At 66.2% G+C, this 57671-nt stretch carries 32 protein-coding genes (1 of these 32 only partly in view); 12 read left to right on the top strand and 20 right to left on the bottom strand.

Translation table 11 applies throughout. The features are described from left to right. The 4 genes from A7D17_RS20915 to A7D17_RS20900 all read left to right on the top strand — a co-directional run. Positions 1–384, top strand: partial view of a hypothetical protein gene (locus A7D17_RS20915; RefSeq protein WP_064510863.1) — the 3' portion only. The gene continues 276 nt to the left of window position 1, outside the view; 384 of the gene's 660 nt are visible here — the last part of the coding sequence; its start codon lies off the left edge, out of view; it ends in the stop codon at positions 382–384. Further along, positions 381–734 (top strand): hypothetical protein, encoded by a 354-nt coding sequence (locus A7D17_RS20910; protein WP_064510862.1) that lies wholly within the window; start codon positions 381–383, stop codon positions 732–734. The genes A7D17_RS20915 and A7D17_RS20910 overlap by 4 nt, the downstream gene beginning before the upstream one ends. Positions 735–758: 24 nt before the next feature. Further along, entirely contained in the window at positions 759–12836 is a 12078-nt protein-coding gene (locus A7D17_RS20905) for a filamentous haemagglutinin family protein (protein ID WP_064510861.1), read from the top strand. Between the two features lie 264 nt (positions 12837–13100). Next, on the top strand, positions 13101–14417 hold the full coding sequence (locus A7D17_RS20900) for a PstS family phosphate ABC transporter substrate-binding protein (RefSeq protein WP_153042012.1): 1317 nt from the start codon (positions 13101–13103) through the stop codon (positions 14415–14417). Positions 14418–14588: 171 nt separating this feature from the next. Here the strand turns inward: A7D17_RS20900 and A7D17_RS20895 are convergent, their stop codons facing one another. Both A7D17_RS20895 and A7D17_RS20890 read right to left on the bottom strand, forming a co-directional pair. Then, on the bottom strand, positions 14589–15728 hold the full coding sequence (locus A7D17_RS20895) for an MFS transporter (RefSeq protein ID WP_064510859.1): 1140 nt from the start codon (positions 15726–15728) through the stop codon (positions 14589–14591). Positions 15729–15779: 51 nt separating this feature from the next. Further along, the gene (locus A7D17_RS20890) at positions 15780–16397 is read right to left on the bottom strand and encodes a DUF1349 domain-containing protein (protein ID WP_239692263.1); all 618 of its coding nucleotides are present in this window, start codon (positions 16395–16397) and stop codon (positions 15780–15782) included. 207 nt (positions 16398–16604) lie between these two features. On the opposite strand from A7D17_RS20890, the gene A7D17_RS20885 reads away from it, so the two are divergent. The 3 genes from A7D17_RS20885 to A7D17_RS20875 all read left to right on the top strand — a co-directional run bounded on the left by A7D17_RS20885 (position 16605) and on the right by A7D17_RS20875 (position 18218). Then, positions 16605–17147: a TetR/AcrR family transcriptional regulator gene (locus A7D17_RS20885; protein ID WP_064510858.1), complete on the top strand. Its 543-nt coding sequence runs from the start codon at positions 16605–16607 to the stop codon at positions 17145–17147. Positions 17148–17364: 217 nt separating this feature from the next. Continuing rightward, the gene (locus tag A7D17_RS20880; RefSeq protein ID WP_064510857.1) at positions 17365–17790 is read left to right on the top strand and encodes a YqaA family protein; all 426 of its coding nucleotides are present in this window, start codon (positions 17365–17367) and stop codon (positions 17788–17790) included. 152 nt (positions 17791–17942) lie between these two features. Beyond that, the gene (locus A7D17_RS20875; protein WP_064510856.1) at positions 17943–18218 is read left to right on the top strand and encodes a hypothetical protein; all 276 of its coding nucleotides are present in this window, start codon (positions 17943–17945) and stop codon (positions 18216–18218) included. Between the two features lie 813 nt (positions 18219–19031). Here A7D17_RS20875 and A7D17_RS20870 read toward each other — a convergent pair. Together A7D17_RS20870 and A7D17_RS20865 are read right to left on the bottom strand one after the other, a co-directional pair. Beyond that, a complete protein-coding gene (locus A7D17_RS20870) occupies positions 19032–20354 on the bottom strand; it encodes a PQQ-dependent sugar dehydrogenase (protein WP_064510855.1) in 1323 nt (440 codons plus the stop codon). Continuing rightward, positions 20351–20767 (bottom strand): hypothetical protein, encoded by a 417-nt coding sequence (locus tag A7D17_RS20865; protein WP_064510854.1) that lies wholly within the window; start codon positions 20765–20767, stop codon positions 20351–20353. The genes A7D17_RS20870 and A7D17_RS20865 overlap by 4 nt, the downstream gene beginning before the upstream one ends. Positions 20768–21050: 283 nt before the next feature. On the opposite strand from A7D17_RS20865, the gene A7D17_RS20860 reads away from it, so the two are divergent. The 3 genes from A7D17_RS20860 to A7D17_RS20850 all read left to right on the top strand — a co-directional run bounded on the left by A7D17_RS20860 (position 21051) and on the right by A7D17_RS20850 (position 26035). Further along, positions 21051–21269: a hypothetical protein gene (locus A7D17_RS20860; RefSeq protein ID WP_064510853.1), complete on the top strand. Its 219-nt coding sequence runs from the start codon at positions 21051–21053 to the stop codon at positions 21267–21269. A gap of 124 nt (positions 21270–21393) precedes the next feature. After that, positions 21394–22026 carry a carboxymuconolactone decarboxylase family protein gene (locus tag A7D17_RS20855; protein WP_064510852.1) on the top strand — a complete coding sequence of 211 codons (633 nt, stop codon included), beginning with the start codon at positions 21394–21396 and terminating at the stop codon, positions 22024–22026. Positions 22027–23284: 1258 nt separating this feature from the next. Continuing rightward, complete coding sequence (locus tag A7D17_RS20850) at positions 23285–26035, top strand: S8 family peptidase (RefSeq protein ID WP_064510851.1); 2751 nt, start codon at positions 23285–23287, stop codon at positions 26033–26035. 271 nt (positions 26036–26306) lie between these two features. Here A7D17_RS20850 and A7D17_RS20845 read toward each other — a convergent pair whose 3' ends face one another. Then, the gene (locus A7D17_RS20845) at positions 26307–36506 is read right to left on the bottom strand and encodes an autotransporter-associated beta strand repeat-containing protein (RefSeq protein WP_064510850.1); all 10200 of its coding nucleotides are present in this window, start codon (positions 36504–36506) and stop codon (positions 26307–26309) included. A 714-nt stretch (positions 36507–37220) separates the two neighbouring features. Between A7D17_RS20845 and A7D17_RS20840 the strand changes: the two genes are divergently transcribed. After that, on the top strand, positions 37221–39032 hold the full coding sequence (locus A7D17_RS20840; protein ID WP_064510849.1) for an EAL domain-containing protein: 1812 nt from the start codon (positions 37221–37223) through the stop codon (positions 39030–39032). Positions 39033–39125: 93 nt separating this feature from the next. On the opposite strand, the gene A7D17_RS20835 is transcribed toward A7D17_RS20840, so the two are convergent. From A7D17_RS20835 to A7D17_RS20790, 10 genes are all read right to left on the bottom strand, one after another. Further along, positions 39126–40046: a M14 family metallopeptidase gene (locus A7D17_RS20835; RefSeq protein ID WP_064510883.1), complete on the bottom strand. Its 921-nt coding sequence runs from the start codon at positions 40044–40046 to the stop codon at positions 39126–39128. Between the two features lie 444 nt (positions 40047–40490). Continuing rightward, positions 40491–40691 carry a hypothetical protein gene (locus A7D17_RS20830; protein ID WP_064510848.1) on the bottom strand — a complete coding sequence of 67 codons (201 nt, stop codon included), beginning with the start codon at positions 40689–40691 and terminating at the stop codon, positions 40491–40493. Positions 40692–40866: 175 nt separating this feature from the next. Further along, a complete protein-coding gene (locus tag A7D17_RS20825) occupies positions 40867–41124 on the bottom strand; it encodes a KGG domain-containing protein (protein ID WP_005990975.1) in 258 nt (85 codons plus the stop codon). 721 nt (positions 41125–41845) lie between these two features. Continuing rightward, positions 41846–42592 carry a uroporphyrinogen-III C-methyltransferase gene (cobA, locus tag A7D17_RS20820; RefSeq protein ID WP_193395379.1) on the bottom strand — a complete coding sequence of 249 codons (747 nt, stop codon included), beginning with the start codon at positions 42590–42592 and terminating at the stop codon, positions 41846–41848. A gap of 65 nt (positions 42593–42657) precedes the next feature. Continuing rightward, positions 42658–45456: a molybdopterin-dependent oxidoreductase gene (locus A7D17_RS20815; protein ID WP_161946567.1), complete on the bottom strand. Its 2799-nt coding sequence runs from the start codon at positions 45454–45456 to the stop codon at positions 42658–42660. After that, entirely contained in the window at positions 45453–45818 is a 366-nt protein-coding gene (gene nirD / locus A7D17_RS20810; protein ID WP_161946566.1) for a nitrite reductase small subunit NirD, read from the bottom strand. The genes A7D17_RS20815 and nirD overlap by 4 nt, the downstream gene beginning before the upstream one ends. After that, the gene (gene nirB / locus A7D17_RS20805) at positions 45815–48232 is read right to left on the bottom strand and encodes a nitrite reductase large subunit NirB (RefSeq protein WP_239692262.1); all 2418 of its coding nucleotides are present in this window, start codon (positions 48230–48232) and stop codon (positions 45815–45817) included. The genes nirD and nirB overlap by 4 nt, the downstream gene beginning before the upstream one ends. 58 nt (positions 48233–48290) lie before the next feature. Next, positions 48291–49460: an MFS transporter gene (locus A7D17_RS20800; protein WP_193395378.1), complete on the bottom strand. Its 1170-nt coding sequence runs from the start codon at positions 49458–49460 to the stop codon at positions 48291–48293. A 1061-nt stretch (positions 49461–50521) separates the two neighbouring features. Further along, complete coding sequence (locus A7D17_RS20795; RefSeq protein ID WP_064510845.1) at positions 50522–51586, bottom strand: CmpA/NrtA family ABC transporter substrate-binding protein; 1065 nt, start codon at positions 51584–51586, stop codon at positions 50522–50524. Between the two features lie 4 nt (positions 51587–51590). Further along, positions 51591–52163, bottom strand: a complete 573-nt coding sequence (locus tag A7D17_RS20790) for an ANTAR domain-containing response regulator (protein ID WP_064510879.1) — start codon at positions 52161–52163, stop codon at positions 51591–51593. 84 nt (positions 52164–52247) lie between these two features. Here A7D17_RS20790 and A7D17_RS20785 point away from each other — a divergent pair, with 84 nt between their 5' ends. Further along, positions 52248–53252 (top strand): NAD(P)-dependent oxidoreductase, encoded by a 1005-nt coding sequence (locus A7D17_RS20785; protein ID WP_064510844.1) that lies wholly within the window; start codon positions 52248–52250, stop codon positions 53250–53252. A 120-nt stretch (positions 53253–53372) separates the two neighbouring features. On the opposite strand, the gene A7D17_RS20780 is transcribed toward A7D17_RS20785, so the two are convergent. The 5 genes from A7D17_RS20780 to A7D17_RS20760 all read right to left on the bottom strand — a co-directional run bounded on the left by A7D17_RS20780 (position 53373) and on the right by A7D17_RS20760 (position 57409). After that, positions 53373–53735, bottom strand: coding sequence for a hypothetical protein (locus tag A7D17_RS20780; protein WP_064510843.1), 363 nt, complete (start codon positions 53733–53735; stop codon positions 53373–53375). Continuing rightward, a complete protein-coding gene (locus A7D17_RS20775; protein WP_064510878.1) occupies positions 53719–54288 on the bottom strand; it encodes a molybdenum cofactor guanylyltransferase in 570 nt (189 codons plus the stop codon). The genes A7D17_RS20780 and A7D17_RS20775 overlap by 17 nt, the downstream gene beginning before the upstream one ends. A gap of 37 nt (positions 54289–54325) precedes the next feature. Further along, positions 54326–55579, bottom strand: a complete 1254-nt coding sequence (locus tag A7D17_RS20770) for a molybdopterin molybdotransferase MoeA (RefSeq protein ID WP_064510877.1) — start codon at positions 55577–55579, stop codon at positions 54326–54328. A 338-nt stretch (positions 55580–55917) separates the two neighbouring features. Beyond that, positions 55918–56970 carry an exodeoxyribonuclease III gene (xth, locus tag A7D17_RS20765; RefSeq protein ID WP_064510842.1) on the bottom strand — a complete coding sequence of 351 codons (1053 nt, stop codon included), beginning with the start codon at positions 56968–56970 and terminating at the stop codon, positions 55918–55920. 223 nt (positions 56971–57193) lie between these two features. After that, a complete protein-coding gene (locus A7D17_RS20760) occupies positions 57194–57409 on the bottom strand; it encodes a hypothetical protein (protein ID WP_064510841.1) in 216 nt (71 codons plus the stop codon). Positions 57410–57671 lie beyond the last annotated feature (262 nt).

Here is a 57671-nt window from a genome sequence, read left to right as displayed (position 1 = left end):
CAGCAGCGCCAGACACTGGCGGCAGAACGCGCCCGGCATGCGCAACAGGCTAGCGCGCAACAAACCGCGTTGGCGCAACAGCAGCATCAGCAGCAACAGGCCATGGCGGCCGAACGCACGCAGCTGCATGAACGGCTGAGCCGCTGCAGTGGCGATTCCGATGCGTTGTACGCCAGCGGGCGCGAGCTGGCCGGGCTATATCGCGACCCGGCCTTCGTGCGCTTCGTGCGCGGCCGTGGCCGCGAGTTGTTCGGCATGGCGCGGGTGACGCGCGAGAACCGCGTGCATCTTCTGGAAAGCCAGCTTCAGGCACAGCACACCCGGTTGCGCGGTTGCCTGGATGGCAATGCCCCGCCCGTGCCGCAGAGCGCTGCCGCCCCATGACACCCACGCTGCCCACGTTCGCGTTACTGGTTGCTGCGTCCAGCAGCCTGGCAGCGCCGGCGCGCACGCCGCCGGTGGTGACCGATGCCGCGCCCTGCGTGGAAGTCCGTATCGGCCAGAGCACCAGTGGGCGGCTGTCGTGTTTGAACCAGCTGCTGCGCGAGAGCGTCGAACGCAGCACCGGAGCGCCTGCCGCCATCACCACGCCGGCGAACGGCTCCGCGCTGCAGCTGGGCCAGTCCACGCCGGCTGCGCTGCGCCAGCGCTACGGCCAGGCCTATGGCCACTCACTGCAGCCGCAGCGCCCGCCGGCGCCGCGCTATCCCATTCCTTTTGCGCCCGTGCGCTGACACGCACGTTCCCAGGATGCCGTCATGACCCGCAAACGTCGCTCCCGTCCCCTGCGCCTGCTCCTGCTGAGCGCCGCGATTTCGACGGTCCTGCTCGATCAGGCATACGCACAGTCCAGCCCCTTCGTCCGTCGTGGTGCCGATCCGTCTGCGCAGGCGGCACAGGCGGTGCAGCAGCAGGGCGTACAGGCCGCGGCTGCGGGCCAGCTGGCGCAAAAATCCCTGCAGGCATTCCGGCGTGCCGCGCAGGCACGCCAGGCACTGGATGCGACCCAGGCGGCAGCACGTGCGGCGGCCGCGGTGGCGCAGGCCTCCGCGGTGCCGGACGGTCTGGTGCGCGGCGGCCTGCAGTTACCGGACAACCTGCAGGTCGACCCGGGCAGCGTGAGCGCCGGCGATCGGCGCCTGGGCCAGCGCAACATCTGGCTGGGCGCCAGGGCGCCAACGCAACAGCTCAGCGACGGCACCACCCAGGTCACCGTCACCCAGACCCAGAAAAAAGCCATCCTCAACTGGGAAACCTTCAACGTCGGCAGCCGCACCCAGCTGCGTTTCGATCAGTCGGCCGGTGGCAGCGATGCCGCGCAGTGGATCGCCCTGAATCGGGTCAATGACCCCGGCGCCGCGCCGAGCAGGATCCTCGGCAGCATCCAGGCGCCGGGACAGGTGTATCTGCTCAACCGCAACGGCGTGCTGTTCGGTGCCGGCAGCCAGGTCAATGCGCATTCACTGCTGGTGTCTTCGCTGGATCTGTTCGACCCCAATCGTGCGCTCAGCGATCAGACCTTCCTCAATCGCGGTTTGTTCGGTGCCGCCGGCCAGAGCGGCGTGGTGTTGACCGGCATCGATGCAGTCAGTGCCGGCAGTGTGCCTGGCGATATCCGGATCGAATCCGGCGCACGCCTAGCCAGCGGCAGCCAGGGGTATACCCTGATCGCCGCGCCCAACGTCAGCAACGCCGGCAGCGTCAGCGCGCAGGATGGCCAGGCGCTGCTGGCTGCCGTGCTGGGCTTGCGGCAATCGCAGGAGCTGCAGCAATTGCTCGGCAGCAGCGGCTCGATTGCCCCGCTGGGGTTTGGCGCGTTCGTCACGCCCAGCGGTTCGGACCTGTCCGGCGTCGGCACGCTGGATAACAGCGGTAGCGTGGTGGCCACCCGCGGCAATGCAAGCCTGGTTGGCTACAACGTGCAACAGCGCGGGCTGGTGCAGGCCACAACCAGCATCAGCCGCCCCGGCAGCGTGATGCTGCTGGCGCTTGGCCAGGACAACCAGATCGGCGACAACACGCTTGCCGGCTACAAGGGGGGCGGCCTGACCCTGGCGCCCGGCTCGGTCACCACTGCCCTGCCCGAGCTCGATGGCGAAACCACCACCTCCAGCGCTGCCTCCGATCTTGCCTTCGTCGGCCCGAAGATGGTGCTGGCCGGTGCGCAGATGCAGCTGCAATCGCAATCGTTGACCTTCGCTCCCGGCGGGACGCTGGACATGCTCAGCCTGGCCGCGGAGACCGGCCAGGTCAATCTGCGCGGCCGCAGCGCGCTCAACAATCGCTTGATGATCGACAGCGGCGCGCAGGTCAGTGTATCGGGTATCGCCAATGTGCAGCAGCGCATGCAGGACAATCTGGTGCGTATTCCCCGCGTTGGCTTGAACGAGCTGGCCGATGCGCCGCTGCAGCGCAATGGCGTGCTGTTCCGCCAATCGCTGCAGTTCGACCGCCGCGTCAGTGGCGTGCGCGAGGATGGACAGGCCTGGGTGGGCAGCCCGCTGCTCAATGCCCAGGGCTATGTGGACCAGGTACCGCGTGCGATCGATGAACTGCTGCAGGACGGCGGCACTATCACGATCGCCGCACGCGACCTGGTGATTGCACCCGGCGCGCAGCTGGATCTGGACGGCGGCTATGTGCAGACGCAGGGCGGCATGGTCGAGACCGCGCGCCTACTCGGCGCCGATGGACGCCTGCACGATCTGGCCAGCGCCGATCCCAACCTGCGGTATCTCGGCATCGCCGGTAGCCAGTCGGTGCAACACAGCCGCTGGGGCGTGACCGAGCAGTTCGCCAATCCGCTACTGGGCAGCCGGCGTTACTTCGAGAGCGACTATCTGCAAGGCGGCAATGGCGGCGCCCTGAACATCGCGCTGGGGCGCGAATTGAATAGCTCCGGCCTGGTGGTACTGGGCGGCAGCATCTCGGCGCAGGCAATCGCCGGGCGTTACCAACGCAGCGACGGCCAGATGCCGCAAGGCGGCACGCTGAGCATCAACAGCGATTCCGCGCTGTACAACGCAACGCTTGGGCAGACCAACGGCACGCCGCGCGATCCGCGCAGCTGGCAGATCGTGAGCACTGCGATCGAGATGCCGCAGGGGCTGCAGCTCGACACGCCCAGCGCCGCGCTGCCCGGGAGCGCAGGCACCGCGCAGCAACGCGACAACCCGTTGTTCTGGTCGCAACTGTCCACCCGCATGCTCGACGGCAGCGGCCTGCACAACGTGAGCATCGGCAATGCCCCGGTGATTGCGGTCGATGCGGACGCGCAGCTGCAGGTCACCGATGGTGGCCGCATCGCCTTGCAGGGACAGCGCGTGGAGATCGACGGTGGCCTGAGCGCGCGCGCCGGCACGATCGCGGTGCAGAGCAGCGGTGGCGTGGTCAGGCCGCAGGATTGGCGACCGGGAGCCGTCGAGGTGCCGGAACGCGGCGACCTGCTGCTCGGTAGCACCGCACGCCTGGACGTGAGCGGGCGCTGGGTCAACGACGATCGGCGGATGACGCTGGACCCGGTGGGGCGCGCTTTCGTCGATGGCGGCAGCATCACCCTCGATGCCTTGCAACAGGCGCTGGGCGACGCCGACAACCCCACCGGGCGCGACGTCAGCGCCTCGCTGCTGATCGCGCCCGGTGTGGTGCTGGATGCCTCCGGCGGCGGTTATGTCGCGCCCGATGGCACGCTCACCTTGCGCCATGGCCGCCCGCTCGGCCAGGGCGGTGACATCGCCCTGCACACCTACCAGCGCCCCCCCGGCGACAACGCCGCATCGCCGACCTACACCGCAGACCTGCCGGTAGCCGACAACGCCGGCCGACTGCAGTTCGACCCGGCCAGCCTGCACGCAGACAGTTTTGCCGGCGGTGGCACGCTGAGCTTGCGTGCCTATGGCGTGCAGATTGGCGGACAGACGCCGGGCGATGCACGCGTGCTGCATCTGGATGGCGACTTTTTCGCCAACGGCAGGTTCGGCGCCTACGAACTGGCGGCCGAACACGACGCCACGATCGTCGCGGGCACCCAGGTCCGCGTGAGCCAACGCAGCCTGCTCCCCGACTTGCAGGTGCTGCGTGGCGCCCCGAGCGATCGCGCGGTGACCTCCGGTGCGGCGCAGCCCGGCGGAAACGGCTACGCGCATCTGGGCCAGCTGGACCCGTTCTACCGCCCTGCGGCTGACTTCTCGTTGCGCGGCGGCGACTTCATCGGCCGGGTGGCGGGCAACCCCAGCCTGGACAGCGCCACCGGCCAGACCGTGCTGGAGACCGGCGCGCGCCTGCTGCTGGATGCGGGCGCCAACCTGCACCTGGGCGGACGCGGCCAGGTCACGGTGCTGGGCGAGATCCAGGCGCATGGCGGCAGCATCGCCATCTCTGGCGACACCTCGTCCACCTCCGGCCTGTCGCCATCGCCCGATACCAATGCCAACCAGCCGTACGCGCTGCCGGGCAAGTCGGTGTGGCTGGGCGAGCGCAGCCGCCTGGATGTCTCTGGCATTGCCCTGCTCGATCCACAGGCCGCGTGGCGGCCCAGCGCCGCGGGGCTGGTGCAGCCGCGCAGCGGACGTGTGCTCGACGGCGGCAGGATCACGCTCAGCAACGACAGCGGCGCAGTGGTCGTGGCCGCAGGCGCGCAGCTGGACCTGCGCGGCAGTGCCGCGGTGCTGGACCTGCCCAGCGGCAGCGCGGTGATCGGTGCCGGTGATCCGTTGCAGGCGCAGACGGTGGGCAGCGCCGGCGGTGAGCTGCAGCTGGCAGCAGCCACCGGCCTGTTCTTCGACGGCAGCATCCGTGCTGCCGGCGGCACTGCCTTGGATCGCGGCGGCAGCCTGTCACTGCAGCCGCTGCAATTGCAGTCCGGCAATGGCCTGCTGCTGCCGGGGCCGAGCGGCGTGATCTTCACCCAACACGACAGCCGGCTGCCGCACAGTGCGCGGCCCGGCGTGCCGCTGACCGAGGCGAACGCGGCGCCGGGGCCGGGGCCGTTGTACTTCGCCGCCGACCGCCTGAGCGGCAGCGGCATCGATACGCTGGTGGTGGGCGACCAGACGCCGGATGAAACCCAACCGCTGGTGCCGATCGGTTTCGCCGGCGATGTCGCGCTGTCGGTGTCGCGTGCGTTGCTGTTCAACGCGCCGTCGTATGCGCTGTTGCGTGGCGACGCTCAGGATTTTTCCGCACTCGCCGACAGCAGCCGGGTCGCGCTCAGCGCGACCTATGTCGGTCTCAACGGTTACCGCCCGCAACGCGCCGGCGACGTCCGGCTGGCCGAGCCGCGTACCGGCGGCGATACCAGCTTGCAGGTGCAGGCGCAGCAGATCGACATCGGTGGGCAGGTGGCGTTCGACGGGGTCGGCACGGCGGTGCTGTCCAGCACCGGAGCGCTGCGCTTCCACACCCCCGTGGCCTATGCCTACGCGCAGACCGCCAACGGCGCTGCGATTCCGCGTGCCGGCGAACTGCTGACCGCTGGCGATCTCACCTTGCGTGCCGCCCAGATCTATCCGGCAAGTGGCGAGACCTTCCTGGTCCGCGCGCTCGGCGCTGCCACTGCCGATGGCAGCCGCGCCGACACCCGGATCCAGCTGCAGGCCCAGGGCGAGGTGCCCTCCGTGCCCTTGTCGGCAGGCGGTACGCTGGCGCTGGACGCCACCAGCATCGTGCAGCAAGGCCGCCTGCGCGCGCCCGGTGGCCGCCTGCTGCTGGGCGTGGCCGACCGCAGCGATGGCGCTGCCGATCCGGTGTTCGGCGATCGGGCCACCACGCCCACGCGCGAGGTGCGTCTGACGGACGGCAGCCTGACCTCGGTCTCGCTGGAAGGCGCGGTGATGCCGTACGGCACCACGGTGGATGGCAATCAGTGGCGTTACGACGGAACTCCGCAAGGCACCTCGCCAGCCCTGACCGCACTCCCGCAGAAACAGATTCGCGTGCAGGGCGAGGCGGTGGCGCTGGATGCCGGCGCTCGTGTGGATCTCTCTGGCGGTGGCGATCTGCTGGCCAGCGAATGGGTCCCGGGAACCGGTGGCAGCCGCGACCTGCTGTCTTCCAGCAACACCAGTTATGCCAGCGGCACGGCCACGCCGCTGCCGTTGTATCCGGACGGGCGCAGCGTGTACGCCATCGTGCCCGGAGTGCAATCGCTGCTGGCCGCCAGCGACGCCAGCTTCGAACGCAATGGCGGCGCGCCTGCACTGGGCAGTGCCGTGCAGCTGGAGGGCGTCCCCGGGCTGGCCGCCGGCACCTACACCTTGCTGCCGGCCCGCTATGCCACCTTGCCGGGCGCATTCCGGGTGGTGGTACGCCCCGACAGCGTCGATGCGACATCTGCGCTCAACCTGGTCGCACCCGATGGCAGCGCTGTGGTGGCGGGCCATTTCGTCGACACCCTCAGCGGCACGCGCAGCGCTCGCAACCAGCTGTTCGAGGTGCAATCGGCCGCCACCTGGGGGCAATACTCCGAATACACCAGCACTAGCGCCACCGCATTCTTCGGCAGCCGGCCGGGTGCCACGCAACTGCCACGCGATGGCGGCCAGCTGATCCTGGCCGCCGGCGACCGGCTCGGCCTCGGTGCAACGCTGTCCACCGCGGCGTCCAGCGGCGGTAATGCAGCGCAGGTGGATATCGCCGCCCGTGCCTTGCAGGTGCTCGGTACCGGTCAGGCGGCGGCCAGCGGCTATGTCGGTATCGAGGCCGGCGCACTCAATGCGCTCAATGCCGGCAGCCTGCTGCTGGGCGGCGTACGCGAACAGACCGCAGACGGCACGCGCGTGCATGTCAGCGCGCAGACCGTGCGCGTGAGCAACACTGCCGACAGCGCGTTGCGTGCGCCCGAACTGCTGTTGACGGCCGCCGGCAGCACCCAGGACGACGGCGTGTGGATCGATGCCGGCAGCGTCTTGCAGGCGCAGGGCGGCAGCGGCACCCGTGCCGGCGCGCCTTTGCTGTTCGGCAGTGTGGGCGGGGAAAGCGGCGACGGCGCGTTGCTGCGGCTGTCCAGCGTTGGCGCAGCGAGCGTGCAGCGCGCCAACGTGCCGGACGCAGCGCAGTCGCACGCCATGTTGCAGATCGGCAATGGTGCGCAGCTGGACGGCGGCGCGGCACTGACCCTGGATTCCACCGGCGCCAGCGCCATTGCCGCCGGTGCGGTGCTGCGCGGCGAACGGATCGACGCCAGCGCCGGTGAGATACGGCTGGATGCCCAGGCCGCCAACAGCGACGCCGACGGGCTGGTGCTCGGCCTGGCCAGCCTTGCGCAGTTCGCGCAGGCCAGGGACATCAGCCTGCACAGTTATGGCGACATGCGCTTTGCCGGTGGACTGGACCTGCGCGTGGACAATGCCCTGACGCTCAGCGCCACGCGTTTTGTCGGCGACGGCCGCGATGTGGGCTTGCGTGCGGACCGTTTGACCTTGTCCAACCTGGGCGCAGCAGCGGCTGGCGCGGGCGCGGGCGACACGCTTGCCGGCAGCGGTCTGCTGCACCTGCAAGGCCGCGAAGTTGCTTTTGCCGGCGGCGAGAAACACCTGGCCGGTTTCAGTGCGGTGGCGGTGGATGCCACGCAACAGGTGCTGGTGCGCGACCGCGGCCAGTTCGATTTCGGCACTGTGGATGTGGACCTACGCGCGCCACTGCTGCAGGCCGATGCCGGTGCCGACCAGGTGCTGATCACGCAAGGCGCCCTGCGTCTGCAACGCACCGCAGGCAACATCGCGGGTGCGGGTGCGCTGGGTGGCCGGATCACCCTGCAAGGCGGCAGCATCGACAGCACGGCGCTGATCCGCGCCAACTCCGGCGCCATCCATCTGCGCGGCACGCAAGCCGGCGTGCGCCTGCACGACGGCGCCAACCTGGATGCCGCCGGCATCGCGAACGTGTTCTTTGATCGGGTGCAGGCAACGCCGGGCGGCAGCATCACGCTCGATGCCGTGCAAGGCGATGTCAGTGCCGACGCCTCCACGCGGTTGGATGTGCGCGCCAGCGGCGCCGCCAATGCAGGTGCGCTCGCGCTCTCGGCCACCCAGGGCAGCATCAGCCTGGCAGGTGCCATCGACGGAGGTGCCGCGCAGGGCCAAGGTGGCCGTTTCACGCTGGATTCGGGCGCTGCGGTGGCGCTGGATCCGCTGTCCTTGCAACTGGCGGCTGGCGGATTCACCGGCAGCGTGGATGTGCATGCGCGCAGCGGCAACCTGGTGCTGTCGGCCAACCGCACGCTGCGCGCCGCACGTGTCAGCCTCACCGCCGACGGCGGCGCGGCAGCGGCCAGCCGCGATGCGCAGAACGGCACTGTGCGCATCGACGGGCGCATCGATGCATCTGGCAGCCAGGGCGGCAGCATCGCGCTGTGGGGGCGGCACGGCGTGGAAATCAACGGCCAGCTGCTGGCGCGTGGCAGTGCTGCCGACAAGCGTGGCGGCAGCATCCAGCTGGGTAGCAGCGGCATGGCCGACGGCACGCTCAATCCCGACTTCGGCTACCAGAATGTGCAGGCCGCAGCGGCCGGCAGCATCGCCATCGGCGCTGCCGCCGTCCTGGACGTTTCCGGTGGCAGTGCGGGTGGCTTGTCCGGCGGTGATGTGCAACTGCGCACGCCACTGTTGAACGATGGGGAGGTCAACGTGATCGTCGCCGATGGCGCCAGCATCCGTGGCGCACGCGAGGTCGGCCTGGAGGCATACGCGGTATGGAGCACCACCGATGCCAGCAGCGATCCGGCCAAGCATTTCGATGGCATCGTCGACCCAGCCGGCTGGTACGACGCGCAGGGCAACCTGCTGGCCGGCAGCTGGTCGGATCTGGCCGGCAACCCGGTGGCGACGGCGCCCACTACCCCGGCGCAGATTGCCGACTACCTGAGCCGCTACGTGTTCACCCCCGATAGCGCGAACCTCACGCATCGGCAGTTCTATGGCTATGCCGACGATGCGGCGGCTACGCCCGGCACCTTGATGGGCTTCGTGCAGCGCCCGGGCTTCCGCTTCGAGCAACGCCTGGCCACGGTGCCCAATCTGCGTGCGCGCCCCGGCATCGAATTGCGCAATCCCGATCCCGGCATCAACGGCGGCGAAATCCGCGTGCTGAGCAGCTGGAACCTGGGCGCCGGCGCAAACCGCAATCAGCTGGATTTCCGTTACAACGGCACCGCGCCGGTGGTCAGCCTGCGCGCCGATTCCGGCGTGATCATCAAGGCCAGCCTCAGCGATGGGTTCTACCAGCTCAGCAACCCGTTCGGCGGCGGCGGCCCGCAGGCCACCTACCCCACCGCGCAAGCCGGTTACCAGGCGGTGCTGGCCTTCGGCCAGGACCAGCTGTTCGCTTCGTTGGATGGGCTGGTGCCGGCGCCACCGAGCAGCCTGGGCGGCGACCAGGAACAGGCCGCGCAATACTACGGTCAGTACCTGCAACTGCTCGACATGCTGCAGAAGCCACAAGCGGAGTTGTCCAGCTCCCTGCCCCCGTACGACACCTTGCTGGGTGGCTTCATCGGCAATTACTCGCCCGATCTTGCGTGGCCGGTGCAGGACTATCCTGGCCAGCCGATCGCGCCCGGCGCACCGACCTCGCCGGCGGACTACCCGCAGTATCTGCGCAACTACGAACGCTATGTGCTCGATCTGTCGGCGTTCTACACCGCGCTGGGCGAGTATCCGCTGCCCACCTTCACTCCTCCCTCGCTACCGGTGCTGGGGGCCCTGTTGCCGGCAGCCACGCAGAACACGCCATCGTTGCAGGTCAATGCGAACAACCCGTTGCCCATTGCCACTACCAGCTTGATCGGCGGCGACAGCAGCAGCTACCGCATCGTGGCCGGCGCCGACTTTGCCGGCATTCGCCCCGATGGCCTGCGGACCGGCAGCACGGCGGATGTGGTGCTGGACGGCCACCAGCGCTATCGGCAGGCGGACAGCAAGGACCTGTTGTTACCGAATGTGGTGCGCACCGGCACTGGCAGCATCCTCATCGCCGCGGCGCGCGATCTGCAACTGGCCGATGCGGACGCACCGGCCAGCATCTACAGCGCGGGCCGCCCGGCCGCCGGCAGCGAGGTCGGCACCAATGTCACCTTCGTGCGCAGCGGCGATCCCCAGTCCGGCGGCAGCGTGAGCCGCGCGGCCGACCAGATCGTCAGTGCACAGGCCAATGCCGAAGCGGCCGGCGATATCCAGTTGCAGGCCGGACGCGACATCCTCGGCAATCGACAGATCTACGATCGCGACGGCAGCCGTACTGGCCTGGTCGACAACTATGTCGGCCAGTATTGGTGGCCGTGGTTGCAGGTCGGCAACCCGGTGGGCGCCGATGGCGCCACGCCACGCGCGGGGCTGATCAACTACGGAGGTTTTGCGCAGGGCGTGCTCAGCAGCGGCGGCGACGTCGCGGTGCAGGCCGGGCGCGATATCCGCGAACTCTCGGTGTCGCTGCCCACCAGCTACGTGCTCACCGCCGACGGCCGCCAGACCTATGCAGGTGGCGACCTTGACGTGGCTGCCGGACGCGATGTCCTGGGCGGCGACTACTTCGTTGCCCATGGACAAGGCAGGTTGAGCGCCGGCGGCAGCCTGGGCAGTGCGTTCTCGCTGTCTGCGCAGGGCTTCGATGCCGGCGGCACGCAGCGGCAGGTGAGCAGTGCCATCGATCCCATCCTCGCCTTGCAGGAGGGGCAGTGGTCGGTGCATGCCGGAGGCGACGCCGCGCTCGGCGCCATCGTCAATCCGTCGTATCTCAACGCGTCCGGAACCATCGGGCCGTTGCTGGGCGACAGCACGCGCGCCACCACCGATTATGGCCAGGCATCGTCGGTATCCATCGATACGCTGCAGGGCGATCTGCGGCTCGGCACGCTCAAGCTGCCCGGCCTGCTGTTCTTCCACGGCCAGCGCGACCGCGGGCGCGATACCGACAGCGTGTTCCTCACCGACGGCGTGTTCGACAGCGTGTTGCCCGCACAGTTGTCCGCAACCGCCCACGCCGGTGCGATCCAGATCGAAAACAGCGGCCGCCTGTTCCCATCGGCGCAGGGCCAGCTGCAACTGCTGGCGCAAGGCGATATCCGCCTGTTCGACAACACCTTTACCAACGACAAGCGCAAGTTCGACCTGGCGATGCTCGACGAAGCCGGCGCCTATGCCGGCGAAGACATCGCGGCGGCGGCAACCGACAAGCTCAACCTGCATCGCGACGATACGCAACCGGTGCGCGTGTACAGCCGCGACGGCGACCTGGTGGGTGGCTATTCCCTGGATGGCTTCATGGTCAATCCGCTGACACTGAAACTGCCCAAGCAGGCCGACATCCGCGCCGGCGGCGATATCGTCAACCTTGACCTGCGCGCGCAGAACTATCGCCTGACCGATGTGACCCGCGTACAGGCCGGGCGCGACCTCTATTACACGCCCGTGCAGGGCGGCCCCGACCAGGGCGAGGTCGTGCGCTGGAGCTGGCTGGAACTGGCCGGCCCGGGCACCTTCGAAGTGGAAGCCGGACGTAACCTGGGCCCACTGACGTCGGCCAACGAAGCACTCAGCGCCCGCCTGCTCAACGATCGCAACGCCGGCGGCATCCGCACCACTGGCAACCGCAGCAATACCGCATTGCCCGGCGACGGCGCCGATCTGGTGGTGCGCTATGGCGTTGCCAATGGCGAAGATGCCGATGCATTGGCGGGGCAGTACCTGGATCCGGCCAGCGCGCAGAGCACAGCAACCTATCGGCAGTGGTTGCTCGCGTTCACCCGCCTGCACGCTACCGACGCGCCGGCAGCAGGCACGCCGTCGATCGCAGCGGCCGAGCGTGCGCTCACTACGGCACCGGCATCGTTGTCTACGCCAGCCGAGGCCTGGCAGGCGTTTTCGCAACTGCCGGCCTCAACGCGCAGATTGCTGACCGAGCGGGTGTTCCTGGATGTACTCAAGCAGGTCGGCGAAGGCTATGCCACGCCCTCCAGTGCCGACTTCCAGAAATATGCGCGTGGTTACGCGGCCATCGACCTGCTGTTCCCCTCGCGCCTGGGCTACACGCGCAACAATCTGGACGGCGGCGCCAACGGTGCCAGCGTGCGCAACCTAACCGGCACGCTGGACATGCGCGGCTCCACCCTGCAGACCGAACGCGGCGGCGACATCCGTGTGCTCGGCCCGGGCGGCGGCTTGCAGATCGGCAGCGTGCTGGCGCCGCCGACCGTCGTCGACGGCCAGGGCAACGTGCTGATCGGACCGGCCCAGCAAGGCATCCTGGCCGTGGGACGCGGCACTATCGGCATCTTCACCGACGCCAACGTGCTGTTGGCGCAGAGCCGCATCTTTACCCAGCGCGGCGGCGACCTGACGGTGTGGAGTTCCAATGGTGACATCAATGCCGGCAAGGGCAGCAAGACCAGCGCCGAACGCTCGCGCGCCAGGTACCTGTGCGACCAGGACCAGTTCTGCATGCTCGATGCCAGCGGCCAGGTCAGCGGTGCCGGTATCGCCACCCTGCAGCTGACTGCCGACGATCCGCGTGGCAACGCGGTATTGGTCGCACCGCGCGGCACCGTGGACGCCGGCGATGCCGGTATCCGCGTCGCGGGCAATCTGGTGGTTGCATCGCAATTCGTCGCCAACGCCGACAACATCCAGGTACAAGGCGACGCGGTGGGCGTGGGCACCACGCGCAGCGTCAACACCAGCGCACTCAGCAGTGCATCCAATGCCGCCGCAGCCGTGGCCAATGCAGCAAACGACATGGCCAAGCGGCCGCCTACCGTCAATGACATGCCGTCGGTGATTACCGTGCAGGTGGTCGGATTCGGCGAATGCGCCGACAACGATCCGCGGTGCCGACCGGGACCATAAACATGGTCTCGGTCGTGCTCGTCACGCAACTGCGATATCTGCACATGAGGCTGCAGTTAATCTGACAGATTGATAAAAAATAATACGTGGTCGTAAATAAAAATCGCGAAATGTCGCATTTACCGGGCGTCATAAAACAATCCGCGATTTGTCGCACCACCATAATGCAACGCGCGCAGCCTGTGATTGCGATAGCGACTCATCGCATTCACTCGCACGGATACACCCATCCGATCCGCTGTTTTCCAATGAAGGAGAAAAGCAGTGCGTAATTTCATCAAATCCCCCGTTTCGCTGACCGCCGCCCTCGCGGCCGCCCTCGTCGTGCTGGCCGCTCCGGCAATGGCCGCAGAAAATCTGTATGGTGGTGGCGCCACGTTCCCGGCCCAGCCGTATGTCGGCAATGCCTACCTGACGCCGAATCCGGACGCGCGCCTGTCCACCAATGCCGGCAATACCGCTGGCGGTTCCAGCACGGTTGCCGGCATCAGCGCCGGATCCATCTTTGCCGCCTACAGCGCCGGCGCCAACAGCAACAAGGTGTCCTACTGCCAGACCGGCAGCGGCACCGGCAAGAACAGCCTGGCCGGCAGCATCGCCGCCAACCAGGCCTGTAATGATTTCAGCGTTGCCCCCGCCGGCCTGAGCGCTGCATCGGCCACACCGGATTTCATCGGCACCGATGCGCCGTACAGCACCACCGATTACCAGGCCTTCCTCAATGGCAGCAATGCCGCCGCCCGTGTCGGCGTGGTGCAGATCCCGACCATCGCCGGCGCCATCGCAATCGCTCAGAGCACCGCGACCACCGCGCTGGCGCTGACCTCCGCGCAGGTCTGCCAGGTCTACTCCGGCCAGGTCAGCGACTGGTCGCTGGTATCCGGCAGCGGCGCCACCGGCCCGATCAAGATCGTGTACCGCACCGATGGCAGCGGCACCAGCTTTGCGTTCACCAGCTACCTGGCGCGCACCTGCAACGGCACCGCCAATGTGCCGTCCGGCTTCACCTTCACCCCGAACCAGACCTTCAATGCGGCCCTGCCGGGCGGCGTGAGCACGGTGTACGGGTCGCGCGGCATCGGCGCCAGCGGCAACAACGGCGTGGTCACTGCCGTGCGTGCCAGTGCCAACACCAACGCAGTGGGCTATGCCGACATCGGTGAAGTGCTGCTGCAGTCGGCCAGGTACGCCAAGGTCAACGGCTTCGATCCGGCGCTGTTCGGCCAGAACGCCACGCCGGTGTCGCTGGCGGCCACGGCACTGCTGAGCGGTCGTGTGCTGGACGGCGCCACCGTCAACGCCGCGCCGGGTAGCGGAACGCAGGCCACCAAGAACTGCGTGCGCCTGGTCAACCCCGCTGCGGCCATCACCAATGCCTACCCGATCGCAGCGATTACCTACGTGGCCGGCTACACCAATGGCAACGGTAGCGCGGCGCACGTGCAGGCCTTGAAGGATCTGTTCGGCATCTTCTACAGCAGCACCACGCGTCCGGCGCTGCCGGCCGGCTTTGCGTATCTGGACGGCGTTGCCGCATTCCGCACCTCGGTGCAGAACACGGTGAGCACCTGCCTGCAATAACACGCACGCAGTGTTGTATGCGTCACAAGCGAACGGCGGGCAGCAATGCCCGCCGTTTCGTTACAGGCGCCGGTTGGTAATGCGCGTCGACATCGGCAACCATGCGCTCGAAACAACCGGATTGCCGGCATCCAGGCATTCCTGCCTGACAGCGCTCGATGCAGCGTGCGATCAGCCAGTGTCCTGCCTGAGCCAGGTCGTGGACGCCGCGACCGCCAGCATCGCTGCGGCCACCGCCATCAACGCGGCCGTCAGTCCCCAAGCGTGTGCGGCGAAACCGACCAGTGCGGGGCCGGCCAGCACGCCGGCATAACCCAGCGTGGTCATCGCGGTGATCGCCATGCCCTCCGGCATGGCGCGCTGCTGTCCTGCCATCGAGAACAATGCGGGCGCGATATTGGCGCACCCCAGGCCGATCAACGCATAGCCGAGCAGCGACAGCTCCCACCACGGCGTGAGCACCGCCACCGAGAAGCCCACGCAGGCACATACACCGCCCAGCATGATCGCGCGTGTGCGTCCCAGGCGCTGCACCAACGCATCGCCGCACAGCCGCATGGCGGTCATGGTCAGTGCGAAGATCACATAGCCCGCGCCGGCCTTGGTGGCGTCGACATTGCGAACCTGGGTCAGGAACACCGCACTCCAGTCCAGGATGGTGCCCTCGGCAAGGAACACGACAAACGCCAGCAGGCCGATGAACAGCGCGCTGCCGCGTGGCCATGCCAGCAATGGTCCTTCGTGCGCGGCTCGCTCCGTTCTCCAGTGCGGGGCCGCGATGGCAGTCATCAACACGATGGCGAGCACGCCGCTCATCGAGGACAGCGCCGGTGTCATGCCACTGCTGAGCAGCACTGTCATCAACAACGCGCCGGCAAACCCGCCGATGCTGTAGAACGCGTGGAAACCGGACATCATCACCGTACCGCTATCGCGTTCGACCGCCACTGCCTGCATGTTCATCGTGCAGTCCATCGCGCCGACGCCGGCGCCGAACACGAACAACATCGCCCCCAACGCCACCGCAGACTGCAGTGCACTTAAAAACGGCAGTGCCGCGCACATCATCACTACGGTGACCAGCATCACGCGCCTGCAGCCCATGCGCGATGCCCAGAGGCCGGCAAGCGGCATCGCCAGCAGCGATCCCGCGCCCAGGCAGAGCAACACCACACCCAGCCTGGCCTCGTCCAGCGCCGACTGCTGTTTGGCGAAGGGAACCAGGGGTGCCCAGATCGATACCGCGAATCCGGGAATGAAAAAGGCCGCGCGTGTCGCGAGTTGCTGCGCGCGTGGCGAGGATGACTGCATCCCTGCCATCAACGCGGGCACCGGGAACGTCGTGGGACAGCAACCACCAGATCAGGACAGATCATGAAGATCCTTGCCCAGCACCGGGCCGAGTTCCCAGTTGGAGAACTGCACCTGCAATCCTTCGCGCTCGGGCGTACATGTCATCGGCCCCACCAGATAATGCGCGGCAACCGGGAACGGGCACAGTCCCACCAAGGGCCAGTAGTTTCCGTCCCGGGATGCCTGCAGCCGCAGCACACCCTTTTCGACCGTGGCACGCATCCAGAAATCGGAGGCATCGCCTTCATACGGGCCGGTAGCCCAATCCGAGGTTGCATTGGTGAGCACGCTGCTGAGCATGGCGCGCCCATCGCTGAGCTCGATGCCGGCCTTGACCCAATGCTGCTCGTCGACACGGATCATGATGCCGGCCTGATCGTAGAGCTGCTCGAACCGGGCGCGCACGCGGACCTGGCAGGTGAATGCCGCCGGGGCCGCGATGCCGAGGAAATGCCCGCTATCACGCGTGAACCCGTAATGGGTCTCGCGCCAGAAGTCGGTTCCCTCGTCGGTCACGACGTCGAGCACATCCCCTTGCAGGACGCGATGCACCTTCGGTGCGTTGAGCCAGGTGCCTCGCTGCCAGGAGCTGCTAGCCACCGCGCCTGCACCGGTGGCCATGACCATGCCGCCGGCCGCCAGGCCACCCAGGGTCAGCCTGCGCCCGACATCGACCTGCTTGGATTCATTCATGTCTTCCCTCTTCGAGTTCGCCACACCGCAAGCGCCTTCATCTGCCTTGAGGACAGCGGCAATGGCTAATTTGTACATCCGTACCAATTGGCGCGTCAACTCTGGATTACCATCGCAGCATCGAAACAGGCGTGGATACAGATGAGCGGCAGGACGTGGCGCCAGGACCCCCATCGCAAGGAACACATCGAACTGGCCACGCTGCAGGTGGTGGTGGACCACGGTGTGGCCGGCACGACCTTCCGCAAGGTTGCCGAGCAAGCCGGCGTGCCGTTGAGCGCGACCACCTATTACTTCGGGTCCATGCACGAATTGCTGATCGCCGCCTTCACCCGCTTTTCGCAGGAGGTCTCGCACAACTTCGCCGCCGAGATCCGCACAGCCAGGAACCGCGACCAGGCCTGCGACGCGGTGGTCAGCATCATTTTTGCCGACGCCACCGCATCGCCACGGATTCTGTTGCTGAGCTACGAGCTGTACGCTTTCGCCCGCCGCCATCCGGAGATGACAGCCATCATGGAGCAATGGATGGCACGCAGCAGGACTGCGCTGGAGCTGCATTTCTCCAAGCCCGCGGCCAGCGCGATCGACGCGTTGATCGAAGGCATGACCATCCATCGCTCGGTGGTGCGCATGACCAAGAAGAGCGTGCGCAATGCCGTGGGGCAGCTGGCCCTGTTGTAAAGGCCGGTGGCCGCGCATTCTTGCGAGAGCTGGCACGGTCGTACCTCACTCCAATTGCCTTTTCCAATCGCCTCTTGCCACCGGCAGACGCATTGCAGTGCGCTTGTTTCTGTCACGCGATGATCGACTGGCATGCGATCGTCGGCTGGCGTGCACTGGCCTCACGCGCCGGATACCAGCAACGGCCTGCCCCGCTCCCACCTGTCCAAGGCCGTTCGTGACCTATCTTTCGCTGTTCGCACTGTCGTTGATCGCTGCCACCTTGCTGCCCGCGCAGTCAGAAGCGGCATTGGCGGCGCTGTTGCTGGACGGCGGCTCGGTCACCGGGCTCGTGGCCGTTGCCAGCCTCGGCAACGTACTGGGCTCGCTGATCAATTGGTGGATCGGGCGCGAGGCGCTGCGCTTCCAGCAGCGGCGCTGGTTTCCGGTCACGCCACGCGCCCTGGAGCGTGCCCAACGCTGGTACGGGAAGTACGGCAGGTGGTCGCTGCTATTGAGCTGGATGCCGATCATCGGCGACCCGCTCACCTTGGCCGCCGGGGTGATGCGCGAGCCACTGCGCATCTTTCTGCCATTGGTAGCGATCGCCAAGACCGCACGTTACCTCGTGGTTGCTGCGGCAACGCTGACGCTCATTCCCTGAGCCTGGACGCGGCGTGCAGGGGGCCCGGCGTGAGGCCACGCCGCCCCTCATTGCGCACGGCCGCTTAACGCGGCGCGCCTATGCTGTCGGCGCGCCGCAAGCCTGAAGCGGTGCACAGGACGCTGCATATTGGACATCGCAAAGGAGATCGTATGAAGAAGCTGCATAGCACGCTGCTCGCTGGATGCCTGCTTGGCCTCAGCCCCCTGGCCTCTGCCGAGGTTGCCAACCTGACCAATAGCGCCGATGGCGCCAACCGCGAGGCCGGCATCACCGCGGTCAAGAAGAAGCTGCAGGAGGCCTGCGAGTCGCGCAAGGGCAAGGTGGACATGGCCTCGTTCGAGGTGGTGTTCGAAAAGACCAGCACCAATCCGGATGTGCCAAAACCCTATTACGTGGATGGCAAGATCAAGTGCGATCTGCCCTGAGTGCATGGTTGCAGTATTGCTGCCATCTCAGTCGCTGAGAGCAGCCAGGAAAACGGGTGCATCGCCACCAGCGGCGTGCGATCGGTACGCGACATCGGCATGCTCCGTTCGTGGACTCCGTTTCCGGGCGTGGCCTCTGCAGCCATCTGAAGTGCGCTAGCGAAATGCTCTTCGCTGCTCTTGAATCGGTACCGAGAGGCCCCGCATTGCGGGGCTTCTTGTTTCTGCCTGCGGTGTGCTCTTCATCGCGCGGCATTGTCGCTGGCACGCTGCCCAGTCGCCGACTGCCACGCGGCCGGCATGGCGCACGCGCATCCCATCGTCACGCATCGTGGGCAAACGCAGTGCACTGGACATCGGCGCGATCGTCGCATGGCGTGGGGAGCCCGGCCGGGTTGCCGATCGGCGCCCACGTTGCCGCGCGCGTTGGCGAGCAAAGCACACTGCTGGCGCTGGCCGCGCAACTGGAACGCGCACAACCCTGGGCCGTACGCAGTCCTCCGCTCAATGCCAGCGCGGTGGCCGCTGCAGGCGCTCTTGTGGCGCTGCGTATGCTGCGCCAGCGCATTGCATGGAAAGATGCTGCATCCATCAACGGCGCGGAACGTTTGGCGCCGCTGCCAGCGGCTTGCTGGCGCGCAGCGATTGCAACGGTGCGAATTCAATGCCGGCTGGGAAGAACGTGTTATGCAATCGACGTACCTGCCGAGCGTTTCAGATGCCATGACGAGATCATGCCGCAGCAGGATCACGCTGCAACGCTGTCACGGCGCGAACGCCGTGACAGCCTGCGTCGGGATTGCTCGCACCGCCTCAGCGCATCGCCTGCGGCGGCGATGCTGGCGCGGTGTCGGGAGTGACACGCCAGATGATATTGGCCAGGTCATCGGCCACGATCAGCGCGCCGCGCGGGTCGACCGTGACGCCTACCGGGCGGCCGCGCGTCTTGCCATCCTCACCGTGGAAGCCGGACACGAAGTCGATGGGGTCACCCGCGGGCCGGCCGTCGCGGAACGGCACGAACACCACCTTGTAGCCCACCGGCGGATGACGGTTCCAGCTGCCGTGCTCGCCGACGAAGACGCCGTCTGCGAATTTCGCACCCATTACCGGCGCGGAGAACGCAACGCCCAGTGCTGCCACATGCGAGCCCAAGGCGTAGTCCGGCTCGATTGCCGAGGCCACCTTTTGTGGATCCTGCGGCATGACCCGCGTGTCCACGTGCTTGCCCCAGTAGCTGTAGGGCCAGCCGTAAAAGCCGCCTTCGCGAACCGAGGTCAGATAGTCGGGCACCAGGTTAGGGCCGATTTCGTCGCGTTCGTTGACCACCGCCCACAGCACGCCGCTGCCGGGCTGGATGGCCAGCGCAGTCGGATTGCGCAGGCCGGTGGCATACGGCCTGTGCGCGCCGGTGGCCGCATCGACCTGCCAGACCTGCGCACGATCGATTTCGACATCCATGCCGCGTTCGGTGATGTTGCTGTTGGAGCCAATCGCTACATACAGATAACGCCCGTCTGCACTGGCGGTGAGCGCCTTGGTCCAGTGATGGTTGATGGCCGACGGCAGGTCGGTCAGCTTGCTTGGCGCGCCGCTGGCCTTGGTCTGGCCGTCGCGGTAGTCGAAGCGCACCAATGCATCCTGGTTGGCGACGTAAAGCGCATTGCCGATCAGCGCAAGCCCGTACGGCGCGTTGAGCTTGTCGGCGAAGACGGTCTTCAATTCATAGGTGCCGTCACCGTCGGCGTCACGCAGCAAGGTCAGACGATTGCCGCTTTTGACCTGGGTGGTGCCCTTGGCCTTGATCGGGCCGGCAATGATGTCCTTGGGCTTGAGCTTGGGCGCAGAGCCGCCGCGGCCTTCGGCCACCAGGATGTCGCCGTTCGGCAGCACCAGCGTCTGCCGCGGAATGGCCAGATCGCGCGCGATGGCGGTGATGCGGTAGCCCGCCGGCACGGTCGGGGTGCTGTTGCCCCACGCGGTGGGCTCGGCGATCGTCATGTCCGGCAGCACGCCGCGATCGGGTGCCGGCAACTTGGGCGTCGCGCCATGCTGGTTCAACTCGGGCGCCTGACCACACGCTGCCAGCGCGACAGCGAGGATGGAGACCGCAAGCACTCGGAATTGGCGGCTCATCGTGCACCTCCCAGACGCAGACCGGACAGCCCCGACCAGGCGGCAACCACCGCAAATAGCGTCGCAATGCCCGACAGCACCAGCGCCCCCGGCATGATGGCCCATGCGTCGCGTGCGTGATGCAGGGCATCGAAGAAGCCCACCACCCAGGTGGCCACCAGCGCCAGCAGGTAGACCCGCTTGCCGTTACCGCGGACCAGCCCGATCACCGCGGCCAGCAATGCAATGGTGGTCATCACCATCGCCCCGACCAGCAACCACGACGCGAAGTTGCTCCACTGAATCTGGTACGAGCTCCAGTAGGCGTAATCGCTGAGTAGCGTGCCCAGGAACAATGGCCACACGCCGCCGAGGATGGCGGCGTGGAACGGATGGATGGCCCGCAAGCGGGTCGGGACAGCGGTTGCATTCATGGCGGACTCGTATGGCATGGCAAGACGTGAATCCGATGCTGCCAGCTTGCATGTGATGAGCAGGACGATATGGGCCGGACGCCATGCCTGTGTCCCCAGGCCATTGCGTTGCTGGCCGATGCATGCGGGCGCACTCCGCTACGACGCCGCGGTCGACGCAGCGCCACCACGCGCAGGCCCGCATCGGCAATCTCGACCGCCCCCCCGAGTGTTGCCACATTGATCGCTGCAAGACGCCGCTCGCGCAGGTCTTCACCACACCACCGACCAGGAACATGTTCGAGTGCAGCAGATCCGTCCCTACAGGCCCGCCGACCTCGCTGCGTGCCTGGCGTTGTTCGATGGCAATACACCCGGGTTCTTCACCGCCGAGGCGCGCGGCCACTTTGCGCGCTATCTGCGCCAGCACGCGCACGACCGGAACTTTCAGGTGATGCAACGCGGCGATGCCTGGCCGCACACCAGCGTCGCTACGCTTGGAATCACGCGCATCGACCCCTAGATCTATGAGTGCCCCCATGCTGCATATCGGCGCGATGCCCGCTTGCGTGCGGCATGCGTCGCGTTGCAGTCCTCTGTGTCGTTGCCCCTCCCCCGCGGCAGCATCTCCCCCGGAGTCAATCGTGATGCCTATTTCCGAAAGCCTGTCGCCCAGGCAGCAAGCCATCGCCCCGATCGCCGCATTTGCGGCAACGGGCGATATCGAACGGTTGAAGCCGGTGCTGGACACCGGCCTCGACGCAGGCCTGACCATCAACGACTGCAAGGAAGTGCTGGTGCAGGTCTACGCTTACGCCGGCTTTCCGCGCAGCCTCAATGCGCTGGCGGCGTTGATGCAGGTCATCGAGGCACGACGGCAGCGTGGCGTTGTCGACCCGCCTGGCGATTCGCCGGGCCCGGTGCCGTCCGGCCAGGCATTGCTCGCAGTGGGGACCGCCAATCAAACCCAACTGGCAGGCACACCGGTGACCGGGCCGCTGTTCGAGTTTGCGCCGGCCATCGACCAGTATCTGAAGACCCATCTGTTCGGCGACATCTTCGCGCGCGACAACCTGGACTGGGTGAGCCGTGAGCTGGCCACCGTGAGCATGCTCGCCGCGCTGGAGGGTGTGGAAGCGCAGTTGCAGTCGCATCTGAAGATCAGCCTGAACATCGGCGTGACCACGGCGCAGCTCAACGCATTGGCACAGGTGCTGGACAAGCGTGTCGGCGCCGCCGCCGGCACGCGCGCCAAGGCGGCACTGGCGAAGACGCAGTAGGCATGCGTCGTTGTGAGAATACCGCTGGCTGAAACCTGCGTGCCTGGCGGTGATCAAGCCGAGCCGGCATTACTCAGCGCTGTCGCCGGCGGCTGGCGGTGTGGGTCCAGCGAAAACAGGAGTTTCCAGATCACCCAGCCTGTCCTGTTGCGTGGTTCGCCCAGGCCGGCGGTGATCCGACACCGGGTCAAGGCCGGGCACCTTCACGTATGTAATGCAAAGCAGGCCTGTTCGCGCCCGGTCATCTGCGCAACCAACCACTGCATCGACGGCGGATCTCCGTCGCCGGTCGCCAGTCGCGAGCGTAGTGCCAGACGTCGACTGCAGGAATCGCCGCGTCGGCCCGATGCAGGCGCGGCGCTCCAGCGCCCGGCAGATCGCATGCTTTGACCAAAGTTGGTGCAGCCGTGCATGAAGCAGGCTGGGCAGTAATCTAACCGACGCTACCGCGACATCTTTACCGATAGCAGCCGGAATCCATACGTTTAATCAGTTGAGCCGATCAATTCGTAAATTTTTTATTTTTCTAATCCAGCTTCCATTTGGCTTGGATAAAAGCCCCCTTATTCCGTTAAATTTGATTTTAAATCTAATTGATAATTTATCCTGGCTAGAGCGTTGAATTACGCACAATCACCAGTTATTGGCCCTCCTTCCCGAGCAAATGGCCTTTCGCCCTGACGCACGAGATTTTCGAGCGTCCAACGCCACAACGGGCAGTTTAATTCCTGCACTAGATACTGGCGTACGCTGGAGTCCGTTAGAGACGCTAAGCGGCGCTGGAATCCGCCACACCAGCGTAGGTGGATCACCTACCACCCTACGGGATTCCCCGATTACCTTGATCTAGCCGTACATTTAGGATCGTGGCCGCATTTTAAATGTGACTCGCTATTGTTGCGTTCGCTCCCACGTTTTTCTGAATTTCCAGCTGTTAGGGGCGGTCTAATTCGATCTGGCTATGGAATAAATCACTGCCATCAATTAGCGGAAATTTTATCTGAATAGCAACTGTCCATTCAGACTTTAGAGTCATTGGCTAGCGCCGTTAAACAATCGCAAGCACATTGAAACATATCTCAGCCATGCGCCTTGATGACCGTATTGCGCGGATCCGAGGGGACGGATCAGCAAAAGGCTGAAGTGATCAATGTGCCAAACCACCGCCTGCGCCAGCAGCCATCGGCGCGGGGATCTTCTGCGCCATTGTCAGATCCAGCAGTGCGGCGCGCCTTCAATCAACGGAATCGACCAACCCATGAATCGCTCGCTGCTCGCTACGACCATCGCATCCTGCCTTGTCCTGACCGCCTGTGGTGGCGGTGGTGGTGGCGGCAACGTCCGTAGCGACCCGCCGCAGAGCACGGTGATCGCGCCTGCCCCTACACCGACCACGCCGACCACGCCGGGTCCCACCTCCGACCCGCTGCCCAAGACCGCGCCGGTTCCGACGCCTGCACCTCCCCGCTACCAGGGCGTGGGCAGCAATCTGCTGGTGCCGATCAATGCCGATCTGGCGCAGCAGGCCGGTGCCCGGGGCCAGGGCGTCAAGCTTGCGGTGCTGGACGACAACCTGGTGCAGAGCTATGCACCGCTCGCAGGTAAGGTTGATGGGTTCACCGATTACACCGCCAGCCCGGGGACGCCGGAGTCTTCTTCCAACGCGCTGCGCGGCCATGGCACGATCGTGTCGGCGTTGGTGCTGGGTTCTGCCCAGGACGGATTTGCCGGTGGCGTGGCGCCGGATGCAGACCTGTTCTATGCACGCATCTGCGCAGAGAATTCCTGCGGCACCCAGCAGGCCCGCAACGCTGCGGTGGGTCTGGCCGCCGCCGGTGTGCGGATCGCCAACCTGTCGCTGGGCGCGTCGTACGCCGATGCCGCCAGCAGCGCGAATGCCGCCGCCGCCTGGCGTTTTGCGTTGACGCCGCTGGTGCAGGCCGACGCACTGATCGTGGCCGCCACCGGCAACGAAGGCGCCGCCGAGGCAGCGTATCCGGCCGCCACCCCGGTGCAGGAAGCCAGCGTGCGCAACAATTGGCTGGCAGTAGGCGCGATCGCTGTCGACAGCGCCGGCAACCCGGCGGGCCTGACCAGTTATTCCAACCATTGCGGCGCAGCCGCGCAGTGGTGCCTGGTGGCACCGGGCAGCTTCACCGCGCCGGCGCTGGCCGGCACCGAACTGCAGGGCCAGATTGCCGGCACCTCGTTCTCCACCGCTGCCGTCAGCGGCGTCGCGGCGCAGGTGCTGGGCGTGTATCCGTGGATGAGCGCGTCCAACCTGCAGCAGACCTTGCTGACCACCGCCACCGACCTGGGCGCTCCTGGTGTGGATGCGCTGTATGGTTGGGGCCTGGTCAACGCCGCCAAGGCGATCAATGGACCGGGCCAGTTCGCCAGCAACTGGTCGGCCAATGTGGGTGCAGGCTACGACAGCACCTTCAGCAACGATATTTCCGGCAGCGGCAGCCTGACCAAAAATGGTGCCGGACGGCTCACCCTGAGCGGCAACAATAGCTATACCGGCGGCACCACCATCATTGACGGCGTGCTCGCGCTGTCCGGCAGTCTGCGCTCGGATCTGCTGGTGGCCAACTCGGCCACCTTCGAATCGCGCGGCGGCGTGATCAACGGCGGCTACAGCCTGGTCAACAGCACCGGCACCACCGCCATCGCATTGGGCAAGGGATTGACCGTCACCGGCCAGGCCAGTCTCAAGGGCAATCTGCTGCTCTTGCCCGAAGCCGCTGACTATCGCGTCGGCAACACTGAAACCATCCTCAGGGCCGGCACGCTGCAAGGCAGCTTCGACCGCGTGCAATATGCCAACAATTTCTTCTGGACCGCGTCGCTTGCCTATGCGCCGACCACGGTCACCGCAACGCTGACCCGTAATGCTTCGGCCAGCAGCGCGCAGGCCGCCGGCGCTCCGCAGGCAGTGGTTGCAGGCGCCACCCAGGCCGATACCCTGGTCAAGGTGCTGGACACGCGCGTGGCCTCCGGTGATACCGCAAATCTGGGCGGTCTGATCAGCGCCACCGGTTCGCTGCTGGCGGCCTCCGATGCACAGGTTGCCGCATCGCTGCCGACCCTGACCGGGCAGGTGCATGGCGTGGAGCGTACGCTGGGCTTCCAGTCCGCCCTCAACGATGCGCGGGTTGCTGCCGATCGCCTGCCCTACCTGGCCGATACCACCACCCTGACCACCTGGGTGCAGGGCAGCTACCTGGATGGCGACCTGAGCCGCAACGGCTTTGCCTCGGCCGACTACACCCAGCAAGCCACCACCTTCGGGGTGGACCTTCCGCTCGGTCATGCCGGCACCATCGTCGGTGCGGCAGTGACGTCCGGCCAGGACCGCGCGCACATCGATGCCTCGGCCAGCCGTCTGCGCTCGGACCGTTATGCGATGACGGCGTATCTCTATCAGCCCATCGGCCAGGCCTACCTGTCAGGCATCGGCTCGTACGGCATGAGCACGGTGGACTCCGAGCGCACGGTACAGGCCGGCACCGTCGGCGAGCGTCTGCAGGATCGCCGCCATGACAGCAACTGGTCGCTGCGTGCAGAAGTCGGGCTGATGCCGCAGGCAGGGGTGTCGCCGTTCGTCGCTGCGGGTGTGGTCAACCAGACCCAGGACGCATTCAGCGAAGCCTCGGCGACCGGCCTGGGCCTGAGCGCCGGCAGCGACAGCCTGCGTGCCGGCTACGCCGAGGCCGGTGTGCGTGGCCATCTGACGCGTGGCAAGTGGGGCTTTGATGGGTTGCTCGCCTATCGCTCGCTGCTGGGTCAACCGAATGCCGACTTCACTGCGTGGTTCACCGGTCTGCCGGAAGCGCGCTTCACTGTCTCCGGCGCTCCGGTCACCAAGCAGGCGGCACGTGCTTCGGTCGGCGTGCGTTACCAAGTCAACGATGCGTTCTCCGTCTACGGCAACGTGGGTGCAGAACGCGGACGGTCGGACGCCGACAGCATCAATGCCAATGTCGGCCTGCGCTGGCAGTTCTGATCACGCCTGCGCCCGCAGGGTTGTCTCCGCTCCCAAGGCCAGGCGCGTTGATGCCGGCGATCGAGCGAATGCCCACTCCCGAATACCGAATACCGAATCCCGACAGCGCCACGATCAACGATAGCGCTCTCGATTTTCCAAAGGGCGCTTTCATCAACAGGCACACCCACCAAGCCCCGGCATGCCGGGGCTTGGTGGATTCATCGCAGCCCTGCGTCGCTCCCGGTGCAGGGCAATCAGTGCACCACAGCGGCGTAGCGGACGCAGACGATCAGAAGCTCCAGCCCCAGCTCACCTGCCCGCCATAGGCAGTCTGGCCGTCGCCTTCGAGGCCTTGCAGCGACAACGACATGCGGCTGTTCGGTGAGGTGACCAGGCTGACTCCCAGCTCACCGATCACCGCGTTCTTGGCAAGGGTCACGCTCTGAACCGCAAACTGCGCATCGGTGTCGAGGAAGCCGGCCGAGCGCTGCACGGCACGATCGCCAAACGCATGCCGCCAACCCAGCGACGCATGCAATGCTGCCTGCTGACCAAGCGCCCAGCGCCCGCGCACGCCCAACGTGCCAGTGATGAACTCGTCGGTGGCACCCTCCATCGCCAGCCCAGCAATTCCGCCGCGCTCGCTGAAGCCATCGGTCTTCAGGCGCGTGTAGTCAGCGGCAAGAAACGGGGTATAGACCGCGTTGCCGCTGCGCAGTTGCCAGGACGCTTCCAGCGATGCGGTGATCGCGGTGGCATCGTAGTCGCTGGTGAGACGTTCCTCGAGCACATCGGGCAGCAACACGCGGCGCGAGGCGTCCACCCGGTAGTCGGCATAGTCCAGCGCGCCCTGCAGCGAGAATGCGGCCCACGCTGCCTGCGCGTACACGCCGGCATGCGTGCCCTTGATGTCGGCACGATCGCCCCACTCGCGCGACCAGCTGTCGATGTCCTGGCTGCCCACGGCGACGCCGACCACGCTGCGCTCGCCGACACGACGTTCCGCACCGGCCATCACGCCGTTGTCTTCGCGGCGCACCGCGTGCGTGTCCGCATCGCCATCGACACGGTTGGGCAGGCTGCGTCCGGTGATCCAGACCATGGTCTCGCCGATCCGGGTGTCCTGGCTGTCGCCACGCAGGTGGCTGCCGATGCCGCTGGTCAGGAAACGGCTATCCAGCATCGCTGTGGCGGTGCTGGCATGGCTTTCTCCCGACAGCGACGCGAAGGCGGTGGCCAGCGCAGCGGGGTCGTCCGGCAGCCGAACGACCGACTGATACACCGGGCTGGTTACCGGCAGGCCATCCACCGCGGATGCCGCAGCCTGCTGGTTGGGGGTGGTCACCGTGTCGATCATCCCCACGGTGTTACGCCCCAGGAATATCGACAGCCCGGTGGCGCTGCTGCTGAAATTCGGGTCGACGAAGGCGTAATCGGCCACGACGTTGCTGAATTGCCCGCTCACGCCACCGGCTGCATTGATCACCGGTATGTCGGTGAACAATGGCCACTCGGCGGCACGCACCATCTGCAAGGTGCTGCCTGGTGCCACGGTGGCTGCACCGCCCACCGTCACCGGCGTCACTCCTCCATTGGCCTCTGGCGTGACTTGCACGGTGGACCCGCTACCGATCGTGGCATTGCCGTTGACGCTGAGCGTGCCGTTCGTGCCACCGATGAGCAGGTTGCCTCCGGAAAGGGTGAGGCTGCCGATCGTGCCGTTGCCGGTGAGCGTACCGCCTGGCCCCACGGTGACCGGTCCGCCAAGCGCAGCGCCCGGATTGGCGAGATTGCCCACGCTCAGGGTGCCGGCATTGACCTCGGTCGGCCCGGAGTAGCTGCTGCTGTTGGCGGTCATCAACAGCGTGCCCAGGCCGGTCTTGACGAACCGCCCGAAGCCGAACAATCGGCCCGAATAGGTGCCGTTGCCGGTTTGCAGGAAGGTCAGCGTGCCATTGTTGGTGATGTCGCCTTGCAGGCTGCCGGTGTTGCCGATCAGGTTGCCCGCGCTGACAGTGGTTCCCCCCAGATACGTATTGGTGCCATCCAGGGTGAGCGCACCGGCGCCGGTCTTGATCAGCGAGCCGCTGCCGGTGATGTTGCCGGCGAACGTGCCATCCCCGGCCTGGTCGAAGACCAGCACCGCATTGTCGAGGATGTCGCCCTGCAGACTGGTGGCGTTGCCTTGCAGGGTGCCACTGGCCACAGTAGTGCCACCGCTGTAGGCATTGCTGCCGGCCAGCGTAAGGACACCGGCGCCCTGCTTCACCACGCTGCCGGCGCCGCTGATGGTGCCGGCGAACGTGCCGTCGCTGGCCTGGTCGAAGACCAGCGTGGCATTGTCGATCACATCGCCCTGCAGGCTGGTGGTGTCTCCGATCAAGCTGCCTGCACTGACCAAGGTGCCGCCGGTATAGCTATTGGCGCCGGTCAGCTGCAGCGCGCCGCTGCCGGCCTTTTCCAGCGAGCCGGTGCCGCTGACCACGCCGGCATACACACCGCCGCTGCCCTGGCTGAACACCAGTGCCGCATTGTTGGCGATGTCGCCCTGCAGGCTGGTGGTGTCACCGATCAGGCTGCCGGCGGCAATCGTGGTCCCGCCGGTGTAGCCATTTGCGCCGTTGAGCAGCAAGGCACCGGCGCCATCCTTGATCAGGGTGCCGGTGCCGGTGATCGACCCGGTAAACACTCCGTCACCCGCCTGATTGAACACCAGCGTGGCGTTGTCGACGATCGCGCCCTGCAGGCTCGCGCTATCGCCAACCAGGGTCCCCGCAGCGAGCGTCGTACCACCGGTGTAGCTATTGCTGCCGGCCAGCGTCAAGGTCCCGGTGTCGGTCTTGATCAGCGCGCCGCTGCCGGCGATGTTGCCGGCCAGACTCAGGTCGGCCGGCGTGTCGACGGTCAGCGCAGCGCCCAGGTTGATCGCGTTGCCCAGCGCGGCGGCAATCGCATTGCTGAGCACCGAATCGCCAGCCACCGACAGCGTGCCGCTCCCCAGTGCGGTATTGCTGCCGACGAGCAGCGTGCCGGCATTCAACACGCTGCCGCCGGTGTAGCTGTTGTTGCCGGCAAGGGTGAGCGTGCCGGTGCCGTCCTTGATCAATCCGCCGGCACCGCTGATTGGCCCGGACAATCCCAGGTCGTTGCTGCCGGGCAGCGTCACCGCGCCGTCCAGCACCACCGCATTGCCCACGGCCAGCGCCTGGTTGCTGTCGATGCGGGTGCCGCCGGCGGCGGTCAGCACGCCGCTACCCAATGCCTGCGCATCGCCGAGCACCAGCGTGCCGCCACCCAGCGAGGTGCCGCCGGCATAGCTGTTGGCGGCGTCGAGCACCAGGGTGCCGGTGTCGAGTTTCTGCAGCGCGCCAGCGCCGCCGATGGCGACGTCGATGGTGCCGGTGACGCCGGGATCGACACGGATGATGGTCGTGGCGGCATTGGCGCTCAGCGCGCCGGCGCCTGCATCGCCCAGCACATAGCCATCGGTGAGGAACTGCATGCCGGTGATGCCCTGGGTGCCCTGCACACCCACGGTGCCGGCGCTGCCGCCGAAGACGGCAAAACTGCTCTGCCAATCGCTGTTGGTCAGGCCGTCGATCGCCGTCCAGTTGGTGGCAGTGCTGGTCCAGGTCCCGCTGCCGCCGTCGATGGCGCCATTGGCGACGGTCTGTGCGCCATCCCAGAACTGCACGTTGCTGCCAGGCGAGAGCACCACCAGGTTGACCTGTTGGGCAAGCGCCGTCTGCAAGGTCAGCTGGGTGGGATCCACGCTGCCGGGCAACGTGCCGATGTTCAAACCGTTATCGGTCAATGCGCCGCTGTAGTCGATCAAACGATAGACGCCGCTACCGAAGCCGCCGATGTCGGTAATGTTGAGCGTACCGTCCAGCGTGAGGTTGCCGTTGACCGCCAGCACGTCGGTCTGGCTGGGGATTCCCAGGAAGGCATCGAGCGTGGCAGTGGGGGCCATGCTCAGGCTGCCGGTGGTCAGCAAGGCGCCGCTGCTCACCACCAGGCGGCCGCCATCATTGATGGTGACCGCGGCATCGACCACACCGCTGCCGCTCAAGGTGCCACCGCTGCCCACGCTGACGCCGCCGGCGCTGGCCAGGCTGCCATCCACATCCAGCGTGCCGCCGAAAACCTGGGTGGTGCCGCCCAGCGCGCTGCTGCCGGTGAGCTGCAAGGTGCCGGTGCCGGCCTTGTCCAGATTGCCGGCGTTGCTAAAGCTGCCGGCGAAGGTCCGATTGCTGTTGTCACCGCCCAACTGCAAGGTGCTGCCGCCCGCAATGGCGACCTCGCCCAACCCGCTCACAGCGCTCAGGTTGGTGCTGCTGCCCAGCGCCAATTGCGCACCTGCCGCCACATCCACCGTGCTGGCGCTACCCAAGGTGCCGCTGGCAGAGGTGGCAAGCACGCCGGCCTGCACGGTGACCGGGCCACTGAAGCTGTTGGCAGCGGACAGGGTCAGGGTGCCGAGCCCTGTCTTGGTCAATGCGCCGGTGCCGCCGAGCGTGCCGGTCAGCGCCAGATCGGCCGCGCTGGCGATGGTCAGATCGGCGCCGAGCGTGAGGTTGTTGCCCAGCGCCAGTGCAATGGCATTGCTCAAGGTGGAATTGCCCAGCACCGACAGGCTTCCCGTGCCCAGGGCGGTGTTGCTGCCGACGAGCAGCGTGCCGGCATTCAACACGCTGCCGCCGGCGTAGCTGTTGTTGCCGGCAAGGGTGAGCGTGCTGCTGCCGTCCTTGATCAATCCGCCGGCACCGCTGATTGGCCCGGCCAATCCCAGGTCGTTGCTGCCGGGCAGCGTCACCGCGCCGTCCAGCACCACCGCATTGCCCACGGCCAGCGCCTGGTTGCTGTCGATGCGGGTGCCGCCGGCGGCGGTCAGCACGCCGGTGCCCAATGCCTGCGCATCGCCCAGCACCAGCGTGCCGCCACCCAGCGAGGTGCCGCCGGCATAGCTGTTGGCGGCGTCGAGCACCAGGGTGCCGGTGTCGAGTTTCTGCACGCCGCCGATGCCGGAGATGGCGACATCAATCGTGGCCGTGGCACCGGGGTCCACGCGAATGGCGGTGAGCGGCGCAGTGACGTTGAGCGCACCGGCGCCCGCATCGGTCAACTGGTAGCCATCGCTCACGAACTGCAGGCCACCCACCTCCTGCGTGCCCTGCACGCCCACGCTGCCTGCCGTGCCGGAGAACACGGCAAAGTCGCCCTGCCAGGTGCTGTTGGCCGAGCCATCCTGGCCGGTCCAGTTGGTGGCGGCCCCCCACACGCCCGAGCCGCCGTCCACCGTGCCGTTGGCAGTGGTCTGCACCCCGTCCCAAAACTGCACGATGCTGCCCGGCGCCGTGACCACCAGGTTGATCTGCTGGCCGATAGCCGTCTGCAACGCCAGCTGGCTGATGTCGACACTGCCCGGTATCGCGCCGAACAGCATGCCGTTGTTGGTCAGCGCACCGGTGTAATCGATCAACCGATACACACCGGTGCCGAAGCCGCCGATGTCGGTGACATTGAGCGTGCCATCCAGGGTGAGATTGCCGTTGACCGCCAGCAGGCGCGTCGTGCTCGGTGCAGCCAACCCGACGTCCACGATGGCGCCCGGTGCCAGCGTCAGGCCGCCCACACTGAGTGAGGAGCCGCTGGTCAATGCCAGCCGGCCACCGTTGCCGATGGTGGTGTCGCTTGAGATGGCGCCGTTGGTGCCGGAACCGGTCAGCGTGCCGCCGAGCGCCACGTTCACTGCACTGGTGCCGAGGCTGCCGACCACATCCAGGGTGCCACCGCTGACCTGCGTCGCGCCGCCAATCGCGCTGCTGCCGAGCAAACGCACGATGCCTGTGCCGACCTTGTCCAGATTACCGCCGCCGCCCAGGCTGCCGGCGAAGTCGCCGCTGCCCAGCTGCAGGGTCGCACCGGCATCGGTGTCCACGCTGCCCGCGCCGGCGAGCGCGTTGATCAGGCCGCCGTTGGTCAGGTTCAGCGACGCGCCGGCGGCCACGTCGATCAGGCTGGCATTGCCCAGCGAGGCCGCTGTGCTGGCCACCACCGTTCCGCCCTGGACCGCCAACGGGCCGGTATAAGTATTGCTGCCACTCAGCGTCAAGGTGCCGAGACCGGTCTTGGTCAATGCGCCTGCACCGTCGATCGTGCCGCTGGCCAGCATGTCCGCCGCGTTGTCGATGATCAGCGCGGCGCCCAGGTCGATCCCGTTGCCCAGGGCCACGGCGATCGCATTGCTCAGCACCGAGTCGCCGGTGACTGACAGGCTGCCGGTGCCGAGCGCCGTGTCCGCGCCTACCGCAAGCGTGCCCGCCGCGAGCGTGGTGCCGCCGCTGTAGCTGTTGCTCGCAGTGAGCGCCAACGTGGAGGCGCCATTCTTGATCAGGCTGCCGGTGCCGGTGACGGTGCCATTCACCGCCAGATCGTTGCTGCCGACCAGGCTGAGCTGGCTGTTCAACTGCACGGCATTCCCGATAGCCAGCGCGGTGTTGGCATCCAGTTCCGCCGCACCCGCCACAGTCAGATCACCGGCGCCCAGCGCGCTGGCATTGCCCAGCACCAGGCGACCGGCGTCCAAGGTGACGCCGCCGCTGAAGGTATTGGCAGTGCCCAGGGTCAGGCTGGCGATGCCCTGCTTCTGCAGGCTGCCGGTGCCGCTGATCACGCCATCCAAAGCGATATCCTGCGTGCCTGGCAGCGTCAACGCACCATTCAACGCCAGCGCGTTCGTCAGCGTCACCGCGCTGCTGGCATCCAGCGACGTACCACCTGCAGCGGTGAGCGTGCCGGTTCCCAGCGCAGTGTCGCTGCCGACCACCACGGCGCCGGCCTGCAACTGCAAGCCGCCTGACCAGGTATTGCTGCCGCCGAGCGTGAGTGTCTGCGTGCCGTTCTTGACCAGGCTTCCGGCACCGTCGATGACACCTGCCAGGCCCAGGTCCTGCCCATCGATGCTGAGCGCGCCGTTCACCGTGATGGCGTTCTGCAAGGTGACCGCAGTGCTTGCGTTGAGTGCAGTGCCATCTGCGGCGGTCAGCGCGCCGGTCCCAAGCGCGGCATTGCTGGCGACCACCAGCGAACCCGCATCCAGCAGCGTGCCGCCGGTGTAGAGATTGTTGCCGATCAGCGTCAATGCACCGGTGCCCTGCTTGACCAGGCTGCCTGCCCCGCTCACGGTGCCGGTCAACCCAAGGCTGTTGCTGCCGGTCAGCGCCAGCGCGCCATTCAATGCGACATCGTTGGCCAGCGTGACGGCACTGGTGGCCTGCAACTGCGTGCCGTTGGCAGCGGTCAACCCACCACTGCCCAAGGCCGTGCTGCTGCCGACCAGCAGGGCACCCGCATTGAGATCCACGCCGCCCGCAAAGGTGTTGGCACCGCCCAGGCTCAACACCGCATTGCCGCCCTTGACCAGCCCACCTGCCCCGCTGATCAGTCCATTGAGTGCCAGGTCCTGGCTGCCGCCGATCGACAGGTCGGCATTCAGCACGACAGCGTTGGCAAGCGCGCGTGCCGCGGTGCCATCGAGCAGGCCGCCGGAAACGGTCAGGGTGCCACTGCCCAGCGCCGTATCGCTGCCCAGCAACAGGCTGCCTGCGGTCAGCTGTGTGCCTCCGGCATACGTGTTGTTCCCTGCCAGGGTCAGGCTGGCGGGGCCGAGCTTGTCCAGCCCGCCGGCGCCGCTGACGGTGCCGGTGAGCGTCAGCGCATTGCTGCCGCCGATGTTGACCAGCCCGGTCAAGGCGATGGCATTGGCAAGCGTGCTGACCGCGAGGGTATCCAGCGTGGTACCGGTGGCGGCGGTGAGCGCACCGGTGCCAAGCGCCGTGTTGCTGCCCACGGTCAGCTTGCCCGCACCCAGCGTGGTGCCACCGTTATAGGTGTTGGTGCCACTCAGGGTGAGGTCCCCGCTTCCGGATTTGACCAGGCTGCCGGCGCCGCTGATGCCGCCGCCGAGCGACAGCGCCTGTGCGCCATCGAGCGTGAGTGCCCCGGCAGTCAACGCAATCGCATTGGTCAACGTGGTCGGCGCGCTGCCTTGCAGCGCGGCATTGCCGGTGACTGTCAGGGCACCGCTGCCGAGCGCGTTGCCGTTCGCTATTTGCAAGGTGCCGGCGTTGAGCGTGGTGCCACCGGTGTAGGTATTCAGACCACTGACGATGAGCGTGCCGGTGCCCAGCTTGTTCAACGCGCCCGAGCCGCCGATGGTGCCGGCCAGGTTCAACGCGGTTCCATTGGTGGCCAGGCCCAGCGTGCCCGTGAGCGATATCGTGTTGGTCACGGTCGCCGCTGCGCCCGCATCGAGTGTGCCGCCGCTGGCAGTAAGCGTGCCGGTGCCCAGTGCCGCATTGGAGCCAACCACCAGCCGCCCAGTGCTTAGCGTGGTGCCACCAGTATAGCCATTGCTGTTGGTCAGGTTGAGATCGCCAGCGCCGCTCTTGATCAGGCTGCCAGCGCCATTGATCACGCCACCCAGGGTGAGCGCCTGCGCGCCGGTCCAGCTCAACGGCCCCGCAAGATTGACCGCGTTGCCCAGCGTCAGCGGGGCGCTGGTGCTCAGGTTGGACGCGCCGGTGACATTCAACGCGCCACTGCCCAGCGCAGCGGTGCTGCCCAGTTGCAGGGTGCCTGCTGCCAGCGTCGTACTGCCGCTGTAGCTGTTGGCGCCACTGAGCGCAAGCGTGCCCGTGCCCGTCTTGGTAAGGCCGCCGCTCCCTGACAGCACCCCGGTCAGGGTCAGTGCATTGCCGCTTGCGCCCAGCCCCAGCGTGCTGTTCAACACGAATGCATTGCCCAGCGTCAACGGCGCGGCGGTATCCAGCAACCCGCCGGCCGCAGTGACGGTACCGCTACCGAGTGCGCTGGCCGTCTCCAGCACCATGGTGCCCGCACTCAGCGTGGTTCCGCCCGTATAGCTGTTGGTGCCGCCCAGGGTGAGCGTGCCCGTACCGGTCTTGTTCAATGCACCGGTTCCGCTGACAACGCCGCCGAGGCGCACATTGTTTGCGCCGCCGATGCCGAGGGCGGTGTTCAACACCACTGCATTGGGCAGGTTGAGCGCAGCACCCGCCAGCAGGCTGCCGCCGGATGCGGTGATGGTGCCGATTCCCAACGCACTGCTGTTGCCAGCCGTCAGGGAGCCGCCCGCCAGATTCACGCCACCGGTGAAGGTGTTGCTGCCGGTCAGGCTCAGCGCGCCGGTGCCGGTCTTGGTCAACGCACCTCCACCGCTCAACGTGCTGCCGATGGTCAGCGTGTTGGCACCTTGCACGGTCAAGCCACCTGCGGCCAGCGTGATGCCGCCGGCAGGCGTCAGCGTCAAGCCGGTAGCGATGGCGTCGAGCGTGCCGCCATTGGCCGTGATGGCGGTGCCGAGCTGTGCAGGCGTGGCAAATCGCAGCACGCCACCGTTGAGCGCGCTGCTGCCAAAGTTGCTTGCACCGCCCAGTGTCCAGGTCCCGCTGTTGATGCGCAGGCCGTTGAAGTTGATGTACTGGTCTGTGCTCAGCGTACCGGTGCCCGTGTTGCCGCTACCGGTTCCGCTCACCGCATTCTGCGCAACCAGCGTGTTGTTTCCGCCGGCGCCACCATCGACCACGCCGGTTTGCGCAAAGCGCAACAGACCGCCGGGACCGAGCACCTCCAGACCAAGGCCGCCGGCGCTACTGATGCTGCTGCCGGTCACCGCAGTGAAGGTATTGGTGCTGTTGATCCCCATTGCCACGCTGCCACTGATGGCGCCGGCATTGATGAAGGTATTGCCGGCGGCGGACGACTGGAAGCCGACGCGCCCTTCGATGGTGCCGGTGTTGACAGCGTTGACGGTGCCGCCGCCGCTCACTGCAATGACCGGGGTGTCGGCCCCCAGGATCGAGAGGTTGAGGAGCGCTTTACTGCTGATCAAGCCGGCATTATTGATCTGGACCGTGCCATTGCTGGCGGAAGTGATCCCTAGCGCCATGCCGTCGAGATTGAGCAGGTTGGCGCCGATCAACCCTCCGGTGCCATAGATGTTGCCGCCTGCCAGATTGTTGGCAATCACCGAGGTCGAGCTCGCATTGCCCATGGTGACGCCGGTGCCCAGCACCGACAGGAGGCCAAGGATGGACGGGTCGATGGTGCCGCTGTTGTTGAGCGTGGCATTGGTGCCGCCAAGTGCGATCGATGTGCCGCCCAGCAGGCCGGCAGTCATTTGCGTCCCGGCTGCCACGTTGAGGGTGAGGTTGCTTGCGTTGCTGGCAAACGTATTGCCGGTGCCGGCAAGCCCGGTGCAGGTCACGGTTGCGCCCGCCACGGGGATCGCGGGCGTGCAGGCTCCCCAGGCCAACGAGGGGCTGGCGGCCCCTGCCGCCAACATCACCAGGCCCGGCAGGGCGCGTCGTCCTGCACCTGACTTGCGTCGACGGCGTACCAGCTCATGCGTCACCACCCAATTGCCGATGGCCGCGTTCCAGACAAGCGCAAATGCACGATTCATCCTGACTCCCCTGATAGCCGCTCACCCGCAAACGCTGATGGCTGCGCCCGCTTAATGTCGGCAGTGGATTGAAATTCGATTTTTATCGGGCATAGAACTGCCCAAACCCTCCACATGAAGAATGGAGAGTGATTAATACCAATTGCAAAACTCGCAGTGAGGAATTAGTAGTCGAACCAACACCCTTGAAACTGTGCTGAATATCACTAACCATGCACTAATACATGACACCGGGCCAATTTGTCTAATGGTTTGCTTGCGCTCGCTGATATACACAAATGGTGGCGCCTGGTTGCGCCCAACGGTCGAGAATGCTTATTTATCAATGCAATTTGCGACACTTGCATGCGTTTTCGGCTTTATAGGTCGCGCCCGGCAAACCGATGGTGAGCTGATGTAGGCACGCCAGGGGCGACAGCCAGGCGAACCATTGCACTCTATTGAAGAGCACGCCAATCCTATCCAGCGAGGCATCATCCGGCGCCTTGAATTCCCTGCATCTCCTGCGAGTTGATAAGACCACTTGCATGAGGAATTTTTTGCAGCATCGCGACTACCCTGAGAGGCAATACATGCAGACAGCGACAGAACTTTTATCGTCGAGTTTGATTCCTCACCTGATAACGCCGCACTGCGTTTATCCTGTCGGTGGTCAAAGGCTGCGCCTCGTCACTTGTCCACGACCTGGCGTTGGTTCTAGTGGGGATGCAATGTGTGACCTTCGACACGGAATCTGACGTTATGACGCTAGGCACAGGGGACAAATCGCAGGACCGCTCTCCCGACTGGTCGGGGGTTCCGATCGATCTGGGTGGGATGGAGCCACTGGAGCAGATCGCACGTCTGTTGTGCCATGCGTTGGTCGCCCCGGCGGCAGCACTCACCATCACCGAAGGTGGCCGCATGCGCGTGCTTGCCGCGCGTGGCATCGACCCCGGCCATGTCGAACAGGCGATTGCGCTGTGTCCGTCGCCACTGGCCTCCAGCAATGGCGTCGCAGAGCTGATCGAGCACGCGGCACTGGAGCCGATTCAACTTGGCGATGCAGCCTTCCCGGGCCTGCCCGCGCGATTTATCGCCTGTGTCGCGGTTGGCGCGCCGCAGACCGGCATTTGCGGCATCTTGTGCGTCATCGATTCACGCGAGCGCCGCCTGGCCAGCCAGGAGCATCAGCAGCTGCGCATGTTCGCCAACGTGGCCGCTGCACAACTGGAACTGCAGTTCGGTGCCGGTCGTCGCGAGCCGCATAGCGGGCTATTCAATGCACGCCAGCTGCAGTCGGATCTGGATGCCCTCGCCCTCGGCAGCCACTGCGTACCCACCATTGCCGCCTTCATCGAGGTCTACGACACGCAGGCGGCCAACGAGGCGCGCCAGGCGCTGGGCATGCAACCGCTGGAAGAATTGATCCGGCATGCCAGCTACGTGTTGACGCGCGCCCTGCGCGGCAAGGCAACGGTCTACCACGTGGCGCCGATGCGCTTTGCCTTCTTCCTGCTGAACTCTGCGCCCGACGAGATGGAAGACCTGCTGCTGGATCTGCGCGACATGCTGCAAAAGCCGGTGGACGCGGCCGGGGTGCCAATGTCGTTGACCTTTCATGCCGGGGTGGTGCGCTTTGCGCCGCAGCAGCCGGACACCAACGATGTGATGCGCAAGGGCCTGGTGTCGCTGGGCGATGCGATCAACAACCACGCCGTGGTGTGCTGGTACAGCGCATCGCAGGACGATGCCATCCAGCGCTCGTACCGCCTGGCGCTGGACGCGGAAAAGGCGCTGGAGGCCGGCGATTTCCGGCTGGTCTTCCAGCCGCGCATCAATCTGGAGGACCTGTCGGTGACCGGCTTCGAGGCGTTGCTGCGCTGGCATCACGCCAGCCTGGGGCCGATTGGCCCGGACGAGTTCATTCCCCTGTTCGAGAAGACCGCACTGATGTGCACGGTCACCAACTGGGTGATCGAACATGCGCTGCTGCAGTTGGCGCAGTGGCGGGCGCAGGGCCTGGATTTTTCCATCTCGATCAATCTCTCGTCGCGCGATTTCGGCAACACCAATCTGGCTGCAGACGTGATCAACCGCTGCAGCGACCTGGCCATCCCGACCACGCGGGTGGAGCTGGAGATCACCGAAGGCCGCTGGCTGCGCAGCAATGTCGAAGCGGTTCCACGCCTGCGTGCACTGCGCGAGGCGGGCGTGAGCGTGGCCATCGACGATTTCGGCACCGGCTACAGCAACTTCGGGTATCTCACCGAGCTGCCGATCAACGTCCTAAAGCTGGACCGCTCGCTGGTCACCGGTATCGCCATGAAAGCCGGCATGCAGATGCGTGCAGAAGCCGTGGTGCGGCTGGCCAGTGCGCTGGGCTACCGCACCGTGGCCGAAGGCATCGAACATGCCGACGAAATCGCCCTGCTGCGCAGCTGGGGCTGCGACGAGGCGCAGGGGTATCTGTTGTCCAGGCCGATGGAGGCGCACCTGGTGGCTGGGTACGTCCAACAGGCCACCGAACGACGACGCCTTCCCTGAGGCGATGATGCCGGCGCGCAGACAACGCCGGCTCGACGGACTGGCAGGCCGCACGCATGCAGACAGGGAAAGATTCCCTGCCACACCGCATGCTCAGGGTGCCGACAGCGCGTAATCCAGCGCAGCACAGATCGCCGCTACCTGCGCCGCGTTGCATTGCTCGGGTGTGGCGCGCGGGCTGTCCGGGTACACCTCGGTGGTGGTGCGATAGCGCGCATCGGTCACGCCGGCACACAGGCCCAGCTGCCGCACCGGATAGTTGATGACGCCATGGCCCACCACCGCTGCGCCGATGATCTGCCCCTGCGCATCGGGCGGCGCGATATGCGTGACCCTGGCCACCGCGGCGATCACCGCTTGCTGAAAGGCAGGTTGCGGATCTTCGCTGTCGCCGACCAGGTAGAACCCGTCCGGAATGCTGCCCGGCACGAACACCACACCATCGCGTGCCGCCAGCGCAGGACGGAACTCACTTTCGTCGCTATCGGTGGTCTCATGCAGGTCGATATGCACCAGCATCCTGCCGGCGGTGTCTGCAACCAGCTGCCTCAGCGCCGCCGACTCCGGGGCCGGGCTGTGGTCGCGAAACGCGCGGTTGGGATCGATCGCCGCGTCGTTCCAGCGCTGGATCCGCTCGTAGCCCCAGGGATTGATGCAGGGTGCGACCAGCAGATTCAACCTGCCCGCATAGTCGGCACCGCACTGCTGCAAGAACTGCAGTGCACCCTGCACGCCACTGGTTTCGTAGCCGTGCACGCCACCGGTCACCAGCGCACACGGCAGGGCGGTGTCCCACGTGGCGCTGCGCAATGCCAGTAGCGGGTATTGCGTGGAGTCGGCAACAATCGTTCCGTACTGCACGCGCGCATAGCCGTTGCCCAGCGCGTCGATGGCATGCACCACCTCGTCCGCGTAGCTGCGCTGTACCCGCTGCCTGGCGCGCCACGCGCTGCGTTCGTCATCGCCCCAAGCCTGGCCAGGGGTACCGATCGGATAGCCGGGTTGCGTTGTCATCACCAAGATCGCGTTATTGGAGGCGCCCAAGGGTAAGCGCTGGGCCTGCAGAAAAAAATCCATGCTTGCGTCGTCGTTCATGGCGAGGCGACGACACGCACAGTGGTCTTGCTGCTGTGGCGTACGAGCCCGCGCATCTTCTTGACGAGCCCAGCGGCCTCTGCTTCGACGTCGCGCCGCTGCCCTGCGCCGCGCGGCTGCAGGTGTGTCGAGCCAACCGTCCAACAGGTCTCTGCGCCCAGGCACGTGCCGCTTCTTCTCAGCCAGACGCGCCGGCATCGACGGATACCAACGCTGCACGGCAGCGGTGGAGCAGCATGCAAAGCGTGCAGACATCGCAGCGACGCGCAAACTTCACACATCGCCGGGTGCGGATAAACAGTTAAGCCCCACAGGAGCGTGCCGCTAGATCGTGCTCTCGTTAGTTTGGCCAACATGCACCGGTCAGCGCCGCAGCAAGGCGGGCCAGTGACGGTGCCCCACACGCTGCGCCACGGCAGTGGCTGCAGATTTTGCCTTCATCGCAGCAGCCATCACGCCAATATGGAAAATATTCGCTGCAATCGATGGCGAAACGAAAATCTGCTGCAAAAATTTCCGCCTGGTGTGTGAGGCCTGATGCAGCAGGCGTTTGAACAGGTTCAAGCGCCCTGGGCTGGCCTGCCGCCTGCGCACAATTGCATCATGATGCAATCGTTTGCTTTCATGGGCACATACGAACAGGGGCGCTTCCCCCAAAAAACAGCAGGCCCTGCGCCATCGCGGCACAGGGCCTGCACCCCTTAATCAATGACGGCATGCGCTGCATGCCGCGCCTTGATTATGCGGATTCTTCCTGCGGCTTGGCCTGCTTGGAGCGGCCGCCCTTACTGCCGATGCGCGACATGTGATCGCGGTCGCGACTTACCGCCTGGCCGCCCTTGCGGCCGGCCTCGCGTGCTTCGTCGCTGGTGAATTCATGCGCGTTACCGCTGGCGTGTGCGGCCTTGCCACCGCTGCTGGCCAACACGCGACGCTTTTCAGGATCCAATGCGGCAAAACCGCGCCGGCTACGAGTACTGTTCTGTCCGTCTTCCACTGTGCCTCCTCTCGATGCATCGGGTACGTCATTGGGTAATGTGCTTACCGCAACAATCGTGCCAACCCGCAAAAGCAGGCTATACGGTGGCAAACGGGCACATGCAGGAAAAAACCGCTGCGCTCGCTGCGCAAATCTTGCACACCTTCACGGCGACGCCTGGCTGCAGCGCGCTGCAGAATGGGTAGCGCTACCAAATTGGCGCCTCCTTTCGCTGTACTGCGATGTGCTGCGATGTGCTGCGATGCTGCTGCCTCCATGAGCTGCGCATCCACAGTGGTGATGCTCGGATCGTTCTCTCCGACAGCGCGCCACTTCGATCAGGGGCGGTGCAGCGCAATGACTGCTCGTGCGGCACGGCCTGGCCGGGATAAGGGGGCGCAGCAGACTGTCTATAAGCCGCCAAGGCTGCAAATGATTCGAGGCACTCGCCAGGGATGGCACGGCCCAAGCGTCCGCCATGCGCCCGCCTGCTACGCAGCGCGGCGCCGACCGGCGCTGGACTGCAAGCGGCCTGCGGCCTTGCACCTGGTGCAAGGCTGATCCGTCGGCGAGGGCGCGTCTGTGCGGGCGACGGACAATCGTGCTTCCGCCCAACCATGCAAGCGGTTAGGCGCTACACCTGGCTCAGGCGGGGGAGACTGCAAAGTGCCTTCGGCGATCGAACGACGGCGCTGCCGTTCCGGCGCGGTGCCGTTGCGCACGCAGCGAGGCCACTCCCCTATCCCACTGCCTGTTCCAGCACGGCAGTGCGACGATCGTCGCAAGCGGCCGACGCGTGTGCGAGCGCATCGCCTACCAACAGCAAGGTCGGCAGACCTGGCAGCAGCGCGGCGGCGGTAGCGCCAAGTTCGCCCAGCGTGGTGAGGCGACGTTGTTGCTCGGGACGTGTGGCTGCCTGCACGATGGCTGCCGGCGTAGCGGCCGGCAGATGCGCCAGCAGCGCCGTCGCCAGCGCATCCGCACGCCGCAGGCCCATGTAGATGCCCAGCGTGGTACCACTGGCGGCCAGTGCTCCCCAGTTCGGCTCGCCGTGGTCGTGCGTATGCGCAGTGACGAAGGTGATGCCATGGCAATGTTCGCGGTGCGTCAGCGACACTTCCAGCGCCGCGGCGGCGGCGAACGCGGCACTGACCCCATTGATCACCTGCACACCGACACCGGCGCGACGCAGGAAGTCGATTTCTTCGCCAGCCCGCCCGAACAACAAGGCATCGCCGCCCTTGACGCGCACCACGCGCAGACCCTGCAACGCATAGCGCCGCATCAGCCGGCAGATGAACTCCTGCGGCGTGGAGCGGCAGCCGCCGCGCTTGCCGACGCGGATCACGCGCGCCTGCGGTGCCAGCTCCACGATCTCGGGATTGGCCAGATCGTCGAGCAGCAGCACCTGCGCCACTGCCAGCGCCTTGACTGCCTTGATGGTCAGCAGCTCCAGATCGCCGGGACCGGCAGACAACAACACCACATCACGCGCGCAGGAAGGGATGACGGACATGAGAGATCTCGCAGTGTGTGGAGGGGTGAAGTGCATCAGGCCAGCCGCGGTTGGCGGCACAGCCGGGTCAGTTGCGGAACGCAGGAGCCGCAGACGGTGCCGCAACCCAGGCGTTGTTTGAGTTTCGCCACATCGGCGCCGTCATCGATGGCCGCATGGATCGCCGACGCCGCGACATTCATGCAGGTGCAGACGATCGGGTCGCTGGGCACAGCAGGCGTCTGTGCGAACACCGCCAGCCGCGCGCCGCGCCACGGCTTGCCTGCCAATGCGGTGTTCAGCAGCGCCTGATTGGCCTCGCTGGGTTGCGCGGCGGTGAGCAACAGGCCGTCGATATGACTGAGCCCGTCCTGCGTTCGCCAACCGACACGGCGCATCAGCCCACGGCGCAGATCGCGGTATTCCAGGACATCGGCACCGGCGGGCAGCTGCAAGGCGGCGACCAGGCGATCAATCCAGGCCGCCTCGGGCGCCTGCTCGCAGGCGGCGTGCAGCACCGCCCACGCGCCGGCGGCCTCCGGCAAGGGCTCGGCATGCAGGCGCAGGCTGGCATAGCCGCAGTCGCGCAGCAGCGGCTGCAGCGCCTGTTGCAGCGCCAGTGCATCGCCGCGCCGCGCGGCCAGCAGATGCCAGCCGAACACCGCCTTTTCCACCCGCACCGCCGCGTGCTTGAGCTCGGGCTGCTGCGAGCGCGCGTCCACTGCCGGCGTACTCACTTCGTTGATGCCACCGCTGGAAAGGCTCTGCCCGCTCCAGTGCATCGCCGCGAACACGCTACCCGAGCGCAGCTCATCAGATAGCTCCAGCGGCAGCACCAGCGCGCCGCGCTTGCTGACCACCTGCACCAGTTCGCCGGCCACCAGTCCGCGCCGCGCCGCATCGTCCGGGTGCATGCGCAAAGACGGTTCGGGACTGTGCGCAAACGCAGCCGCCACCCGCCCGGTGCGCGACATGCCATGCCACTGGTCGCGCAGCCGACCGGTCAGCAGCCGCATCGGAAAGCGCGCCGAGGTCGCCTCGGCCACCTTGCGATACGGAGTGGCATGGAAGCGCGCGCGCCCGTTGTCAGTGGCGAACACGCCATCGGTATACCGCCGTGCCTGCCCCTGCGCGCTGCCGGCCGGAAATGGCCATTGCTGCGGACCGTTGTCCAGCACCGCGTAATCCAGCCCGCCGATGTCCAGGTCGCGGCCCACCGTCAACGCGCGATGTTCGTCGAACACCTGCGCAGTGGTGTCGAAGGCGAACAGCCCGGCCGCGGCGCCCGGTTGCAGCTTGGCCTCCAGCCGGCGCGCCACCTCGTTGGCAATCCACCAATCCGCACGCGCCTGTCCCGGTGGCCCCACCGCCTTGCGCACGCGGGTGATGCGGCGCTCGGAGTTGGTCACGGTGCCGTCCTTTTCGCCCCAGCTGGCGGCAGGCAGCAGCACATCGGCATACGGCACGGTGTCGGTGCCGGAAAACGCCTCCTGCACGATCACCAGCTCGGCCTGCTCCAGCGCCGCGCGAATGCCGGCCACCTCCGGCATCGAGTGCACGGGATTGGTGCACACGATCCACACCGCCTTCAGCGTGCCGGCACGCAGGCGTTCGAATAATTCCACGGCCGGCGTGCCCGGCGTGGGACTGATGCGCCCAGCCGGCACGCCCCACAGCGCTTCCACCTCCGCGCGATGCTCGGCATTGCCGATCTCGCGGTGCGCCGCCAGCATCGTCGCCATACCGCCGACCTCGCGCCCGCCCATCGCATTGGGCTGGCCGGTCAACGAAAACGGACCTGCACCGGGTTTGCCGATCTGCGCGGTGGCCAGGTGCAGATTGATCAATGCCAGGTTCTTGTCGGTGCCGTGCGCCGACTGGTTCAAGCCCATGCAATACAGCGACAGCGCCGCCGGGCTGCGCCCGAACCACTCGGCCGCCTGCACCAGGTCCTCATGCGAGATCCCGCAGATCTCGGCGCTCATGCGCGAGGTGTACTCGCGCAGCATCCGCTTGAGGGCATCGAATTCCTGGGTATGGCCCGCAACGAAACGCGCATCCACCAGACCCTCCCAGATCAGGTGATGCAGCATGCCGTTGAAGAGCGCAACGTCGGTCCCCGGTTCGATCGCCAGGTGCAGGTCGGCCATGGCCGCGGTGTCGGTACGGCGCGGATCGATCACGATCCAGCGAATCTCGGGGTTGCGCGCACGCGCAGCTTCCAGCCGGCGAAACAGCACCGGGTGTGCGTAGGCCATGTTGCTGCCCGCAAACAGCACCGTCTGTGCCAGCTCCAGGTCGTCATAGCAGGTGGGCGGGCCGTCTGCGCCTAGCGCCAGCTTGTAGCCGGTGACGGCGCTGGACATGCACAGCCGCGAATTGGTGTCGATGTTATTGGTGCCGATCAGACCCTTGGCCAGCTTGTTGAAGACGTAATAGTCCTCGGTGAGCAGCTGCCCGGAGAGATAGAACGCCACCGCATCCGGGCCATGCTCCTGGATGATGGCCGCCAGTTTGCTGGTGACATGCTGCAAGGCCTGATCCCAGCTTACCGGCGCACGCGGCGCCTGCCGGTGCCGACGCAATTCGGGGACCAGCACGCGCCCCTGCGTGCTGGTGGTGGTCTGCGGCAACGCCAGTCCCTTGCTGCACAGACGGCCATGATTGGCCGGGTGCTGCGGGTCGCCTTCGATGCCCACGATGCGCTCGCCGGCATCGTCGTGCTCACTGTGGATCAACACGCCGCAGCCGACACCGCAGTAGCAACAGGTCGAGCGCGTGATGCGGTGCATCGGCGATGCCGCAGACGCGTGCGCAGCGGTCTCCGATGCCGGCAGCGGCAGGGCCTCGCTCATGCGGCCGGCTCGGCAACGGCCTGCGGCTCGGGCACTGGCTGCAATACGATCCACACCGCACCGGCATCCACCTTCACCGGATACCGCGGGGCGCAGCCCACGTCCGGTGCACAGGCCTGCCCGCTCTGCAGGCCGATCGCCCAGCCATGCAATGGGCAGGTCACCGTGTCGCCGGCCACGATCCCTTGCGACAACGGGCCACCTTTGTGCGGGCAACGATCGCGCAGCGCAAACACCTGATCGCTGGCGGTGCGGAAGATGGCGATCGGCGGCAGGCCGTCGACCTCCAGGACGCGCGCACCCAGCGCCGGCAACTCCTGCAAGGCGCACACATGCACCCACGCGTGATTGGGCATGCTCATTCCTCCACCGTTGCCGCAGGTGCCGCGATCCGCAGCGGTTGATATTCCTGGCAGCGCTCTCCGGCAATGCGCGCCTTCCACGGGTCGACCAGGCCTTCCAGCGAGTACAGCAGGCGTTCGTACAAGGCACGCCGGTTGGCCGCGTCATCCACCACTTGTGCGCGGATGTAATCCAGCCCCACCCGTGCGATGTAGTGCACGGTGCGATCCAGGTAATACGCCTGCTCGCGATACAGCTGCAGAAACGCACCGGTGTATTCGCGCACTTCCTCGGCGGTGCTCACCTTGACCAGGAAGCGGGCGACCTCGGTCTTGATGCCGCCATTACCGCCCACATGCAGCTCCCACCCCGAATCCACCGCAATGATGCCCACGTCCTTGATGCCGGATTCGGCGCAATTGCGCGGGCAGCCGGACACCGCCAGCTTGACCTTGTGCGGGCTCCACATATTGGCCAGCATGGTTTCCAGGTCGATCCCCATCTGCGTGCTGTTCTGGGTGCCGAAGCGGCAGAACTCGCTGCCCACGCAGGTCTTCACCGTGCGGATCGACTTGCCGTAGGCATGGCCCGACGGCATGCCCAGATCGCGCCACACATCCACCAGATCTTCTTTCTTGACCCCGAGCAGATCGATGCGCTGGCCGCCAGTCACCTTGACCATCGGCACCGCATACTTGTCGGCCACATCGGCAATGCGGCGCAGCTCGCCGGCATTGGTCACCCCGCCCTTCATCTGCGGAATCACCGAAAAGGTGCCGTCCTTCTGGATGTTGGCGTGCGCGCGTTCGTTGATGAAACGCGACTGCGGATCATCGATGGCTTCATGCGGCCAGGTCGACAGCATGTAGTAGTTGATCGCCGGCCGGCAGGTGGCGCAACCGTTGGGCGTGCGCCATTCCATGAACGCGTAGGCCTGCGCATGGGTGAGCAGCTTGTGCTCGCGGATGGCGCGGCGCACCTCGCCGTGACTCAGGTCGGTACACGCGCAGACGGCCTTGGTCTTTGGGGTTTCCTGGAAATTTGAGCCCAGGCAGTTCATCAGGATCTGCTCCACCAACCCCGTGCACGAGCCGCAGGAACTCGCTGCCTTGGTGTGCTTCTTCACTTCATCGACGGTAAACAGACCCTGCTCGCTGATCGCCTTGACAATCGTGCCCTTGCACACGCCATTGCAGCCGCAGACCTCGTCGCTATCGGCCATCACGCTGGCACGATCCTGGCCGCCGGTGCCCGAGTCGCCCAGCGCGCTTTCGCCGAAAATCAACTGATCGCGTTGCGCCTGGATCGGCGTGCCGTCCTTGAGCAGCTTGAAATACCAGCCGCCATCGCTGGTGTCGCCATACAGGCAGGCTCCTACCAGCACGTCGTCACGGATCACCAGCTTCTTGTAGACGCCGCCGGCCGGATCGGACAACACAATCTCCTCGCAACCATCGCCCCCCATGAAATCGCCGGCAGAAAATAGATCGATGCCGGTGACCTTGAGCTTGGTCGAGGCCACCGAGCCGCGATAGATCCCGATGCCGAACTGCGCCAGATGGTTCGCGCACACCTTGGCCTGCTCGAATAGCGGCGCCACCAGGCCATAGGCAGTGCCACGATGGTTTGCGCACTCGCCCACCGCGTACACGCGCGGATCGAAGCTCTGCAGGCTGTCGTTGACCACGATGCCGCGTGAGCAATGGATGCCGGCCTCTTCGGCAAGGCGCGTGTTGGGGCGGATGCCAGCGGCCATCACCACCAGATCGGCCGGGATTTCGCTGCCATCGGCGAATCTGGCCCCGATCACTTCGCCCTGCGCGTTGCCGAGCAGCGCGCTGGTTGCGGTATTCAAGCGAAATTCCAGGCCGCGTGCGCGCAATGCCTGCTGCAGCAGGTTGCCGGCCACCGGGTCGAGCTGGCGTTCCAGCAGCCAGCCGGCCAGGTGCACCACGGTCACGTCCATGCCGCGCACTTTCAAGCCATTGGCTGCTTCCAGACCAAGCAGGCCGCCGCCGATCACCACCGCATGCTGCTTGCTGCGCGCGGTGTCGATCATGGTGCGGGTGTCCTGGATATCGCGGTATCCGATCACGCCCTTCAGCTCGTTGCCCGGGATCGGCAGCACGAACGGCACCGAGCCGGTGGCGATCAGCAGGCGGTCGTATTCGGCCTCGGTGCCGTCGGCGGCAATCACCCGACGACGCACGCGATCGATGCGGGTGACTTCGGTGTTCAAATGCAGATGGATGCCGTTGTCGCGGTACCACGGCAACGGATTCAACACGATATCGTCGAACTCCTGCTCGCCGGCCAGCACGGGCGAGAGCAGGATGCGGTTGTAGTTGGGATGCGGCTCGGCGCCGAACACGGTGATGTGGTACATGCCCGGCATCAGCTTGAGCAGTTCCTCCACGGTGCGGATGCCGGCCATGCCATTGCCGATGACGACAAGTCTGGGTTGCTTCATTGCCTGGATTCCTGTCGACATGTCAGACGCGCGCCGCGCCGGCGGTGGACCATTCGCTGCGCCACTGGGTCTTGACGCCCGCCAGCAGGCCCCAGCCACCAAGCGCGAACGCAGCGAACAACCACATGCCCAACGCGTAGCTGCCGGTGTGCTGCTTGAGCACGCCCAACCCTGCCGCAAGCGCGAAACCGCCGATGCCGCCGGCCATGCCGATCAAGCCGGTCATGACCCCGATATCCTGGCCGAAGCGCTGCGGCACCAGCTGGAATACCGCACCATTGCCGGCGCCCAGGCACAACAACGTCAGCACGAACAACGCCAGCGTGATGGTGGCGCCGCCGGCACCAAGCCCGGCAATGCCCACCAGCGTGGCAACCAGCAGATACACCGCCAGCAAGGCACGCGTGCCGCCTACACGGTCGGCAATCACGCCACCCAGCGGACGCATCACCGAGCCAGCCAGCACGCAGGCCGCAGTGGCCCAGCCCGCGGTCCGCGCGTCGAAATCGAACTGGTCGTGGAAGTAACCCGGCAACGCGCTGGCAAAGCCGGAAAAGCCACCGAAGGTGATCGCGTAAAAGAACATGAAGCGCCACGCGTCGCGGTTGCCCACCAGCACGCGGCCGTAGTCGGACCACTGCTTGCGTGCGACCGGTGTCGGCGCCTCCTTGGCGATCGACGCAAACACGATCAGCGTCAGCACCAACGGGATGCACGCCAGCCCGAACACGTTTTGATAGCCGAAGGCGGCCGCCAGCATCGGGGCGAACAACGCCGCCAGCACCGTGCCGGAATTGCCTGCACCGGCAATGCCCATCGCGGTGCCCTGATGCTCGGGTGGATACCAGCGCGAGGCCAGCGGCAATGCCACCGCAAATGAAGCGCCGGCGATACCGAGCAGCACACCCAACAGCAGCGCCTGCCCCATGCTGTGCACGCCCAGTTGCCAGGCACCGAAAAGCGCAGCGATCACTGCGAGCTGCGCGACCATGCCGGCGCGCTTGGCGCCGATGCGATCGGCAAACATGCCCAGCACCAGGCGCAACACTGCCCCGCACAGGATCGGCACTGCCACCATCAAGGCGCGCTGCTGTGTATCCAGGCCCAGCGATTGCGCAATCGGCACCTGCAACGGACCGAGCAGATACCACACCATGAAACTCAGGTCGAAATACAGGAAGGAAGCGAACAAGGTGGGCGTGTGCCCGGATCGCCAGAACGAGCGCTGCATAGAGACCTCTTCGAATGCGATGGTCAAAAAAAAACGGCGCCCCTCCGGTAGACCGGAAGGACGCCGTTGTCCTGGATGCGTGCGGATCGCCGTTGAACCGCTGCACCGTGTACGTGTTGTTGCAGGCACGCCGTTGCACCTGCACGTGAGTGCTACGCAATCACCATGCCAACTTATTCACTCCTGCATCACGGCGACGCAAGTCTTTGAAAAATGGTTGATTTAATTATGAGCCGGCTGGGCAGCCGTAGGATTAGCAAGGCCGGAAACACGGCCCGATTCCCGGCTTTCGTGCAGCGATGCACCAAACCTGTGCGGTGCGTTCTTGCGGTGGTAGGTAGGCCAGGCAGTTGCGGCCAAGCCATCGATCCTTCGCACTGCCAACGGTCTACGTGTCTGCGCTGATGTCTGCCAGCGATGGCTCCGGACTCTGGAGTTTCCTTGTGACCTCAAGCGCCTGGCCGAGCGCACACTGCTTCGCGATCCGTTCGAGCATTTCGACTCCGCGATTTCAAAGAGTGACGATCAGGCGCGTGCGGCCCTCTCCGCCTGCGGAACACGCAGCAATCCGGTCGTGCGTCTGCGTGGCGGCATGCATGGCGCCATAGGGGCTCGCAGGCGCCGAAACCAAGCGGCTTGATGGGTGGCCTACGCGGTAAAGAAATCCAAGGGCATCGCCGGCTTTCCGCTCAGCTCCAAGGCGCGCGGCGCCACCAGGCACAAGTCGCCCGCAGATCGCTCCTCCCATGCACAACGGCCCTCTCGACCGGTCCTTTGCCCGCTCACCGTCGCGGGACCTTATGCGGCATGGATGCCGCATAAGAGCGTACTTGCGGCGTGTCCTGCGATGGTGAGCGGGCAAGGACCCTGCGGCCACGCCTCAGATCAGCAGCGTCGCAAGCCACCCGTCGCAAGCGTGCAGGCAAGTCACCTCAGACGCCTGCGGAAAAAGCGCAAATCCACCAACAGACCTCAGCCACATCCATCGGCATGGAGATCGCAACAAGGTGCCACCAGCCGCCTCAAGGCGCGTCGAACAAGCGGTTGCTGCGATGATCGCTGTCCGCCACCGCCACACCCACGCGCGCCGCGGCACGACGGTAGTTGTCCAGGCGATGGATCTCCCGTAACCGCGCAATATCCTCGTCCTGGATGGCATGCCACCCCCACCGCTGGAACTGGCCCAGGAACCATTCGCCATCGGACAGCCACGGCATGTTCACCGCACCATCGCGATGAAAGGCCAGCGCCGTCGCATCGCCGCTGGCCGCATCGGTGTCGGCATCCAGACATGCAGCAAGATGCGCTGCCGACACCCCGATATGCTGCGGTTCGGCCAGCCACTGCGCACACTGTGCGCGGTGGCCCGGGCCAGCATCCAGCCAGCGGCAGGCCTCCAGCACGCAGGCCGTCAGCTGCTGCGTCAGGTCCGGCTGCAGGGCAGCGAATTCGCGCCGGCACGCCAGCACCTTTTCCGGATGGCCGGCCCACAGCTCACCGCTGCGGATCACCCGTGCACCCACGCCTTGCGCCTGTGCCACGGCCGCCCACGGTTCGCCGGAGCAATAGCCATCCACCAGCCCGCTGCCCAGCGCGTCGGGCATCTGCGGTGGTGGAATGCTGAGCACATCGACATCGCGCACCGGGTCCACCCCGCCTGCGGCCAGCCAGTAATACAGCCACAACGCATGCGTGCCGGTGGGAAAGGTCTGCGCGAAGACCGCGCGTCGCCCCAGTCCGGCCAGTGCCTGCGGCAACGTCTGCCCGTCTGCCAGTGACTGCGCCAAGGCAGGCGCCAGGGTGATTGCCTGACCGTTGTGATTAAGCGTCATCAGCAAGGCCATCGCGCATTGCGGCCCGGCAATGCCCAGGTCGATGGCGTACACCAGGCTGGCCAGCGCGTGGGCGGCCTCCACCTCGCCCGCCAGCAGCCGGTCGCGCACGCCCGCCCACGAGGCCTGCCGTTGCAGATCCAGGCGCAGGCCATGCGCGTGGTCCAGCCCCAGCCGCTGCGCAGCCACCAGCGGCGCGCAATCGATCAGCGGCATGTAGGCCACGCGCAGTACGGGAAGGTCGGCTTGGCTCATCGGTTCATCCCAGCAATTCGGCCATGGCCACGATGCGACGCGCCACTTCGGCCAGCTTGACGCCCTGCTTCATCGCCTGCTGGCGCAGCGCAGCATAGGCATCGGCCTCACTGAGGCCACGTTTTTCCATCAGCAGACCCTTGGCGCGATCGATCTGCTTGCGGTCCTGCAGGGCTTGCTGCACGTCGTCCAGGCGTTTGCGCATGCTGCTTTCGTGCGCAAACCGCGCCAGCGCCACCTGCACGATCGGCGCCAACCGCGCTGGTGCCAGGCCATCGACCACATACGCGGTGACACCCGCACCGACCGCGGCATGGATCAGTGCATCGTCACCATCGCCGGAAAACATCACCACCGGTCGCGGCGCATGCGTGTGCAGCATCGACAACTGCTCCAGGGTGTCGCGCGAGGGCGAATCCACGTCGATCACCACCACATCCGGCTGCTGGCTCTGTACCGCGTGCAGCAAGGCACCCACCGAGGCCACGTCGTCGAGCACCGTATAGCCGGCGCGCGTGAGCGCCTGGCGCAATTGCCCGATCGGCTTTTCGGTATCGTTGACCAGCAAAACACGCATTGGCGGCAGCGAGGCGTGTGGACGTGGTCCGATGGTGCCATGCAACATGCTGTTGGTGCGAGTCATCTTTTTGGGAGTGAGCCGATGCCGTTGTTCCCGTTGTTTGCCAATCTGCAGGGGCGCGCCGTGCTGGTGATCGGTGGCGGCGAGGTCGCCACGCGCAAGGTGCTGGCGCTACTCAAGGCCGGTGCGCAGATCCGCCTGTACGCGCATGCGCTCTCGCCCGAGCTTGCGGACCTGATGCAGGCCGGTCGCTTCGAGCAACTGGGGGGCGAATTCGATCCTGCCTGGATCGACACGGTGTGGCTGGTGGTCGCAGCCACCGACGACACCGACTTGAACCAACGCGTTGCCGCCGCCGCGGGCGCGCGCCAGCGCCTGGTCAACGTGGTGGACGATGCCGAGTTGTCCACCTATCAGGTGCCGGCTATCGTCGACCGCGACCCTCTGGTGATCGCCATTTCGTCCGCAGGCGCCGCGCCGATGCTGGCACGACGCCTGCGCGAGCGGCTGGAGCGCGAGCTGGATGCGTCGGTAGGCCGCTTCGCCGGCCTGTTTGCGCAGCATCGCGAGCGCATCCGCAGCCAGTTCCCGGACATGAACCGACGCCGGCGCTGGTTCGACCGCGTCATCGACGGCCAGGTGCCTCTGCTGCTGCAAGCCGGCGACGAGGCAGCGGCCGAAGCCGCATTTGCTGCGGCGCTGAACGACGCCGGTGCCGTGCCGGCGCGTGGCAGCGTGCAGCTGGTGGGCACCGGCCCGGGCGATCCGGGCCTGCTGACCTTGAAGGCGCTGCGTGCGATGAACCTGGCCGACGTACTGGTGGCCGGCGATGACATTCCCGATGCGGTGCTCGAACTGGCGCGCCGCGACGCCTCCCGTCGCAGCATGCCGCACGCTGCCCAAGCGCAGCTATCCCTGCTGCTGGAACTGGCCGGCGACGGGCTGCACGTGGTCGCGTTGCGCAGCGGCACCGGCTACGACGACGCTGCTGCCGCAGCGATCGAATCTGCGTTACGCGCACAGGGGCTGGTCTGCGAGCGCGTGCCGGGCATCTACCAGGAGCGGCGCAAGCGACCTGCCGCGTGATCGCTCAGGTGGCCGCGACTACGGAGCACCGCGCGCCCTTCAGGACGCAGCAGAAAGTGGTCTGCAGCTGGCCTGCAAGGATCAATGGCAGGCAGCGTGCAAGGCAGTGCCGCACCTGGGTCATTCCTTCGGCAGTCGCTTGCGCGCACTGTCGCGTACATCGATATCGAAGGTCACCTGCAGCGCCATGTGCTCTGCATGCCCGGCGCCTGCGTCGAAGCTGAAATGCAACCCCTCGCGGCTCGGCAATCGCCGCACATGGTCTTCCAGGGCATCGCGCGGCACCAGCAATTGCCAGTGATCGGTGGCGCAATTGCAGGCCGCGTGACCACCGGTAAGGCTGACGCTGTGGCGTACCAGGCGCGCCCCCTGCCCACTGGGGAGCCGGCTCAGATTATCGACGCTCTGCCCGGCCAGCAGCGTCGCCAGCTCGTCCTCGTCGATGCGGAACCGCACATGCTGGCCTTCAATCTGGATTTTCATGGGTGAGCTGACTCCACTGCTCGGGCGTATTGCAATTGACGAACGCCGCGCGTTCGCTGGCGGTGACAGCCACGCGATGGCCATGCAACGACTGCTGCAAGCCACGCAGCGAGCGTGACGACGCGGCGCCTGCCATCAACGCCGCTACCGCATCCCGCACGGTGGCATCCACGCACACGCGCATCGGCAGCATCTGCGCTTCAAAGGTCACGCAGCGCTGCCGTGCCGGCGCCAGCAACCGTGCCAGCAGCGGCGCGGATAGCAAGGGCATATCCACCGGCACCACTACTACCGTGGTTCCATCGGCGACACGATCGATCACGCTCGCCAGCCCGCCAATCGGCCCCAGGTCGGGCTGCCTGTCCGCGATGCCGGCGTACTCGGGCCGCTCGCCGCTGACCAGCACGTCCTGGGCGCCCGCCGCGCGCAGCAACGCCTGCATGTGCGCAATCAACGGTTGCCCATGCCAGCGGAGCAAGGCCTTGTCCTGCCCCATCCGTGAGGAGCGGCCGCCGGCCAGCACCACGCCCGTCCATGCCGATGCCGCGCTCATGCAGCACATGGCCTTGCTGCGCCGACGTCACGCCGGCTCATGGCAGCACCGCCGGCGCCGCCGGCTGCAGATGCCCCAGGCCGAACACCTCCACCTGAGTGCTCGCTGCTGCGGCGTCCTCCTGTGGCTCCAGCACTGCCCACACATTGGCCTGCAATAACGGGGCAACGCGGAAGGATTCCTGCTGCGGCAGGATCTGCACGCGCAGCACTCCGGCGGCGGTGCACTGCAGGTGCGCGCGCAGATGCTGGCGCCAGGTTGGCCGTGCCTGCATCGGCGTCTCCAGAGCGACGCGCATGCCGCGCTCGGCCGGCACGCCCAACAAGCCGCGCAAGGCCGGCTCGACGAAGAAACGCAGCCCGGCGGCACTGGCCATCGGATTGCCCGGCAGGCCCACATACAACACCCCGTCGGGAAACCGCGCCAGCAGCACCGGTTTGCCCGGTCGCACCGCCACCTTGTGAAACAGCAGGCTCGCGGCATGCCGCGCCAACGCGTGGGGCACGAAGTCATAGCGTCCACGCGAGACGGCACCGGTACTGAGAATGACGTCGGCCCCGGCACTGCGCGCCTGTGCCAGCGCCGCATCGAAGGCAGCATCGTCATCGCCCACCTGCCCTTGCCACACCAGCTGGGCACCTGCTGCACGCACCTGGCTGCATAGATAGCTGCTGGTGCCATCGCGGATCTGGCCGTGCTGCAATGGCTGTGAGGGATCGCTGATCAATTCGCGCCCGGTCGCGATCAAGGCCACGCGCGGGCGCCGCACAACCTGGATCTGCGCGCACCCCAACCCGGCCAACAGCATCAGATGCGCGCCACGCAGCAAGGTACCCGCCTCGATCACCACATCGCCCAGGCGCACATCCTCGCCGCGGCGACGAATATGCTGCCCCGCCCGTACGTCCGCGCGCAGACGAAACCGGATGGGGCGCGCGCCGTTGTGTTCGAGTACTTGCACCTGTTCGATCGGCACCACCGTGTCGGCACCTGCAGGCACACCGGCACCGGTCATGATTTCCCATGCTGCGCCTTCGGCGGCGGCGACTGGATCTGCACCGGCGGGCACGGTATCGGCAACCAGGTGTTCACTTCCCTCCACCGCACCAAGCCCGCGTGTGGCGATCGCAAAGCCATCCATTGCACTGTTATCGAAGGGCGGAAGTTCGGCCGGGCTCGACAGTGCCTGCGCAAGCACCCTGCCTTCGGCATCGGCGCTATCCACCCATTCGCTGGAGAGCGTGGCGACCTGCTGATGCACGATGGCGAGTGCTTCGGCGTAGCTGATCATGAACGACACTGCCGAGCGATGGATGACCTGGCTAGGATACCGGCCCGCCCCGTGGCCGGTATAGCCGCGGCGTCCGCGCGAATCTTCCGCGGCGCCTGCTTACGCGACTGCAGGTCTCGCATTGATTGGCATCTTGCCCAGGCAGGCGGTGTCCATCATCGGGCGCCGCACCCGCAGCCACGCGTGCCGGCGAGGCCTCGCTGACAGGGCTGCCCAGTGCCACTCAAGATCGCAAACCTGCAGGCAGTCAAGGCGAATGCGACGTGCAGCACCTGCATCCACTATTCGTGCGCGCCGTCGCGCAGCCCCACTCGCATCCAGCGGTTGCCCGTCACGACTCAATGGTCATCCGCCTTCTGCCGGCGACTCGCACGCTTTTTCGTCGCGATTCTGCGCGGCTTCGCTACCTTGGTCGGCGGCGGGTGCTTTGCCGCGGTTTTCTTTGTCGCCTTGCCGGCAATGGTTTTCTTGTCCGGACGCTGCGATGCACGCTTTGCAGTCGTCGGACTCAGCGGATTTCGATCTCCTGCCTTCTTGGCGACTACTCGTTTGCGCGTGCCCGCAGCCGCTTCAATGGCGGCGTCCACCTGCACTGTTGCCTCTGGCAGGCGCACGCGAATCCACGTCGGTGCATGATCGCTGGCCTTTTCCAGAGCGCGCACCCACTTATCCACGCCGGCGTCCTGCAGACCGGAGGCCAGTGCGTCATTGAGCAGCAGATGGTCGATCCGCAGGCCGCGATCGCGCGCAAAATGCTGACGAAAATAGTCCCAGAACGTATATGGCGCTGCCTCACCATGCACTGCCAACAGACTGTCGGTCCAACCCTGCGCCCGCAGCGTCCCGTATGCCTGGCGGCTCTCGGGCTGCAGCAAGGCGTCCTTGCGCCATCCCTTGGGATCGTAGATATCCGTATCGGTCGGCACCACGTTGAAATCGCCGATCAAGGCAACCGGGTGCGGCAACTGCACCAGTGTTTTGGCGTGACGGATCAACCGCTGAAACCAGGCCAGCTTGTAGTCGAACTTCGGCCCCGGCTGCGGGTTGCCATTCGGCAGGTACAGGCAGGCCACCACCACGCCATGGATCGCCGCTTCCAGATAGCGGCTTTGCGTGTCGCCAGGGTCCCATGGCAAGCCACGTCGGATCTCCACTGGCTCGGCATCGCGCGCCAACAGTGCCACGCCGTTCCATGATCGCTGCCCCTGCCAGATGACGCCATAGCCGGCGTCACGGATCGCCTGTTCCGGGAACGCCTCCTGGGTGGCTTTCAGTTCCTGCAATCCAACGATGTCCGGCTGCTCGCGCTCGAGCCATTGCAGCAGATGCGGCAGCCGGCTGGCGATACCGTTGACGTTGAACGTGGCGATCTTTCGCGTGATCGGTGCCATGGCGTCCCCGCGACTTTTGGGCCAATGTGATGGCGCTGCAGGGCAGCGTATGCATGAGATCGATGCTCGGGCCAACCCAAGTCGATTGCGTATGCGGAAATGGTTGCTTGGGCGAGCCGGCCACTACTCTCAGGCGCATCGCTCTCCAAGCCGATAGCGACGACACAAGGCGCACGCGAATAGCCGTGGCCGCCAATCGACGCCCGACGGCCGTGCCCCTCTCTCACGCCCCGGGGTCGGCGGGCCCCAGCTGATGGGCGGCCAGGAGTTCTTCGATCCGTTTTGCGATCTGCGCGGCCTGTTCCGGCGAATCGGCAGCGTCGCTGATTGTCTCTGCGCGCGCATGAAACACATCCCAGAAATCGTCCGGGTGTTGCTGACGGATCTGGGGCAGCTGCTCTTCCAGCTCTTTCAATTGCGCATCGATGTCGGGGGTCATGCAGGTTTCCTCTCAATCGGCTAAGGGCAAACGGCTTTCGGCGTCAGGCCGGGCTGCATGCCGGGGATTTGTCCGCACCGTGGAGGTCAGGCGTGAGGTCATCGATCGAGCACGGAGCGAATACGAACCTGGCTCCACCCTACTGCCTCGCCGGTGAGCCTCACGCCAACGTGTGATGCAGCCAGCACGACCTGCCCCAAAGACGACCGGACACCTCGACCGGCCAGGCGCCGGGGCTCGCCGCTGCCCACAAAGTCAGCAC

Source organism: Xanthomonas floridensis (assembly GCF_001642575.1).
In the GTDB taxonomy this organism is placed as follows: Bacteria; Pseudomonadota; Gammaproteobacteria; order Xanthomonadales; family Xanthomonadaceae; genus Xanthomonas; species Xanthomonas floridensis.
The sequence above is the reverse complement of the archived record's forward strand: the minus strand, read 5'-3'. Positions and strand labels throughout refer to the sequence as shown.

Coding starts and splice junctions, on each gene's coding strand:
- A7D17_RS20910 (WP_064510862.1), top strand. CDS start 381: ATGACACCCACGCTGCCCACGTTCGCGTTACTGGTTGCTGCGTCCAGC.
- A7D17_RS20905 (WP_064510861.1), top strand. CDS start 759: ATGACCCGCAAACGTCGCTCCCGTCCCCTGCGCCTGCTCCTGCTGAGC.
- A7D17_RS20895 (WP_064510859.1), bottom strand. CDS start 15,728: ATGCAGTCATCCTCGCCACGCGCGCAGCAACTCGCGACACGCGCGGCC.
- A7D17_RS20890 (WP_239692263.1), bottom strand. CDS start 16,397: ATGGTCATGGCCACCGGTGCAGGCGCGGTGGCTAGCAGCTCCTGGCAG.
- A7D17_RS20885 (WP_064510858.1), top strand. CDS start 16,605: ATGAGCGGCAGGACGTGGCGCCAGGACCCCCATCGCAAGGAACACATC.
- A7D17_RS20875 (WP_064510856.1), top strand. CDS start 17,943: ATGAAGAAGCTGCATAGCACGCTGCTCGCTGGATGCCTGCTTGGCCTC.
- A7D17_RS20870 (WP_064510855.1), bottom strand. CDS start 20,354: ATGAGCCGCCAATTCCGAGTGCTTGCGGTCTCCATCCTCGCTGTCGCG.
- A7D17_RS20865 (WP_064510854.1), bottom strand. CDS start 20,767: ATGAATGCAACCGCTGTCCCGACCCGCTTGCGGGCCATCCATCCGTTC.
- A7D17_RS20855 (WP_064510852.1), top strand. CDS start 21,394: ATGCCTATTTCCGAAAGCCTGTCGCCCAGGCAGCAAGCCATCGCCCCG.
- A7D17_RS20850 (WP_064510851.1), top strand. CDS start 23,285: ATGAATCGCTCGCTGCTCGCTACGACCATCGCATCCTGCCTTGTCCTG.
- A7D17_RS20845 (WP_064510850.1), bottom strand. CDS start 36,506: ATGAATCGTGCATTTGCGCTTGTCTGGAACGCGGCCATCGGCAATTGG.
- A7D17_RS20835 (WP_064510883.1), bottom strand. CDS start 40,046: ATGACAACGCAACCCGGCTATCCGATCGGTACCCCTGGCCAGGCTTGG.
- A7D17_RS20815 (WP_161946567.1), bottom strand. CDS start 45,456: ATGAGCGAGGCCCTGCCGCTGCCGGCATCGGAGACCGCTGCGCACGCG.
- nirD (WP_161946566.1), bottom strand. CDS start 45,818: ATGAGCATGCCCAATCACGCGTGGGTGCATGTGTGCGCCTTGCAGGAG.
- nirB (WP_239692262.1), bottom strand. CDS start 48,232: ATGGCCGGCATCCGCACCGTGGAGGAACTGCTCAAGCTGATGCCGGGC.
- A7D17_RS20795 (WP_064510845.1), bottom strand. CDS start 51,586: ATGAGCCAAGCCGACCTTCCCGTACTGCGCGTGGCCTACATGCCGCTG.
- A7D17_RS20790 (WP_064510879.1), bottom strand. CDS start 52,163: ATGCGTGTTTTGCTGGTCAACGATACCGAAAAGCCGATCGGGCAATTG.
- A7D17_RS20785 (WP_064510844.1), top strand. CDS start 52,248: ATGCCGTTGTTCCCGTTGTTTGCCAATCTGCAGGGGCGCGCCGTGCTG.
- A7D17_RS20780 (WP_064510843.1), bottom strand. CDS start 53,735: ATGAAAATCCAGATTGAAGGCCAGCATGTGCGGTTCCGCATCGACGAG.
- A7D17_RS20775 (WP_064510878.1), bottom strand. CDS start 54,288: ATGAGCGCGGCATCGGCATGGACGGGCGTGGTGCTGGCCGGCGGCCGC.
- A7D17_RS20770 (WP_064510877.1), bottom strand. CDS start 55,579: ATGATCAGCTACGCCGAAGCACTCGCCATCGTGCATCAGCAGGTCGCC.
- xth (WP_064510842.1), bottom strand. CDS start 56,970: ATGGCACCGATCACGCGAAAGATCGCCACGTTCAACGTCAACGGTATC.
- A7D17_RS20760 (WP_064510841.1), bottom strand. CDS start 57,409: ATGACCCCCGACATCGATGCGCAATTGAAAGAGCTGGAAGAGCAGCTG.